Origin of the sequence: Halobacteriovorax sp. CON-3 (assembly GCF_043196995.1) — a bacterium.
Taxonomy (GTDB): domain Bacteria; phylum Bdellovibrionota; class Bacteriovoracia; order Bacteriovoracales; family Bacteriovoracaceae; genus Halobacteriovorax_A.
The window spans coordinates 288,780-346,450 of the sequence record NZ_JBEBNA010000002.1 but is presented as its reverse complement, the minus strand read 5'-3'; the positions used below and the strand labels follow the sequence as shown (position 1 = coordinate 346,450).

Here is a 57,671-nt window from a genome sequence, read left to right as displayed (position 1 = left end):
TCGCTGAAGTTTCAGGCATCTTAGTTTCTGTTCCCGTACAAGAGATCATTAGACCTGCAACTGCAGCACCCATTAATAGTGATTTTTTAGAATTCATAACATTCTCCTTTAGTATTTCTTTTAAGAAGCTTAAATTCTTCTTACTTTGTTATTCGAACTTATAATTAAAATAGTTACACTCTATTTAATCTTTTTAGTTAATTTAAAAATTAATAAACCTAAAGTTGTAATCACAATAATTGGAAGATAATGAGATACAACTAAGTGTTGAGTTGAGAAAGAGCATCCAAAGTACAGAATGACCAATGGAATCATACCACTTGTTAAAAAGCCTGTCGCAACAGTTGCACTACTAAAGGCAATAAAGCCCTTTTTAAGCATATAGTAATTATGAACAAAGCCAATGATCATCAGAGCACTTAACTCTTGATAGCAATTTGCACGATGCTCATGTGTAAGATCGAGTCCGACTGGGTAAATAATATTAAAAATAATGAGTCCTAGTAAAATTAGAAATGGAATAAAAGCAAGCTTGGCCTTCCTTTCACTAAGAAGTCCAGGAACAGTATTAGCAAAACCAAGATACGAGCCTATACCAAGAGCAACGATGGCAAATAACACTTGAATGATAAATTGTGCATTTAACATATACTTAAATTCAATTGGTGAACTTATTGAAATAGCAATGAAGCTAAGAAGAAATTGTGGCACGGCCCATAGCAACGCACGAATCCCCGGAGAGGCCAATCGTTTTACAGGCCTTAAGTCACTGACCAATGAATTTATTAATTTTTCATTTTCCATTATTAATCCTAACCGCTTTTTTTAGCTTTGCCATTGCGCGAGAAATTCTCGTTCGAGTTGCCGCTTCAGAAATTCCAAGCTCCCTTGAAATCTCCTTGGTCTTATGGCCCTCAAGCTTTGCCATCAAAAGTGGCCTACGTAATTCTTCTGTTAGATACTTCTCAATAAGCATCTCTAATTGCTGTTCTACAGCAAGTCGTTCTATACTGTTATTCGTTGCATTGGCCTCTTTTGTGACGGCCTCATCAAAAATTTCTTCTCTTTCTTCTAATTTCGTGTATTTACGAATGTAATCAATAATTCGACGCTCAATAATACAGTTAATCCAAGGCATTATTGGTCTTTCAGGAGAATATGTTGGGAGTGAATGATGAATACTTATTAATATTTCCTGACATATATCGTCGCGGTGGGATTCGTTAAATACTTTAAAAGAAACAATTCGTTTTATTGTTTGAGATACGGTTTCCAAAAAGGCGTGATATGCCTCTGTATCGCCGCCTTGGGCAAGAATAACTAGTTTCTTTAAATCATTCACAGAGCAATTTTAACATAGTATATTTATTACGAAACTAAATCATGAGGTGTATTTTTGAAAATTTATCATATCGTATGGTCGATGATTGCCGTTCTTTCTTTCCTCTTTATCCTTACTCCTTACTACCGTAAGAAGGAAGAGAAAAAGAACAAACTAGAAAGAGAATATTACTCTCTTCTTAAGAATGAAATGGACAAGGAAGAGCCTTCTAAAGAATTAATAGAAGCGGCCAAGAAAGTTCATACATCTAACTACATCGATACAGATGAGAAGTTAATTGCACAAATTAATAACGATAAACAAATGATGAAAGCAATTTAATAGGAAATTAATATGAACGATGAAAATAATAATGAGAACCTATTAGAAAGACTAGCTAACGACATCGATGATGCAAAGTGGGATCTCTTAAAACCACATCATGAAAGAGAAGCATTATTTATGGTCACTGATGAACTTGAACTTGCTGCTGTTGGCTTTACCATGGCCCGCGATGAGGTTGAGTATATTAAGAAGTGGCTTGCGGATGAGCAAATGTTTCGCCCAACTGACGAGCAAATTGGAACATGGGAAGAAGAGAATACAGAATTCCAATACCTCATTGTTCAACCATATGTTTTAGTTAAGATTAAGAGAGAAGGACTAAACTAATGAAGAGACTCGCTAGACTATCACTGATTACCGCAATTCTTATTACGACAGTATCTTGCTCAAAAGAATTCCTTATTCAAGAGTCTACGAGTCTGGACAACTTCACTTGCCCATCAATCGACAATTGTCTTTCTTCAAAGGAGAAGAAGGCCTCTTCTAGCTATATCATGCCTTTTAAAATGCTTGGGGCCACACCTGAAGAAAATATTGAAAAGATTGCAAGTGTCATCAGAAAGATTGGTGGCTACAGAATTGAAAGAAATAATGTCTACCTAAAGGCAACAAATGAGGAAGTTCAACTTGAGTTTATCTTCAACCAAAAAAGCAAGCAAATTGAAGTACGCTCTCAAGTTTTAAAGCAAAGCTTCTTCTCATATAACCAGGGAAGAAAAGATATTGAGGCCGTTCGCTTTAACTTCTTCCAAGGTAATTTCTAGTCATTTATACCTAGTTAAAGACATTCCTAAGATATGTTAAAATTTCTTCAGTGAAGAGATTTATCCTACCTATATTCTTACTAATATCATCAACTACTTTTGGCGCCGTTGATACTGGTGACGGTAGTGATCTTTCATGTAGCTGGACAGGAGCAATCCCTAGTGGAACCTATAATTGTACAGACCTCACAACAACAGGTGCAATTACAATTACGGGAGCTAATCCCCTCATCATAAAAGTTCAAGGTGACGTTACAATTGATCATTCGATATCAGTCGCAGAAGGTCTTGCTGGAGGCTACGGTGCAGGATTAAGTCCAGCAGCATTTCCAGGATCAGAAGGCTCTAGTGCAACGGATGCGGCCTGTGGTGGCTCAAGCTTTGCCGATATTGGTGGAAGCGGAGGGGCCGGAGGCTCACATGCTACCCTTGGTGGAAATGGTGGCTCAGGTGTTTCTTCAGGACCAGTTGATGGATCAGACACTCTTAGTGCCCCTGGTTCCACGTCTGTAATATATGACTCAGCTTTAAATCTTGAAACACAAATGCTTGGTGGTGCCGGTGGCGGAAACGGTGGCGGTGGCTGCGAGCAAGGTGGTGCAACAGAAGGTGGAGCAACACCTGGTGGAAGTGGTGGTGGAGTTATTCATATCGCCGCAGGTGGAGATATGTATATCAACGCTCCTATTCTGGCCAATGGTGGAGCTGGACAGCCGGGCACAACTTCAGCCTTTGGAGATTCTGGTGGCTCAGGTGGTGGTGCCGGTGGAATTATCTTCTTACAAGCAGTTGGTAATATCGAACTCAATTCAGCTCTCGATGCCTCAGGAGGAAACGGTGGTGCAGCTGGTGGAGTCCTTGGAAGAGCAGGAGGAGACGGAGGCGATGGAATTATTCGTCTTGATGAACTTGACGGAGTCATCACAGGAGTTGGTGGATCTTACTCGCCTAATCCAACCATCGTAACACTTGGGGCAAGTGGCTTTGAAACTCTTCAATCAGGAATTGAGCCAGGGTGTGCGGTTAGAGAAGATATGACACCGAATAATGAAAGTATTCTCGGTGCCATCGTTCTTATGATTTTATTATTTGGAATTAATTTCTTAAATATTAAAAAGAGCAAGGAAGCTTGTTAGAACTGGTGATTCATCATCACCGATAGACTCAGTATTTCCATTACCTAGTTGTCCCTTACTACCATTACCAATACATTTTACAAGGCCCTCATCCGTCGTTAAGAAACAGTGGTGATTTAGCCCACCAGAAACTTGTGAAACACTCTTACCTAGTTCAATTGCAGGAAGGTTTGCAAGATCACCTGTAATCTTAGCTGTCCCTACTTGACCTAACTTACCTGACGATCCATTCCCCCAACACTTGGCCTCTCCACCTTTAGAGATTGCACAAGTTGCTGTATTAGAAGCCACAACAGATGCTACTTCAAAGCCTAAATCAAGTGCTGTGTGATTCTCTAGTGTTTCATTATCACCCATGGCCTCACTAGTTCCATCCCCTAGCTGTCCTTGAGAGTTATGCCCAAAACAGTAAACTGTAGAGTCAGAAAGAAGGGCACAAGTATGAATACCACCGGTTGTAACAGCAATAACTCCCTTAGGGGTTGGAGTAGCTAAACTTGGTGAGTTAATACTATCTGTATTTCCTAAACCAAGTTGTCCGTGAGTTCCACGTCCCCAACACTTAAGAGTTCCACCTGATAAAATTGCACAGGCATGATAACTCATAGATGAAATATCCATTTGAATTGCTTTAGCACCAAGTGCCACAAGATTACCTTCGGCCGGTGTTTCATCATCACCAATAATTTCCGTATCACCTGTTCCAAGTTGGCCGTAATAATTTTGTCCCCAACAACGAACATCACCTGTCGTTAAGAGAGCACAATTATGATAAGTTCCACCATATAGCTTTCTTACAATTCCACCAATTTGAGTATAACCATATTCAGACAGCTGTTCGTCATCTCCAAGCGTATCAGTTGATGCCATCCCTAACTGTCCATAAGTATTATCACCAAAACATTTAACTTTATTAGATTCCGTTAGAATACATGTGTGAAGATTTCCTGCAATAACTTGTAGTGCAAGTTCTCCATCTAAATCAATGGCAGGAATCGAATTAATATCTTCATTATCACCACGATCAACAGTATCTCCCTGACCAAGCTGACCTTTTGAGTTGTCTCCCCAACACTTCACTTCACCATTGGCAATAAGGGCACAAGAGTGAGAACCACCTGCAACGATCTGAATGACTTGCTTTGATACAGAAGGTTTCTCACAGTACTGAACTGCTGCAATTGAGAAAGGCCCACGCTCTTCGTTTAAGGAAACAATATTAAGTTCAGTATCATATGAGTACTCAACTTCCTTTCCATCAACAAAAGTACGAATGGTATTCGTATCAATATTTGCGACCTCTAGATTAAATGAATTAACAGGATCAATACGTGACATGGCAAGTGTACCTAATTTAGATAAACCATCACCATACTCACCTGTTGCCATATCGACAGTGAACCCACCACCGAACTCGACAAACTCTTTATACCCATATCCAATTTCATTTTCTCCACCAAATGGGATAGTACTTAAATTATTATAGATAACTCCACCTGTTACAAGCGGGCGATCAGTATAGCGGGCCTTTAACTTATCAAAGACACTCTTTGGAGTAACAACCTGTGTATCTCCATCAAAACATTCTGTAATACGTGAGCGATCCTCACCACCTTGTGGATCAGGAACAGGTGTTACACCTTCCGGATAGATGGCACAAATATCCTGCTCATCAGCGACAAAGACAACAACGAGGGCCGCATCTTCTCTAAAGAAGCCCTGTTCTTGAATATTGCTATAGTAATCATCTTCAAGCGCACGATTAAGAGATGCAAGACCGGCCTCTCCACCATCTGTACGGTAGTCACCAGCAGGGTTCTCCATCTTAGTTCTTAAGTGTGCTTTAATTTCTTCAATTGTCAGTGAACGATTCGAAAGAATCGTTGGCTCAGTCGACTTTGTATATAACGTCCCAAAACGTGAAGACCCCGAGCCATGGCCAAGCATAACTGCGATATTCACATCAGCTGCTGCAGGAAGAACATCTAAGAAAGCATTAAAGCCTTCTGCAATCTGTGCCCTTTCCGCAATGATTGAAGCAGACGTATCTGGAATAACCAGGATATCGATATTTCTCGTAATATCTTCTTCTTTAGGTGCATACACATCTTGGTAACAAGCGACATCAAGATTTGGAAGCGTTGGTAAATCAGCTCCCGGAACATTAACTAAATCCTCAATCTCATCTTGTGGAACACAAGAAGAGGCAACCAACATAACCCCAACGAGAAAAGCAAGTAGCTTTACCGAATATAAATGTGAATGTGGCCTTCTTTCTCTCTTCAAAATGCCCTCACAAGTTCTAGTTTTAACCTGTCTTAATTATAAAGCGCCCATCGGCATGCCCCGAAAATGGCCTTACTTTTTGTGGTTTTCAATGACTTAGAAGGGAATATCAAGATTACTCGGCCAAAAATCTGGCCCATATACTGGTCAGTCCATAAAATATATTTTCTAGTAATTATATTGGATAAGAAGAGCGATATTAGTAGAGTCGGCTTCAATCTTGGAATTACTTCGCGTCTCTAAGTTAATCCCAACTTCGTAATTACGATTAATCTCATAACTAACTTGAGCGCTAAGGCCTGCATAATTTAAGAAGAAATAATCGAGTGAAAGGCTTAACTTTTCATATTGAAACTTACCAGTAAGTCCGAGGTTAAAATAGAACTGTGCACTTGAAGTAACTTCGCTACCATTATATTCAAGTTCACTACGGTACTCTAGAAGTGAAGTTAGCCCATAATCAAAATTCTGATATTCTTTTAGGACTCGTCCCTTAAAAATTGATTGATTAAAGCCAAGATCGTCAAAGACAACTCCACTTGAATGCTTAAGTTCAACAAGATAGTGATAGCTATCAAGCTTTCCTTTGTGGCCACCATAAAGAGAAATGAAATTCATATCATCAACAACAATTTTCTTTCCATTGTTAATAACTTCATAATTTGTTTTTTCTGGGGCGTAGCCAAAGTACCAGCTCTTTTCTCTCATCGTATTTTTAGAAATCATCACTTTCTCAACCTTTCTAGGTTGAACGACTTCTTTTCGAGCAACATCTACCCTTCTCTTCTTTGAATAGATAATATCTTTTTTCTCGATGGCCTTAACACGCCAGTAAAAGCTGGATTCCAATTTATTTCTAAACGTATATGTTGTCTTCTTTCCAAGAGGTATTTCTTTAACACTTGTAAAGTACTTATCCTTTGAAATTTCAATAAAGAACTTATCACCTCGAACTTGATTAAACTTCATCTCGACTACATCGCCTTCATTAATAGCAAGGCCGTGTCTTGGAGAGATAAGATCAATCCCCTTCGCTCCACCAAATTTCTTTGTAATGATTAAATCTTCTAAAGCAGAGAATGGACTTTCTTGATTCCAAAAATCAATTGCTGAAACTCTCCATTGAAAGTGACCTGTTAAGTAGTCATTCCACTCAAAACGATTAAGCTTCACTTTTTCATCAACAATGATTTTTTCACCATCAAGAATCTGAATACGATATTCTTTAACATCACTAACAGGCTCCCACTTTAGCTCAATATTATCTTGCGCAAATGCCTGATCAATTAATAGATTTAAAATGGCCAGAGGGAGAGATTTTTTTATAACCTGAACTCTCTTTTCCACTTTATCAATACGAGGTGCCTTTGGCGGTGGTGGAGGCACAATAATAATCTTCACAGGAGGAACGAATTTATTCTCTTCATTCTTCACACGCCAGTAATGAATCCCTAGTTCTTTAATAAGAAGCTTTGTATTACTTTCCGAGGTTTCAATTGTTTCTTTAATCGCCTTAAAGTTTCGATCGCGAGAGATCTCAACTACAAATTTGTCACTTCCCTGCTGTTGCCAAGTAAGATCAATTACATCTCCCGGCTTTTTAACGACAATCTTACGGCCCTGTTCAAGAGCACTATTGTCATTATCAAAAGTTACACGATACTTATTCTCTTTTGAGCGTGCGATCACTTCATTATTTAAGACATACTCAAGTGACCAAAGGTACTCTCCACTTTCACTCACAGAAGCTGTAAATGTGTTTCCAGCAACTAATTGTCTTTTACCATTTAAGACGAGATAAGTACTCACTTCACTAAAGAGGTCTTGTGTTTCCCAAGAGAACTTAACAACGCCATCATTATAAAAATAATATTCTTCCCCATTAAATGGTCTTTTTAAAACAATATCCCCAGGCTTTGCGACGGCCTTTATTAAGACAGGCTTAGAAAAAAGTGCATAAGGATGTCGTTTATCCTTATTACGATATGAAACTTCATAGTCTCCGACTTTTTCAAAAGTAAGCCTAAGCTCTCCTTCGTCATAGTCATAATCATCCCATAGCTTTCCGTTAACCATTAACTCAATTTCATCAAATGCCTGAGTATAAATAAGTTTTTCATTATCTACTAAGATCGTATTTTGTGTCTCATCTAGATTTTCAAATTCAGGTACGACTTCATAGACAACCTCAAAAGACTTCTCTGTTGAAACATTATTTTCATCATTTACCTGCCAATAGAAAATTCCCTCAGATAAGTTTTCAACGCTAACCTCAAGGCCATTAACTTCATGGGCCTCTCCATTTTCAAAGGCCGAGCGAGACTTCGATACAAATAACTTCCCTACTTTTTCATTGAAGTTAAATTTAATTGAATTCTTCTCATTCACGTAAAAGACATCACCATCGAGCGGTAAAAACTCACTTGGCCAGCTTTGCTTAATAGTATAACTTTCGTCTGTAAGAAGAACTCTTACACCCTTTTCAATTGTTTCTTCGCGGTCACCAAGCTTAACACTTGCCTTCCCATCCAGAACTGAAAGTTCCTTGTTACCATTTGAGTTTGAAATCTTAATCTTTGAATCATTCGAAGTGATCTCATATATCTGATCACCTACTTTTACGACAAAGGCTTCATTGGCATTATTAAGAGTTGCAAAGATAACACCTTGCTCGATATTAAGATTAATCCCATCCGTTTCTTGAGTGATTTTGAAGAGACTTTCTTCAGACACTTTGATGCGATTGCCAGAACTAAACTCTAACTGTGCTGTAGAGTTCTTATCAGTGAAAATTCGATCGTTATGAAAGAGGGCCTCGTTTGAACCTAGGTCATGCCAAGAGAAGTTATCAAAACTTCTTCTTCTCACATCATTTTGTAACTCGAAGACCTGACCTAAAGTAATTCGCTCCCCACCCATGATTGGTGGAATATATGATGTATTGAAAACTTGGTTGCCAGCAAAGGCCGCAACACAAAGGCACATCAAGATTAGAAATGTATCAACTAATGAATTTAGTCGCCCCAAAATTGTTCCTGGTACTCTTTTCTCATTCTTGCGCATGACGCAAATCGTTAATATCATTGTATCTAAATTATCAATAGACTTCTACATAGGTAAATAATGGGCAAGAGACCGACATTTCCGATCAAGCTTAAATTAATATCGCTAAACACAGCGCTACTAATTATCGTTATCGCTTTTCTAACGAAATATGCCACTCACCTCTTTGAAAAAGATAAGAAGGCTTACCTCTACGAGAACTCGCTATTTAATGTCACAAGTGTTGCTAAGGAGATGAACTACACTCTTAATAAAATAGAGAATGATCTTCAGAATTTAGCTCTTATAAAAAATAATAAACTAAGAGCAAAGGCGGTTGCAGAAAGTAAGTATATCCTCGCCTTTATTGAAAAGAACCAATTCATCATTAATAAAGATTTTGAAAAGAATGAAAATGACTTTAAATTAGCGATTCCAAAAGATACGAGGGATAATTCACTTAGCTCTTTCAAATACAAGGAAGACCTTTTTGTCATTCTCACTAAAAAGATAAACAAAGGCCTAACTTCAATCGTTATTAAGGCCAATATCTTAAATAACCTTCTCTCACAAAATCGAACGTATAATACGCTTGTCTTTAAGGACGGTAATCTCGTTCTTGGTAATGACCTCATTGGCCTTCATAATTATGATAAGAATGAGCTTAAAGGTAATAATATCGTAAAGAAGCTTACTTTTAATGATGATGACTATTTGGTTTCTCTGGCCCAAACAAAGGCCTTCGCTCTTTCTATTGTCTCGACGATCTCTGAATCAGACGCCCTATCGGTAACGAAGTTTCTAGTCCAAAGAGCAATCTTCTTTGCAATCTTTATTATTGCCCTATCGACAATCATCATTGTCTTACTATCAAAAACAATTTCCAAACCAATTGAGAAGCTCTACCAAAGGGCCATCAGCATTGGTCAAGGAGACTTTGAGTCGACAGTTGAAATCAAGACAAGAGATGAGCTTGGAACTCTTGGCGATTCTTTTAATCAAATGAGTCGTGAAATTCTTGAATATATTGAAGAGATGAAAGAAAAGGCACGCCTAGATGAAGAAGTAAAAGTTGCAAAGATGGTGCAAGAAGAATTCTTTCCATCAAATGATATTGATACTCCTAATGTTAGACTTAGCTCTTACGCGGCACCAGCTTCAGAGTGTGGTGGTGACTGGTGGGGACACTACGAATTTAATGAATACATCATTACTATTATCGCGGATGCTACAGGTCACGGCCTACCTGCGGCGCTCCTAACTTCGGCGATAAACTCGGCCTTTAATAGTATTAAAATAAGACTGTCAGAGGATGAGACACAAATCTCTCCTGCACGAATTACTTCACATTTAAATAAGGTTATTAACCTTTCAAATAACAAGATTCTTCTTACGGCCTTTGTTTCCGTCTACAACACAAAAACAAAGGAATACTCATATACCAATGCTAGTCACCTTGAAGTACTTAAGGTCCCAAAGAAATCTGAAATCTCAAAAGCAGATATACTTCCCCTACTTGAAGCAAAGGGGCCAAGATTAGGTGAAAGCTCGGACTCTAAATATGAGTACGAAACCATTATTCTCGAGCAAGGTGACCTGCTTGTGTATATGACAGATGGAATCACTGAAGCTGAAAACAGTGATGGTAAACAGTGGGGACTTAGAAAACTACTAAAGATCTTAATGACATATGGGGCCCACACGGGTACAGAGATTCGTGATACAATAGTTTCTATTGTACACAATCACAGAGGAAGTGATTCATTTGACGATGATCTCACTCTCATCTGCCAGGAAATAAAGTGATGTTCTTATGGGTATAGAATTTAAGATTGAGAATTCAAAATTTAAAGAGGTTGAAGCATTAAATTTTCAAGCTCCAAATTTAAATCTTAAAATTAGTGATGAGCTTTCAGGTTCATGCGATATCTTCTTAAGTCGCTACGACACGCTCGTAAATCTAAAGTACCTAAAGGATAATAGAACCAATCATCTGATTGGAACCTCCCCTTGCCTTCAGGATGAAATTAAAAATATCATTTCGTACCTAACAAAACAAAGGCCAAATAATCTCGAAAGTAGAATTAACTCAAAGAAAACAAATAAGATATCGATCAACCTCGAAAATGAATTTGATCAAAAATGTAATATTCTTTTAAACGGCATTGACCTAAAAGATTACCACGAAAGCTTTGAGAATAAATTAAAATTGATTACAAATGAATTTTACACAAATGATATTTTTCATCGAGTAAGCAACCAAAAACATGGAGAAATTGAAATTTCTCAGGATGAAAACAAAACGATAGTGCACTACAAGAGTTATACTAGTGTGGCCAAATCTTCAATCATTGGTTCTCTCTATCGTGCAGCCGTAGAGAAGACCCCAAGGCAAGAAGGAAGAGGTGCAGGACTGGGTCTATACTTAATATTCCAAAACTGTGATCGACTTCATATTGTCGCAAATGAAGATAGCACTAGTTTCTACCTCTATATCGAAAAGAATAAAAGGTATAAAGAAATTAGTAAGAGAATACCATCGATAAGTTTTTATAATTTAAAGGATTAAAATATGAGTAACTTAAAGGTCGAGATAAAGACTGAAAATGATGTAACAATTTTAAATTTAACAGGAAGAATTGATGAGGACGCGGATCTAACTCCTATCCTTGGAGTTAAGGATCAAGACCTTCATATTAATTTCAACGCTGTTGAAATGATTAATTCTTGTGGGATTAGAGAATGGATTAATATGCTTGGAGAATTAACTGGTGCAATCACCTACTCTCATTGTCCTCAGACTGTCATTGAACAAATTAATATGGTCCACGGCTTTATTAAACCAGGAATAAAAGTAGAAAGCTTCTACGCTCCCTACTATGAAGAATCTTCTGATGATGTAAAGATGATACTAATTAAAACTAGTGATGTCGTTGATAACAAAGCACCAGTCATGAAAAATGATGATGGTGAAGAACTAGAATTTGATGCTATTGAAGCGCAGTACTTTCAATTCATTAAACAAATGAAATAACCAAAGAAGTAACTGATGGCTAAATACGAATTATACGACTCTATTTTTGAACCAATCTGTGTCATTAATAATGATAATGAGATTATCTACTACAATCACTTCTTTGCTTCTTTCTTCAAGAAGTCACCAAGGGTGTTAAAGAAGTCACCTCAGCTTAGTTCCCTATTTACAGGTTTTGATATTGAACATTTTCTCGAAGATATTCATGATGTTAAGGTCGGGCCTGAAGTCGAGATATTTCTCGATGATCAGACATTTTACCATGTCGTCATCAAAGTTATTGAAAGTGAAAATAATGAAAAGGTAGTTTGTTTCAACGATATCAGTATCGAAAAGAATCTCTACACAAAGTATCGCTTTCAAATTGAAGAACTTAAACAAATCCATAATCAAATTATTCAAGCGGACAAGCTCAGCACTATTGGTGAAATCACGGCAACGATTTCACATGAAATTTCAAACCCCTTAACAATTGCTTCGGGAAATATTGAACTAATCAGTGTCCTCTTATCTGGAGAAGAATTAAAGGAACAAGGAATCATTAATGAAAGCATTAATGATACTCGTGACTCTATTGATCGTATTACAAAAATTGTAAAAGGCCTAAAGAGCTTCCTTCACAATAAAGATAGTGAAAAGAAATTTATGTCACTAGAGGAGATTATTGAAAAGTCTTTAACTCTTTTAAAGCTACCGATTGAGCAAAATCAAATAGAGCTAGACTTCTCCCCTTCGACCTCTTCGATTGTTAAAGTAAACCCAATTGAGATTGAGCAAGTTATCATTAACTTAATAACAAATGCGATTCATGCACTAACTGAAGCACAGACGAGTTCACCAAAAATTGAAGTCACAATCTCTAGCAACGATGTTTGCTATCTCTTAACGATTAAAGATAATGGGCCAGGTATTCCAAAAGAAAATCAAGGCAAGATCTTTGATTCTTTCTTTACGACAAAAGAGGTAGGAGAAGGTACAGGTCTTGGGCTTTCAATTTCTTCAAAGATCATTGATTCTTATTCTGGTTCACTCGAATTATTAGACTCAAAATCAGGATGTGAATTTCAAATCACTCTCCCAAAAATGGAGACGACAACATTCACAGATAGTGAGTTAAGTACAAATCATGAATTTAAGAAAGTTCTTGTGATCGATAATGAACCAAAGATTCTCAATCTCTTTACTAATTTCTTTGCTCAAGGGCCAATTACTCTAATCTTTGCATCAAATGCTGTTGAAGCGAAAAGAATCTTAGATGGGACTGATGTTGATGCTATTATTACAGATTATGATATGCCCAAAGTAAATGGTGTTGAGTTTGCAAAGGATATCATCGATCTTGATATTCAAGTCCCTACATATATTATGTCTGGGGTAGCCGATCGTGCAAAGATAGAGAGCAACAAAGAAGTTAAAGGCTTTATTGAAAAACCATTTAATAAAGAAGATATTTTAAATATGCTTGGTATAAAAAATGAGGAGCAGGACTAATGGCGATGTCCCCTTCTAAAAATTCACTCGCGCCTAGAAAGCCTTCTATACTCATCGTTGATGATGAAGAAAAGATTTGTTTTTTAATAAAAACCTTTCTTGAGCAGACAGGTGCTTTTCGAAATATTGTCACGGCCGACACTGTAAGTGTTGCACTTCTGAAGTTGAGAAATGAAGAGTTTGATCTTGTTATTATTGATTACAAACTGCCTGATAAAGATGGTACCTACTTCATCGATATCGCTAGTAAGTCAATGAAGTATCAAAAAATGAAATACCTTCTTATTTCAGGGTTCTTAGATAACCGATCAATGGTGAGTGTCATCAACTCAGGTGTAACGAATGTTCTTGTTAAGCCTTTCTCTAGAGATGATCTTGTGGACAAGGTCTTTAATCTTTTAAAGCTTAGCAAATAACTTCGACGTCGTTTAAATACTCATCTTTTGTAATTAAGTACGACTTATAGTGATTACTATACTGCTCCACTTCCTGTGGTGTTAACTTTCTTTTTACAACAGCAGGAGTCCCGATAATGAAGCTCTCAGGAGGATAGACCTTTCCTGGAGGGACTACACTTCCGGCCGCCACTATCGAGTTCTTACCAATGACTGCACCATCTAAGACAGTGGCACCCATTCCAATAAGACAACCTTCTTCCACAGTACAAGCATGCAGAGTCACGCTGTGACCAACACTAACATTCTCTTTAATGATTAGAGGAATATTGTCTTCTACATGAAGCATCGTCAAATCTTGTATATTGCAATTGTCTCCGATATGAATTTCATTCACATCCCCACGGGCCACAACTTGAAACCATAGAGAAACATTCTTTCCTAAGAAGACCTTACCAATAACATCGGCCGAGTCTGCGATAAAACACCCTTCAGCAATAGTTGGTTCAATATTTTTGTAACGATATAAAGTCATTTATCTCCACCCAATTACTTCGTAGCCTTTTTCAGCAAGACAACGATTTACAAAACGCTGCTTAATTTGATCTTCACTAAGCCCTGCGGAAGCAGCTCCACTTGCACCACCAATAGCGGCGCCCTGAGCAGCACCTTTTCCAGCATTGCCACCAAAGACAGCACTTGCAACAGCACCAACAATAGCACCCCATGCAGCACCTTTTCCACCTTCACGCACCATTTGTCTTCCACGATCACTCTCTAAAAATTCATCGGCCTTGGCCATACAAATCTCAATATCGCGATCGGCCTGTACCTTTCCATACTTTTGATAAGCTGAGTTTGGATAAAGTTTCGGCTTCGATGCACAAGCTGTAATCGTTAAAAGAAGTAAAAGTGAAAAGATCTTCATAGTTTCTCCCAAAAAAAAAGCCGCTTAGAAAGCGGCCTCTTATTGAAATTAAATTTTAGTTCTTAACTCCGCCCCATGGCACCTTTGATAAGTAAGCCGCTAGGTCCGCAATATCGTCAGCAGAAAGCTTTTTTACGATTGTTAACATTTGTTGGTTAACACGGGCCCCTGATTTCATATCAAGAAGTTGTTTCTCAATATACCATTCCATTTGCCCACCGATTCTTGGTGCTTTATTTGCTGCTTTACCAGAACCATCTTTAGCGTGACATGCAATACATTGCTTATAAAGTTTATCAGCTCTCACTAGCTGTGGAGTATCAAGAGGGATTAAAGTTTTTTCTTCAATAACTTCATCAGTTACTTTCGGAGGTGCTGTAACTTCAGCATGCTTCTTAGCAAGCTCAGCTACCTCAACAACGTGAGCAGCGTGTGCTTTCTTTGCATCTTCAAAATTATATTTATCATTGTTGACTTCAATACTCTGATAACCAGAAAGGTTCATAACAAGAACTAGCCCTACTAGAGTAAGGGAAAAAAGCACTAAACGATACATCGTTTCTCCATTCAAAAAATTAATCTACTTTTAATGGCTTAAGTATAAATCCACTGACTTATTTTGGCAATTCCTTTAGCAGGACATCTCCAAGATAACGCGACACACATAATAGACGATCTACATTATAGGGTTTATAATTCGCCCTGATATTTTACTAGTAAATTCAGGAGCTTTTAATGCAGTACAACTTTGGTGAAATTGAACCAAAATGGCAGAAGTTTTGGGACGACAACAAAACTTTTAGAACAGACTCAACAGACAAATCTAAACCTAAATACTATGTATTGGACATGTTCCCATACCCTTCAGGAGCTGGTCTTCACGTAGGTCACGTTGAAGGTTATACAGCAACAGATATTCTTGCTCGTTTCAAAAGAATGAACGGACACAACGTTCTTCACCCAATGGGTTGGGATTCATTTGGACTTCCAGCAGAAAACTATGCCATTAAGACAGGTACTCACCCAAATGTGATTACAAAAGAAAATATTGGAAACTTCACAAGACAACTAAAAGCTTGTGGTTTTTCATATGATTGGGATCGCGAGATCGCAACATCAAGTATTGACTACTATAAATGGACTCAATGGATCTTCACTCAACTTTATAATAAAGGTTTAGCCTTTGAAGATGAGATCTCAGTTAACTGGTGTCCTGAACTTAAGACAGTTCTAGCTAACGAAGAAGTAATTGACGGTAAATCTGAAGTTGGTGGTCACCCAGTCGTTAGAAAGCCAATGAAGCAGTGGATGCTAAAAATCACTGAATATGCAGATCGTCTTTTAGAAGACCTTGATGATCTTGACTGGCCTGAGTCTCTTAAAGAACTACAAAGAAATTGGATTGGACGCTCAGAAGGTGCTCAAGTCTCTTTTGCTGTAAAAGGTGTTGATTCAAAGATCGATGTTTTCACAACTCGTCCAGATACTCTATTTGGTGCAACATATATGGTTCTAGCTCCTGAACACGACCTTGTTGCACAAATCACAACAGACGATAAGAAAGCTGAAGTTGACGCCTATATCAAAGAAGCATCTCTTAAGTCTGATCTTGATCGAACAGATCTTAACAAGAATAAGTCAGGTGTTTTCACTGGTGCTTATGCAATCAACCCACTTAATGGAAAAGAGATTCCAGTATGGATTGCAGACTATGTTCTCATCTCGTACGGAACAGGTGCGATCATGGCCGTACCAGCTCACGATGAAAGAGACTGGGAATTTGCTAAGAAGTACGATCTAGAAATCATTCCAGTTCTTGAAGGTGGCGATGTAAATGAAGCAGCTTTCACTGGAGATGGAACACATATTAATTCAGGATTCCTTGATGGTCTAAACAAGGAAGATGGGATTGCAAAAGCAATCTCTCACCTAGAAGAAAATGAAATTGGAAAGAAAGAGATTAACTACAAACTTCGCGACTGGTTATTTTCTCGTCAAAGATACTGGGGAGAACCATTCCCAATTCTTAAATTCGAAGATGGAACAGTAAGATGTCTTGATGAAGATGAACTTCCAGTTGGTCTTCCAGAAGTTGAAAAGTACGAACCATCAGGAACTGGTGAATCTCCACTAGCTCGTATTGATGACTGGTTATACCTAACTGATCCAAAGACAGGAAAGAAAGCAAGACGTGAAACAAATACAATGCCTCAATGGGCAGGTTCTTGTTGGTACTACCTTCGCTTTATCGATCCTAAGAACTCTGAAGTTGCTTGGGATAAACAACTTGAAGAATACTGGATGCCAGTAGATCTATACGTTGGTGGTGTTGAGCACGCTGTTCTTCACCTACTTTATGCTCGCTTCTGGCACAAGGTGCTCTTTGATCTAGGACTTGTTTCAACAAAAGAGCCATTCCAGAAACTTTTCAACCAAGGTCTTATCCTAGATGAGCATGGTGAGAAGATGAGTAAGTCTAAAGGAAACACTGTAAATCCAGATGACATCATCAAAGAATACGGAGCAGATGCTCTTAGACTTTATGAAATGTTCATGGGGCCACTTGAGAAAGTTAAGCCATGGCAAACAAAAGGTGTAAAAGGTGTTTTCAACTTCCTTAGAAAGTCATTTTCTTTCTATGGTAATCCAGAAAATACTTATGAAGGTGCAGAAACAAATCAAGACGTTCTAAAACACCTACACAAGACAATTAAGAAAGTTACTGAAGATGTTGAGAACCTACGTTTTAACACGGCAATCTCAGCAATGATGGTAATGAATAACGAAGTTATTAAACTTGGTAAGGTTTCAGTTGAAACTGCTAAGGCGTTTACAAGACTTCTTTCTCCATTTGCTCCACACGCTGCAGAAGAGATGTGGGCAAACTTAGGTGAAACAACTTCTTGTTCTCTTGCCGCTTGGCCAGCATTTGATGCTGACCTTGCAAAAGATGACCTAATTACAATGGCCATCCAAGTTAATGGTAAGACGAGATCAACAATTGACGTTCCAGCGGATATTTCAAAAGAAGACTTCCTAGCTCAAGCAAAAGCTGATGAGAAGGTTGCGAAATTCCTAACGGGAACTATTGTTAAAGAGATCTACGTACCAGGTAGAATCTGTAATATTGTTGTTAAACCTTAAGTAGCACTCACCCTAAGAGCAAACTTGTTTAAAGGAAACTTGAAATGACTAAAAATACATTCTATGCAACGACTGCAATTGACTACCCAAATGGAAGACCTCATATCGGTCACGCCTATGAGAAGATCGTAACTGACTCATACGTTCGTTGGAATAAACTTCTTGGAAAAGAAACTCACTTCCTAACAGGAACAGATGAGAACGGACAAAAGCTAATTGAATCAGCAAAAGCAGCTGGACTTGATACACTTGAATTCGTAAATGCTAATGTTGAAGTTTTTAAAGAACTTTGTACAAAAGCAAATATTCAATACAATGACTTCATCAGAACAACAGAAGAGCGTCATGCTGATACATGTGTTGAACTATGGAAGAACCTAGAAGCAAAGGGACTGATCTACCACGGTCACTACTCTGGGAACTACTGTCTTTCATGTGAGTCTTTCTATACTGAAGCACAAGCTCCAGATGGAAATTGTCCAGAACACCACAAGCCACTTGAACTTAAAGAAGAAGAAGGTTTCTTCTTTAAGCTAAGCGAATATCAAAAATGGATTATTGATCACCTAAAAGCTAATCCAGACTTTATCGTGCCACAAGCAAGATACAAAGAGATCCTCTCTCGTCTTGAAAATGACGACCTAAGAGATCTTGCGATCTCTCGTCCAAGCCAAGGTTGGGGTGTACCTGTTCCAGGTAATGAAAACTTTGTTATGTACACTTGGTTTGATGCTCTCATTAACTACTACTCTGCTTTAAACACAGACCAGAGAGAAAAGTTTTGGCCAGCAGATATGCACGTTATTGGTAAGGACATTCTTTGGTTCCACTCAGTAATCTGGCCATGTATGCTAAAGGCCGCTGATCTTCCACTTCCAAAACAAGTTTATGTTCACGGAATGGTACTTGCTGAAGATGGAAAGAAAATGAGTAAGTCACTTGGTAATGTTGTTGATCCATTTGAAATGCTTGAAAAATATCCAACGGATACTTTCCGTTACTATATGCTAAAAAATATTTCTTCTTCAGGTGATGGAAAATTCTCTGAGCAAGAATTAGTTGATAAGCACAATAGTGAGCTTGCAAATGACTATGGTAACCTTCTTATGAGAGTTATCAAATTAGGTCTTAAGAGCTTCCCTGATAAAGTTTATACTGCACAAGGTGTTACTCAAGAGATCGATGCGCTTCCACACTTTGAGCGCGCTAAAGAGTTCATGGAAAGACGTGAGCACAATAAAGCAATTGATGCTATTTGGGATCTAATCGTTAGCCTTAACCAATACGTTAACGACAAAGAACCTTGGAAGCACAAAGCTGATGAAGCAGCATTTGCACCAATCGCTTATAACTGTTTCTACGGAATGGCCGCAGCATCTTATATGCTTCAAGCTTTCCTTCCTGAGTGTACAAAGACTGCTCTTGAATATATTGGTTCAAGTGTAAATGGGTCTGAGCTTATGGAATTTGGTAAGGCGACTTATACGCCTCAACCGCCGGAAGCGCTTTTCCCGAAAGTAGAATTAAAATAACTGCGGCATCTTAGCGAAGCTAAGATTTGACGCTGTTATAGCTCCCTTACACTTTAGCTAGAAAATAATTTCAACAAGCCTGCGTTTATGCAGGCTTTTATGTTAAGGATGAATTGTATGTCAGCGAGAGGCAGGAGCCGGAGCTGACTGTTGTCTCAGGAGCAATGGGAAAGTTGAAGAATAAAACGAAAAGAAAAATCTACAAACACTCATTAACAATATCATCATCAGAATAGAATTTTGCACGCCCTACGATTGTTCTAGTATCAATAATACTTCGAATGTCATTTGTGATTTCCATAAGAGGTGAAATTTTATCATTCTCTATAGTTGCTTTGATATTAGCAAAATTCTTTAAAACAATGGTATTTTCCACAACTTCATATGTACTTGATAAACTAGTTGTAAAAATCATTTGATCGACATTTGCAGGAAATGGATACTCAGAATAGGTCATGTCATACGTCTTTGCATTCCTATTAAGAATTATCTTAATCTGGGCCATGTAGCGCTCGCCTGCGATTTCTCTTGAAAGAATTCCAGTGAATGATAAGGCCCTATGCTGGCGAGTATTATTTGAACAATTACCTATGGCCTGAGAATAGAATGCTTCTTCAACAGAGAGGCTCTCCAAAGGATTAAATTTTCCACCTACGACAATGTCACTCTTTCCACATGACGATAAAATTGAAACAAGTAAGAATAAAGTAAGAAAATTCCTCAACATCAACCCCTAAGTAAATTAAAACTTAATTTATTGTAGGATACATAAAATGTTATTGAAAGGAATTATTATTGAGGGCAATTGATATTAATCATTATCGTTTTGAAACAACCGAAAGCTGCGCCTACGACGGCCAGCTTCGGTTAATATTTAAATCACATGATATTAATAACAAGGAACTTTGACGACGTAATCTCCATATTTATCGACAGAATATTTTTTGAGGTTCTGAGCTCCACTACCAGGAATTTGATATACATTTCCGCCACTGATGATGGACTTCCAATTACCACTTCTAGCATGTAGGTAGAAGATTCCATTAGGGCTAACTGCTAACTCACTTGTTTCTCCTGCTCCTACAGTATAGAAACCTTCCCTCACCCATTCACCTTCTACATTTTTGTAGTTAAGTGCGATTCTAGTAAAATCGTTTCGACACGTATTTTTAACAAGAATACGTACAAGATTATCTTGTTTAACTTTTTTCGTAATCCACTTCTCTTCAAATTCATTAGTCGTCGAAAAGCTTCCATCAAAAATTGTATTAATGATTTTCTGTCTTTCTTTAGATAGAAAACTACCGTAGTTCATTCTAGGACTCTCACTAGTGATAACTCCATGAATATAGAAATTATCGTATTCTGAGTTGTAGACAAAAATTGGAGAACCACTTTGTCCTTTAATAACATCACATTCTACATTTAATGAAAGATGGTTATAATTACTATTAGAGATATCACAGCCTGTTTCATAAAATTGTTTTGCATTCGGCTTATCACTAGGATAACCAATTGTTAGTGTTTCACCACTTGGGAATGATTCTTTTCCCCAGTAGCCATGAGTTCCAACGATTTGCCCTGCGTGCCTTCCATCACTGTCAGCACCAAGCTCAAGTATCGCAATATCTTCAGAAGAAGAAAAATTCTCATTATCATAAAGTTCAGGATGATAGACACGAACAACTGGATAACGTCCGCTATCAAAATTATCGACACCATCGATCCCTGGATAAAAGTATGTATTCTTAAGTAAGTTATTTGTATCTGAGAGGTATGCACAGTGAGCTGCTGTAATAACAAATTTATTTTTTATAAGTGTCGCGCTACATGTTGCAACCTTTTTAATTCCAGAGTTTCCAAGTTTTACATCAGACCTTAACTGGCCAACTTTTCGATAGAAAGTTTTATTTAAGTTATTGATCGTTGATCTTCGATCATCTTTTCCAAGAATTGAATTACTACTACCTGCCTCGACTGCTTTCTCAGTAATTGCACTGTCATTTTGACAAGAAGTAAGCCCCATAAGGACTGCCGTAATACAAATAAGCTCTTTTGCTCTGATCATAGTAAAACCTTTCATTAAGTTGATTAATGATTAGATTTTAGAACTTCTGCGGGTAAATATCTTCTATTGTGAACATATTTCATAGGCCGTTCAAGACAAGTACGGCCAGAAGCCATGTATTATTAAGCACTTAGGCAATAAAAAAGCCTCCATTCGGAGGCTTAATTATTCGTTGTTTTCCAAATTCTACTAAATTCCGTGTTGTGAAATTAGTCGTTGTCGTATTGATTTGAGCAATTCATATAGATTGGAAGGTGGTCACTCATTACCTCTTTTAGATAGCTGTAATAAGTCTTATCAAATAATTGAGAGTCGATCACACGATCGTAGAACTCTTGCTTGCTTTCTTCGATATCGAATCTCTTCACAAGCTGACCACTCTTTACCGTCATTTTATTTTCAATAGAACGTACATAATTGCTTACAAGTGACTCTACTTTTTCACGGCCACCAGCTTTTAAGCGGTACATATCTTTTTCTCTTGTCGTTGAATAATACATAGCATTTGAACGAACTAGGTATCTTCTATTAATGAGGCGAGAAAAATCTCCTTCAATGAAGTTGAAGATCTTAGCAGCACCATCACCTTGGCAGTTAGTCGTTTCACTAGGATCAAAAAGGAAATGATCGTAGTTACTCTTTGTCCCATGAGTAATTGTTCCGTCAGAAAGGCTCTTTCCAACGGCCATTGAAGTTGCACCTTCAATTCTAATCTCTAGGTTTGAGAAGTCATTAAAGAAAGTTTCCCAATAGTTATTTGAGCTCTCTAAATTAAAGTCACCCAGAATAATATAGTCTTGTTCGTAGTATGACTTTCTTAGGTAGTCGACAAACTCGGCCATTAGTCTAACTTCGGCAAAACGAGCATACTTAAGTTGAGTTACACCTGGCCCAATATCTTTATAGTCTTCGACACCATAAACATTTTTAAGAATTTTTTTCTGAAGAGCTTCGTCTGAAGGAGTGTTATGAATAACGTGCGTTGCAAGTAGAGTAAAATCAAACTCACCTGATTCAAATGTCGAAATAAATGGCCTTCTTGAAAATAGCCCATCTACATCACGCCCAAAAGTCTTCTCATCTAAAACAGGAAGACAACCAAACTTACCATTTCTTCCATAACGATCACGACAGTAGTTAGTCTTCTTTAGGCTAACAACGCTACTTCTATAGTAGAAGCCTGTTAGTTCTTTTACAGTCGCATTCTCACTTCCTTCTTGCTTGCCTGATAGAACAAGAGACCAAGAAGAATCTAGCTTTTGTAATTCTTTAAGAAGAAGAATATATCCTGGAAAATCGTATTGTTCACGAATAAGAGCTAGCTCATTTCGTGTTGTTAATGAGTTTAGGTCACTATTAGTTGTTTCAATTTCAGTTAGACGGTTTGTGTAGTACTCAACGATTGCGTCATTGTGTCTCTTACTCAGTCCGTTGTTTGAGGTAAGCTCAATTGCTGCAACAACATCCCAGTGATTAATCACCTCAGCAACTAATTGATGATCTTTGTATTCTGTTTGAGTCGCACCTGGCTTAAATAAGTTAAAGGCACCAATGCGAACATTCTTTGACTCTTTCTTAACTCTCTGGCGATCGTAATTACCAACAAACTTAGAGTAGATTTGATATTCAGTTTGGCACTCTACTTCACCTACTGCACCGGCCAGGAAAATTCTTAGGCGACGACAAGTTTCAATCTCAGATTCTGTCGCTCCATCGATACTTGCTAAGGCCAAGTTTGGCAGTAAAAAAGTAGATAAAACTAATACCTTAAATAAGTTTACCATAATACATTCCCCAAAGTGAGGCGTCATTGTACCCAAGTGAATATCTTAATTCAAGAATTGTTCATCTTTATAACATCCTGATTTCCTTGATATTTCGAGGATTCACAACCATAACACACAGCTCCTTACTAAATATTTGATCAAAATTAGCCGATATTTAACTTAAGAAATTATCAGAAGAGGGTTTGAATGAAATTATCATCAAAAATAGTATTCCTAATGCTTACGAGTCAATTATCATTTGGTTCGGTATTCAGTGTATTCAAGTCGGCAGGTCACGGCCTAGATGAGCTATTAGTCAAAAGTGGGATCGCAGATCAAGAAGTGAGATCTGTTGTTGCCAACAATATTGAATTAGCTATGAAAGATCTTTCTCATACTGGAAAGAAAGAAGACTTTAGCATGAATACTTTAAAGATGATGGTTTCTGGATCTCAAGATAAGGCCCGCTTTCAGAGAGTAGAAGAAGTCTTTTCAAAAGAATCGGCCACTCCTGAAGAAATTAAAAACGCAATCAATAACTTTGTCTATCTGTCACAACGTTATGGTTATAATAAGAGCGGTATCCTTTCATGTGCACCGTGTGTGAATAAGAATCTATCTGATGCTGGTTTTAACTTTGTCCTATCGGAGATGAAAGATGATTACTCACAAAGAATCTTTAAGGTGATGTCTCGTTATAGCTCACCTGTTAAGTTATCACGCCAGATCAACTCTGCAGTTAAGTCTCAGAAATGGTCAAGTCGTACACCAATGCTTAATGCAACGGATGAAGAAGCACTACTTTACTTTTTAACAGCAGAGAAAGTTGGTTCACCTGTACAAAAGGATTTAATCGCGGCCATTAGAGATGTTTCAGTTAGTGGTGGAAAGGTTGATCTATTCAGCAATACAAACGGACACAAGTTCTACTCTTTCCTATCGAGTGGATTTAGTGATGCAGAAATGACGGAACTAACTCGTCTTTTAAAAGCGACATCTGATGAGATGAAAGATACGAAGAAAGGTACGATGGATGCTTTCTTTGATGTTCTTCAAAGAGAAGCGGATGAAGCAAGAACACCAGCAACTCGTCAAAAGAAGCTGGCACTGCTTGAATATTTAAGAGATCCAGATACTAAGTGTTTTTCTAAATAGACTAAAAAATTTCGACGCTACCAAGTGTTCCATTGTCCTTAATTTGTAGAACTTTGAGAGCATTTAGGTAGCGTTGTAAGCTTCCAATATTTTCTTTTTCAATTGTATCTCTCATAACTTTATAAGCTAGTCCCGAAAACTCAGGTGCCTTAAATAGTCCTTCAACATCAGCACTTGCCCATAGGTAGCGAGATAAAGTGTTCTCAATAGTTCCATTTGGAGAATAAAGAATTCTATTCAGCTCTGAAAATGTTTGATCAGGAGTAAGGCCATCAAAGCTTACACCGTACTTATTCATAAACTTAACAGTAGCGCGATCACTTTCTAAATTTCTAATAATACCTGAAATTGCCTTCTCTTTTACTGTCGCAATCATCGTTTCAACTTCAGTAACTTCTTTTTTAGTCATCTTTGGAAGTGCCTCAAGAACAGATACTTCAAGTCCACGGTATAGATCACCTACAGTCTCGGCCATAAGAACTTTCTTCATTCCAAGAGTCTCACGAGCTGAGCGACGAGCAACTTCAGAGATCAGTCTTGCACGTGCAGTAAAGATCTTTCTCATTAATACACCTTCTCCAACAGCTGAGATCACAGGAAGTCTTTTTCCAAAGAACCCACCAGTGTGAGGAGCACCTTGAATTAGCATATAAGGGAAGTCTCTTTTTCTTAGAGGAATCTTCACAAAAATCTCAGTTAATACATCTGCATTCTTAGCAATATAATCAGCTAATTCTGCTTCAGGAAGTCTTTGTAGTTCATCATAGATCTTAAGGAACTGACGACGGTTCTTAGCAAGGTTTGCAGTATTCTCATTCCAAGCACGAACAATCCAGTTTGTCCCAGTCATATATTGACCCTGGTCTGCTTTTCTCACTCTTAGTTTTGAGCGTGCAGCTTTTGAAGAGTTGCTTAGTTTAGAAGCATTAAGCCTCTTCACATAGCTTCCCATATAGTGTCTTAGCTCTAGTGGGCTACCATTAAAAAGTTTTGAAACAGTATTTCCAAGGGCCTCATCTACTTGAGAGTAATTTAAGTTAACAGCAACATCACTTGTATAACGATAGATTCCACCATGTGAGCGAGTGATTGCTTCTTCAACACTTGCAACAATATTCTTAATTGCTTTGTTATAACTCGTCTGAGATAGCTTTCCAGCTGTATAATTAGCTTCAATACGATCCATTTTCTTAAGAGTTTTCTCAACGAACTCTTCATCTAAATCTAGGTTTCTTAAATTCTCAGCGATATCATCCATCGACTTAGAAGAAAGCATTTTCTTAAATACATCACTATATTTTTTAAGTCCTAGAACTAGTTTTGCAAATTCAACTTCTGATTCATTAACGATAACAGAAGCATCTTTTCCAGATTGTTTTAATGCTTCTTTAATTCCTAGTTGTGAACGATTCTTTACAATGGCCTTCAGTGATTCTTTGAAGATTTTTGAACCAACTGAAACACTTCTTGTCAGGATTGAAATCATTGAGATTGTTCCAATAACTTCAAATGCCACGGCCATCCACCCTCTTGCAACATTCTCAGTAGAGTTTGAATCAGTGAAGCCAAGATCGGCCATTTCACCTACATATTCTTCACTTCTATCAGCACGAAACTTTACTTTTGTTTCTAAGCGAATTGCATTTGCTTGCATACCAAATCCGACGGCACCAGCACCAGCGATAGCTAGTCCACATAGTCCACCAGTAACGATTGTACATGAACCAGCAGCTAGAACAGCTCCCATACCAAGTAGGAATCCAAATACACCATTAAACATGGCCCACTTTTCATCGCTATTCCAATCATCCATTCTGTCCATTAACTCTTTTGGAACAGCAGGAATTCCAAGAAGCTGATTAAGCTGGTCTTGAATTTTAACTGTTGCATAAAAGTTCTCTTTAAGACTATCAATATCGTCTTCATCAATTTGGCAAAATTTATTCATCTTCTTATAAGTATCTTGCTGACGCTTAAGAGCTGATCTCTTTAAAATCTCTTTATATACTGGAGTCTTAAGATCCATATTTAGCTTTAAAAAGTTATGCACTAATTCATAGTCATCAAAGATATCAATACTACCTGGACGAGAATCAAAGATTTCCGCTCTTTCTGTATGTGACTTAGCTGCTAAGATCTCTTTATAAAAAGCGATTTTTTCAACATCTTCTTCTTGTAGACGAGCACTAATATCTTCTGTTGTTTGATACAGTAGGCGCCCTTCAATTGTTTCATTTGCAGCATCTTCAATTTGATTACGCTCTAAAGTTACCTTATTCGATAAAGAATCGATTAGTTCAAACGCTTTCTTTCCTGAGTTAAGCTCTGCTGTCATAATTTGAGTCGTATCTTTGTTAAACTCATCAAAGATTGTATTCCATAGTCTCTTATACTCATCTTTCTTTAACTCACTAGTTAGAAAGTTAGGTCTGATACTACGGTTCACTTTAAGGATCTCTGCGGCTTCTTCAAGATTCTCAAGGTAAGCATTCATGTTGTTATTAAAACACTTATAGCTATAATCAACTCTCATTCCACGAGAAGTTTTCTTATATGTCTTAACTCGACCATCTCTAATATTTTGAAGCTCCTCACGAGCGACAAGATAACCTAGTCTCACTTTTGCTAGAGGGTTTAGCGCCTGCATTTGATCTAATAAATAATCGTACTCATTTGTTACTAGCTCAGGAAAAGCTTTTGGTCCTGTTCTTAGGTAATCAAATACCTTTGCAAGAGTTACATAACTCTCCTTAACCTTTGCTTGATCCAGACGAGCAACAGGAATAAATTTTCCATCAATCTTTAAAGAATCGATATAACTTACAACTCTGTTAAGAACATTTGATTTTCTTGATAGTCCCTTACAAAGCTGAGCTGGGTTTCTATAACAAAAACCGAATAGCATATTATTATGACGTGAACCTACTTTAAACTCTTCTTCATCTTGAAGCTCTAGCGCCTTCTGATAAAGAGTATTAAGTCCCCAGTTACGGTAAGCTTCTTGAGAGTATAAAGATGGAAATTCAATAACAACTCTATTCTTCTTAAGTTCATTTTTGATTGAGTCACTAATAATATCTTCTAAGTTCTCAGTTCTGGCCTGGGCCATTTTTGATGCAAGGTATGGAGAAGCATTAATTGCTGAAGGATAAATATTTTCAACATACTTCTGATCACCTTCATAAATATCAACTTCAATTGTTTTTGATTCTGGAACAACAGCAATGATATCATTAATAAGAGCGATATCCTTAGTCGTTACCTCTTTAGACTTTCTTGTTCTTGATCCTCTCTCATAAGAATAGATATTTTTCTTATACGCCTGAGCAACTTCACCCATCTTCATATCAACAAATTTATTATATGCATTAACTTCGTCAAAGCCAGCCTTTAGAAATTTTTGGTAAAAATTAGTTCCTTCCTTACCTTTTGCCGCTCTTAGGAAGTTTTCAACTGAAGTAGAAGCAACCATTGTCTCAGCTAGAGGGTTTAGCTCCTCAGCTTCCCTAACACTCATAAGCTCTAGATTACCTTCATCATATGAAAGCCCTGAGTTCTTAATAAGGTTATCTAAGTATGTTTTTGCAACAGACTCATCAACCTTAAGTTCTAAAAGGTGTGGCCATGAACCATTAACTTCACTACGACAACTTTTTGGAATAACGATCTTATCTTCTTTAGACTCGATCATTAGGTCATAATTTTTAATTTGAGTTGCCATCATTTGAATCGTAAGGATTCTAAGAGCACGTAAGTAGTTCTTTGCACTTGGTGATTCATTAATTGTAACAACATCTCTTTTAGAGTTTAGGAATGTATTAAGCTTTAACTCAACATCACTTCCATCAATATCTACAGTAAAGAAAATCTTATCCTTCATTTCACCGTGAATCAGAAAGTTGTATAGCTCTGTATCCTCTTCAATGAAGTCTGTCGTAAGCTTAGGTAGAATCTCATTCATATTAATGGCCGACATATTTCTAAATGGAGATAGAATTACCTTAATGTCATATAGGCCCTTAACGATAGAATCATTGTAAGTAAGAAGTAGCTCTTCTTTATCTGCATAAGCTTCATTTGTATTATTGATAATATCTTCAATCTTAGTCTTTAGTGACTTCGCTCTTGAAAAGAACTTTAGAGCTTGGGCCGAATAAGTATCGATTTTTCTATTTTGTTTACGATTTAGTTTTTCATCAACTTCAACTTCAGCAATAACTGCAGCAATACTTGAGAATAGATTATCTCCTCTTGTAACTTTCTTTGCTTCTACTTGTTTTTGCTCTTCTTGGTAATCTTTTACACCACATGAGTTCTTCTTAATTGAATCAAGAAATGTAATGAATTCAGTTTGAAACTCAGCTTCACCTTGTGACTCTTGAGCGCTTTGAGCTTGAAAGCCTTGTGCAATTTGCGCCATTTCTTCTTCAGATAGATCGCTTGAAACGCTACCACGAAGATTCTTCTTAATCTCTTTTAGCTCTGCCAGAGTTTCGGCCAGGTCATAAACACTTGCCACAGATCTTGTATTTTCGATCGTCTGAGCAAACGCCATTTGGAATGAACATAGAGAAATAATAATGAATGAGATTAGCTTTTTAAGTTTCATGCCCTATATACTGCAATCACAGTGCCAACTAACAGGTACAAAACAACAATAATTTCATGCACTTACAGTATTACATGGTGTCTAAAAAGTGAACATAGTGTCTACTTCATGTGATTTGATCAAATGGCCTCATTCAAGGCAAAGTACATCGTAAATTCTTTTTCTCGACCGTAGGCGATGTCTACACGGGAATTAAGGTTTTGCTTAGGAAGAACCTTGTAGCGAATTCCTGTTCCAATATGAGCTAATGGGTCTGCTTCAAAAAGATCTGATGGAATTTCATTTCCAACTCGTGATTCTCCCCCAAAGACAAATCCTACCCCCGCAAAACCAGCAACGCCAAATTTTCCATTCATAATGGATTCAAAATAATGCTTATACTCACCTTCAAAACGGATCATATTCGCACCCTCATAAACTTTGCCAGTGTATCCGCGAGGGCCACGTGAGCCGTAGTTATAATTATAGTTTGGGTTCGTATCACCAAGATTGAAACTTGAATCAAAGAGCCAAGAAAAGAGATGATTAGAATTTCCAGCAAGCGAAATATACTGCGATAGCGTCGCCTCAAGAGTTGTAATATTGTCATCTCCACCAAGATTCTCACGATAGAAATTTGTACGCGTATTTAAATAGAATCCACTTGTTGGTGAAAAGGTATTGTCGCGACTATCGTAAAAAAGATTAAATTTTAATCCAGTATTGCTCGCATAATTTGCAGGATTTATATCGGCCTTAAAAATAACCTCATTCCAAATAATCCCTCCACCAATAAATAAATCCTTCCACACTCTTCGATTAACGTTAACGACAACAGCTCGAATTTTATTTGAAGTATCAAGAAAGCGTTCAAGGTCAGCTTGAAACATCTGACTTAGAATATTTCCTTCAAGATACCCACCTGTTAGTCGCCACTTATCTTCACCTAAGTGAAGCTTAGTTCCAATAGCACCCATGGCCGTTCCATTTGTTGTAATCTTTCCAAATGCACCAATTATTGAAGGTGGTACTGGCCTTAAGTTGTCCTTGTACTTTCCGTCATTTGCATCAAAGAGATACATTCCAATTAGATCAAGCCCAAGCTTAGTACTTGGCATATATGATGGGCCCGGCACAATGACAAATTGCTTATCATCAAGTCCAGACGTTGCTTTCACGTCTCGTTGCACTTTTTGCGCAAAAGTCATAGAATGAAGTAGAATTAACGCTAGTAATAAAAATCTCATTGGGGATGCCTATGTTTAAGATAGTTTTTATTTTATTTTTATCATTCTCCTTTTCTTTTGCAAATAATATTAATTTCTACCAATCGGTCTTTCCTAGGGCCACAAAGCTTAAGAAAGTGAGTGTTGTCGATTCGATTAGTGACAATCCAATCAATACGACGATTCAAATTGCTTATGACAAAGATGGAAAGAAGCTTGGCTTTATCCGTGACGTGGATACAACAACAGGCTGTGATAGTGCATGCCTTCCAGTTGTCTTCACTCTTTTCTACAATACGAATTATGAATTTCTAAAGCTTAAGTCAAAAGTTGGGCTTACAAAGAAATTTCACAAACCAATGACTGACGATGATATCAATCGTCTTCATCTTCTTATTGGATTAAATCCAGCGGCTTTTAAGAAAGTTAAGCATCCGAAAGATATGACAGATGCTCTAACTGGTGCGACTAAGAAAGAGTATGTGGATGCAGTTGTGAAAGACGCTGCTTATTCGACGTTGAGAATTAATCTTTATAATCAAGATACAATTAAACAATTAAAAAATTTAAAGTTATAGAATAAAAAAAGGGAGCTTACTAGCTCCCTTTTTATTTTCATGAGGTTACTGGCCTCTTAGATCTTTTCTTAGAATCTTCCCAACATTTGACTTAGGAAGTTCTGTTCTAAATTCAATAATCTTCGGTCTCTTATAACCTGTTAGGTTCTCTTTACAGAAGGCCATCAATTCTTCTTCTGTTAGGGACTGATCATTTTTAACAACAAATAGTTTTACAATCTCACCCGACTTCTCATGTGGTACACCAACAGCAGCACATTCAAAAACTTTAGGGTGAGTTACAATAATCTCTTCGATTTCGTTTGGATAAACATTGAATCCTGAAACAAGGATCATATCTTTTTTACGGTCAACGATTTTAAAGAAGCCATCTTCATCCATAACACCGATATCACCAGACTTGAAGAATCCATCTTCAGTCATAACTTTTGCAGTTTCTTCAGGACGTCCCCAGTAACCTTTCATTACCTGTGGACCTTTAATACAGATCTCACCAACTTCACCTGCATTTAATGTATTTCCATCGTCGTCTTTAATACAAACATCTGTTGAAGAAACAGGAAGACCGATCATTCCATTGTAATCTTTAAGATCTAGTGGATTGATACAAGCGGCAGGAGATGTTTCAGTTAAACCATATGCTTCAATTAATGGTGTTTTTGTAACTTCTTTCCATCTTTCAGCAACGGCACGTTGAACGGCCATCCCACCACCAAGAGTTAGTTTTAGTGATGAGAAATCAACAGTTTTAAAATCTTCGTTATTTAAAAGTCCATTAAAGAGAGTGTTAACACCTGTAAGGGCAGTAAAGTCCCACTTCTTAAGTTCTTTAATGAATCCAGGAATATCTCTTGGGTTAGTAATTAGAACATTTAGCGCTCCAATTTTAGAGAACGTAAAGCAGTTCGCTGTTAGTGAGAAGATATGATACAGCGGAAGAGGAGTGATAATAATCTCTTCACCTTCTTTAACAACTGGAGAAACCCACTCACCTGCTTGTAGTAAGTTGGCCACGATATTTCTGTGAATAAGCTCTGCACCTTTAGAAACACCAGTCGTTCCACCTGTGTACTGAAGGAATGCTAGATCAGAACTATTAATTTCAGGTTTCTTAAATTTAGATTCATCGCCTTTATCAAGGGCCTCAAGGAAAGACTTTGCTCCAGGAAGATCCCAATTTGGTACCATCTTCTTAACGTGCTTAATAACAAAGTTTACAAGTAGTGACTTTGGAAACTTAAGCATATCACCAATCTGAGTTACTAGAACGTGCTCAATTGGTGTGTTCTTTACAACTTCAGCAAGAACAGAAGCCGAGTTTTCAAAAATAATAATTACTTTAGACTGTGAATCAGTTAACTGATGCTCAAGTTCTCTTGCTGTATAAAGTGGGTTTACGTTTACACAAACCATACCAGCACGAAGAATTCCAAAAAGAGCAACTGGATACTGAAGAATATTAGGCATCATGATTGCGACACGGTCACCTTTTTTAAGCCCTAGATCATTTTGTAAATAAGAAGCAAACTTCTTAGAAAGATGATCGATTTCTTTATAAGTTAGAGTCTTTCCCATACAGTGGAAAGATGGCTTATCAGCAAATTTTGCAAAGCTTTCATCTAATAATGCTGGAATTGAAGGATATAATTCAGGATTAATTTCTTCAGCAACACCATTTTGGTAGTGCTTAAGCCAAGGTTTAGTCACAGGACAGCTCCATTTGTTACCATTAATAAATTTAGTCTAGATTTTATTGTATTTTAATTTTTAGCTACTTACAATACGCAATCTGTATGCGTGTTGCATTATAGTGAATGTATTTGAAAATTTCCTTGATGTAATAAATTTTATTAGATATAAGAGTGACCGTTTTGCAAAACACCACACACACTTTAGGCCCCCTGAATTAGGGGCCTTACTTATTTAGAGCCTATGACTAACTCTCACGACGATTCAAAAAAAGATTTCTATATAAATGAAGATGGTAATACTGTCTTCACAAAAGAGTTTCATCTACGTCGTGGTTACTGCTGTGAGAGCGGCTGCCTTCATTGCCCATTTGAGTTCAATGAGAAAGCTGATGATGATTCAAGTAGTATTCCTCTCGAACTTAGAAAGCAGGATTTAAAAGAAGAAGTCTCAGATGAGGATCTAGCAGAGTACTACCTCAAGGATTTCGAATAAAAATTAGACAATTGCAAAATTATTTTACCTTCTAACCCTACCTAAACCCCTGATATCACATTTAAATAATTGGCATTATTCCTGCACCTAAGACAGTGTCTAAATCTTGGAGGGAATATGAAACTACTTAGCTTAATCGCACTTTCGCTAGCATTCACACTATCAGCTCAGGCTTCTGTTAACTTTAAATGCTCTACAATGCGCAAGAATATTGAATTCAATTTAAAGGGAAATCAGATTCAAGTAGAAGGTCGTACTCCTGCCCAGGCCCTAATTGGACGCACACACAAAGTTGGAAACTCAGTAACAAAGCACTACCAACTTGCTGGCCAAAAATATCAAATTCACTTTGATGATGTGACGAATTCAAATGAGATGAATACTTATATCTCTATTCGTACTAAGAATGGGCACGAAGTAACATACCCACTAAGCTGTAATATTATCTAAACTTGTTTAACGACTAAAACCTTAGAGTCCGTTGTTGCCTTCAAGATAGCGGACTCAATATCCTTTACCACTGCCGACTCATACTCTTTAATTTCAGTATCATCAATTTCACAAGTACCTTCTAAAACAACAATCGAACTAATTCCGTTTAGAGAAAGGACACTTTCGTCTCCTGCTCCAAGTACTTTTACTCTTGCATTGAAGTAGTTATTACTTGTTAGCAAACCGCTTTTTTCAAGGTTCTTATATTGAAAATGCTCTAACTCATTAGCACTTGGTTTGAAGTTAATTACATCCATGGCCTTTTTTACATGGAGCTCACGAGGCTTTCCGTCAAGGCCCATGCGATTCCAATCCCAAACACGATAAGTCACACCTGAGTTTTGCTGAACTTCTACAAGTGTAACTCCCTCACCAATAGCATGAATTGAACCGGCCGGAATATTAAAGAAGTCTCCCTTTTGAACATTAATGAAATTCAAAAGCTCATTAACATTCTCACCTCTTTCAATGGCCTCTTGTAATCGATCTTTAGTGACCCCTTCTTTTAGGCCAAGATAAATTCCAGCATCATCATCAGCATCTAGAATATACCAACACTCATCTTTTCCAAGAGCATCTTCGTGGATATGAGCGTATTCATTATCAGGGTGAACTTGTATCGATAAGTTCTTACTCGTGTCGATAAATTTAATTAAATAAGTAAGGACCTTGCCTTCGAGAACTTCTTCGAGGCTTTGGCCATTTTCACAAAGAGAAAGTCCATTTTCTAAAGTTGAAACTTCCCATGTTTCACCTAATGGGCCATCAAACGAACCCTCAGGGTCTTTATATTTCTTTAACTTTTCGCCACCCCATACTGTGGTAACTAAATGTGGAATTTGCTTTAAAATCATAGTGCTATGCTATCGTACTTTCCAGCATGAGCAAAGAAGATTTACCTATTTTAATAAGGTTTAATATGCTTCAAATGCCTATAAAAGCTATGATAAAACATGACTTTAAACTTCCCTGAACGTATCGAAATTCCAGTAATCACTCTTCCCAATATAGTTTTTTTCCCGGGAACATCCCTCCCTCTTTATGTTGTCGATGATATTTTTCAAGACATTTTTGAAGAGGCCACTTGTGCAGGAAATCCCGTTGGGATATCTCTGGCCATGGAAAAAGATTTTGAAACCTACTTCGCATACCCATGTGAAGTCTTTGGTATTGGACAACCTCTTATGATTGAAAGAGTGGATGGAAATACACTCAAGGTGTTGGTACGTTGTATAGGAAAGTGCAAAGTTAATTACCCAACGCAATCTAACCCCTACCCGATGTATAATGTAACGATTTTAAAAGATGATGAATGTGTCATGAGTAATATTGATGAATTCTATCGCCTTGAAAGTATTCTCTACAATTGGCTAGATATTAATATTCCAAATGATCAAGATCGCGACTACTTTATTGAAACCCTTAATAAGCCCGATCAAATTATCAATTATGTTGCCACTTTTATTATCAAGAGCCGTCAAATAAGACAGCTTCTCTTAGAACAAGATAATATCAATGATAAAATTAAAATTTTAAATTCTCTGATAACAGATGAACATATCTTTCATGAAGACCCTATCGTGGCACAGGCCTTTGAAGAATTTGTTAGTGAAAAACTTCAGCTAAAGCAGGCCAATTAAACAAGGGCCACAAGAATATTAATTAAGGCCATTGCACATGCACTAAAGAATGAAAGCGTGAAGTTATCATCTACTCGAGTAGACAATAATTCAATAAAGGCCGTTGCAATAGCTGTAAAGAAAGCAAAGATAATAATTTTCAAGCTTAGTGGAAAATACATAAGCCCATATATTGCCACAATTAAAAATGTCGTTAAAAAACATGCATACGATCCCTCAAAAGTTCGATCTTGCATTACTTTTCTTCTTCCATAACGAATCCCCACAAATGAAGATGCAGGGTCTGCTAGTGAAAGAATGATTGTTGCTAAGAGTGCAATTTGTTCATCAAAGAAAAAGAAAGAAAGTCCAATACCTAGAAGAAAGAAAGGCGTACCTGTAAAGCTATTAATCTCAGTATCTCTTAGAACCCCACGACAAGAGTTAATGAATACCTGATTAATTCCATCAAACTTCAAGCGAAGAATTTCAACTAGTGTAAATAAAGCACTTGCTCCAAGAACAACTATTGAAAACTTATGAGAATCAAGATTAGACAGAAGATAAATTGAGGCAATTCCCAATCCTGCAAAAACATGAACTAACTTTCTTAATAAGTGTGGTTCAAACTTACTTGGGAATCTATAAATACTTTCCATTACAACAATATATAATTTTAGAAAAATAAAATAAAGACCTTTTCGAGGCTTTTTAATTTTGGCTATAATGATGGAAAGTTAAGCAAGTAATACAAGGACGTATTTTGAATAATAGTACAAATTCACATTTAGCAGATGCTGGCCAATATCTAGGTGCATCAAACAATGGCAAGAAAATTTGGGCCATTGGTGGCGGAAAAGGTGGCGTAGGAAAAAGTCTTGTTACGTCAAACTTATCGATTTGCCTTGCCCTAATGGGAATGAAGGTAATTGCCATTGATATGGACCTTGGAGGTGCAAACCTTCACACATGCCTTGGGGTAAGTGTTCCATCGAAAACTTTAAGTGACTACTTCACTAAACCAAATACAAAACTTTCAGATCTAATCACTCCTACTCCTCTTAAGAATTTAAGCTTAATTAGTGGGGCACAGGATAATTTAGGAATGGCCAATCTTAAGGCCGCTCATAAATCAAAAGTTTTAAATGATCTTCGTGAATTAGATGCCGATTATATTCTTCTCGACCTCGGAGCGGGAACAACTAATAATACTTTAGATTTCTTCTTAGGAGCTGATCAAGGTATCTTAGTAACTCTTCCTGAGCCAACCTCAATTGAGAATACTTATCGCTTTATCAAGTCAATCTACCACCGCAAACTTCAGTCGGTTGATGACTTCTTAGAGCTAGGGCCACTTATTGAGAAAGTTCTAAATGGAAAAGTTGGTGAAAACCGCACTCCATCTGAAATTATTGAAAAGGCCATGCAAATCAATGAAGCACAAGGCCTAAAATTAAAGAGAGAAATCGAGGCCATTACTCCAAAACTAGTTATCAATCAGGCAAGAACGCAGGCCGATATTGATATTGGTTTTGCTATGAGAATCATTTCTAAGAAGTACTTCGGTATCAACTTAGATTACGTTGGATTTCTTGAATACGATGCAACGGTTTGGCAAAGTGTAAAGAAAAAGAGACCTCTCATTCTAGAGTTCCCAAATTCAGCACTTGTAAAGAATTTTGAGCACGTTATTAATCGTATTTTAAATCTAACGAAGAAAATTGTTTAATTAATTTAATGAGGAATAAATGAGTAAAGAGAAGAACTATTATGAGGTTTTAGAAGTTGCACCTAATGCTTCGGCCGATGAGATTCAAAAAGCGTATACAGCAGCAAGAACTGCATATAGTGGTGACAGTCTTGCCATTTATTCTCTCCTATCAGAAGAAGAGGCACATAAAGTACTTGAGCTTATCGAGGAAGCTTATAATATTCTAAGCAACCCAACGAAGAGAAAAAAGTACAATCAAGCACGTGGAATTGTTATTGAAGATGATACAAATTACGTTGCAACAACAAAGCCTGAAGATGAAAATACGATTAAAGTGACAAATCAGATGAATCGTCTCGTGGCCAAGAAACGCTACGGCCTAGAGTATGAACAGAACGCGGAGTTTGAAAAAGAAATTGAACAATGTAGTGAGTACACTGGTGAATTCCTTAAGAAAGTTCGCGAATACAAAAAAGTTGATGTTAGTCGCATGTCTGATATGACAAAGATTTCAAAAACATTTTTACAATATATTGAAAATGAAGAAGTTGATAAGATGCCTGCTATCGTTTACGTTAGAGGATTCGTCTACCAATATGCAAAAGTCTTAAAGCTAAATCCTGATCTAGTAGCTAACTCATACCTTCAAAGAGTTAAAGCTTTAAAGGAAGGCAATTAAATTGTCATGAGTGATCAAAATTCTAAGTTTGTTATTAAGATCACCCAAGAAGACCATGATGAGTTTACTCGACTCGATCAAGTCCTTGCTAGTAAGCTTGAGCAATCACGAAGTTTCTTAAAGGAGCTTTTTAAAAAAGGCTCCATTACTTCTAATGTAAAAATTGAACTAAAGAAAATGCCTGCCGTAGGTACAGAAGTTCTTGTTGATATACCTCCCCCAAGAGAGTCCACTGCAAAAGCAGAGAATATTCCACTTAAGATTTTATTTGAAGACGAGCATCTAGCTATTGTCGTAAAGCCTGTTGGAATGGTGACTCACCCTGCGCCAGGAAATTACACAGGAACTCTTGTCAACGCAATCCTTCATCACTGTAAAGACATTCAAGGTGTTGGCGATGAGAAGCGTCCAGGGATTGTTCACCGTCTTGATAAGGGAACGAGTGGTGTTATGGTTGTGGCAAAAAATCAAAAGTGTCACGAAGAGCTTGTAAAACTCTTTCAGGCCCATGATATTGATCGCTACTATGAATGTATCAGTGTAAGCACAAAGCTTGCTCCAGAAGGAAGATTAGAGTCTACTATCGGACGTCATCCAAATAATCGTTTAAAAATGGCGGTGAATGTGCGCACAGGCAAGAACTCTATCACTAATTATAAAGTACTAAAGTATTACCAAAATCTAAGCCATGTTGAGCTTAAGCTTGAAACAGGACGTACACATCAAATTCGTGTTCACCTGAGTCAGCTTCTCAATGCTCCTATTCTTATGGACCCTCTTTATGGTGTGCCCAAGAATGATCTCTTACGAGTTGATAACCGACTTAGGGCTATTATCAAAGATTATGAGCATCCTTTTTTACATGCAAAAATTCTTGGCTTCACTCACCCTATTACGAAAGAAAAATTATATTTCGAAGAACCACCTCCACCAATCTTTCAAGAAGTCCTCGACTTTCTTGAGTCGGAATCGGAGTAGATTTGGCAAAGCTACTTTATCAAAAGAAAATTTCAGATTATCTCTTTGAAGTTTATGATGATCGACCTGATTTTGAATTTGATGAAGTGAAGCAAATCCATTCCTCTATTGTGGTCAATGCTCCTGCTTCCAATGATAATGAAGCTGATGCAATAACGTCTGAGCTCCAGCTCGATCGCCCACTAGCGATAAAGACCGCTGATTGCTTACCCATAGTAATTATTGGTAAATCAGGAGTCGCAAATATCCATGCTGGTTGGCGTGGCCTAGCTGATCAAATTATCCTAAACGACGAAATTAAAAAGATTGAACCTGAAATTATCCTGATTGGTCCACACATAAGTGCTGTAAATTATGAGGTTAGCGAAGAATTTAAACAAAATTTTCCTAACTCCCAAGCTTTTGCCGTGATAGAAGGCAAGTTAACGTTCAGCTTAGAGATGGAAATTAGGGTACAAATTTCAAATAATTTCCCAAAAGCACATGTCATATCTACCAATATATGCACATTTGCAAATCTCAACTATAATAGCTTTAGAAGAAATCAAACAACTAAGAGAAATTATAATATTTTAAAAAGGAATTAAAATATGACTGATAGTTTTTTAAATCGCCTAAGTTTTAACAAGAGAGTTTTATTCTTCGTTGCAGGTCTTGCAATGTTTATCCTCTCTATTTATCTAACAAACCACTACTACCAAGTTAAATTCCCTGTAGGTTTTGGTTCGGCCTCTGCATGTAATATTAATTCATTCTTAACATGTGATGCTGCGACTCTTTCACCTCTATCAAATATTGCTGGTGTTCCTATTTCAATTTTTGGAATTGTTATGGGTGCCATGATAATGCTTTTTTATATGGTTGATAGTAAAAGAGCTGAAGGAAGTTTATTTCTTCTACTTCTCCTAAACGGTATTGGATGTCTTATCCTATTTATCTATTCTTTAGTAATGCTGGGAACTCTATGTCCATTCTGTACACTTTACTATGTCGCTTCTTGGCTTGGTCTGGCCATGATGTTTCAGTACAAAGCAGATCGTGATTTTGATGCGAAATTCTTTGTAACTGCTGCTATCTCTATGGTTATTAGTGGTTCTGTAGCCTATGGTTTTACAAATTCAAAAGTTGAAAACTCGACTGCAAGAAATGCACAAATCGTTGCTATGTTTAAGAATCTAAATAACTTAGGAACTCCAGAAAAAGCTTCACCTTACCGTCTCGCTTCTTCTTCGGAGGATTTTAAAGATGCACCAATTCAAATGTCAGTCTTCTCAGACTTTCAGTGTCCAGCGTGTAATGCACTTAACCTAGTTCTTCCAACAATTGAAAAGAAGTACGAAGGTAAAATCAATATTCAATACTACTTCTATCCACTTGATCACAACTGTAATGCTGGAATGAGCGGACCTCTTCACCAGCTAGCTTGTGAAGCTGCTTACCTTGCAAGCTGTGTAGGACCTCAGAAATTTAAATCAGTGCATGATGCAATTTTTGAGAACCAATCAAGCCTAACTGCTGAATGGATTAGCAACAAAGGAAAAGAGTTTGGAGTAACTGAGTGTATGGCAAAGCCTGAAACAAAGCAGGCCGTTGTGGATATGATCGCTCAGGCCAATTCTTTTAATGTACAATCAACACCAACTCAGCTAATTAATGGTGTAAAGATTGAAGGTGTAAGGCCATTAAGTGACTATACTGCAATTATGGATCACCTTCTAAAAGAACATAAAGCTAAGAACTAATGAGTAAAAAAAAAGAAAGAATTATTCCTAAATATGCAGTGGGTCCGATCGAGACCCACTGTCATCTCGACTACCTCAAAGGCCAAGAATTAATTGATACTCTAGAAAAATGCCAAGAATATGGTGTTAATAAAGTTGTGACAATTGCGGTCTCTCCTGACAATCTTAAAAAAGTCAGAGAGCTCACGGCCAATGAAATCGTCTATGGTACTCAAGGGATACACCCTCATGAGGCCAAGCATATTACACAAGAAACTTATCAAGAAATTGAAGAAAGTTTAACTAACCCTAAGATTGTTGCTGTTGGAGAGATTGGACTTGATTACTACTATGAGTTTTCAGATCCTACGATTCAAAAAGAGGCCTTTGAAAAACAATTACAAATTGCATGTGATAATGATCTACCAGTTGTTATTCATACTCGTGAAGCGGATGAAGACACAAAGGCCATCTTGAAGAACTTCTCAACAACGCTTAAAAGAAAGGGCGTCATCCACTCTTTCACTTCGGGAATCGAGCTTGCAGAGTTTTGTTTAAGCGAAGGGTTTCACATCGGATTTAACGGAATTGTGACTTTTAAGAATGCTGGAAATGTTCGCGATGTCCTAGATATCGTTCCTATTGAGCAGATGCTTCTTGAAACAGACTCTCCGTATCTGACTCCAGTACCTTTTAGAGGACGTGAGAACGCCCCATTCTATCTTCCTTGTGTTGCAGACTTCATTGCAACTCATAAAGAAATAGATGCTCAAAAATTAATCGACGTTGCCAATAGCAACGCCGAAAATCTATTCTTTAAATTAAAATAATCCTTCAGTTGATAGATAGCGCTCACCTGTGTCGTAGCAAAAAGTTAGCACAGTTGAGCCCTCTGGCATCTCACTGATTTTCTTATCAACCGCCGCTAAAGACGCTCCACTTGAAATCCCCAAAAGAATTCCTTCTAAGCGTGCTGCACTTCTAGCAAATTCAAAAGCTTCATCTTTTGTTATTGTGACCACTTCATCCAATAGCTCACGATTAAGAACACTAGGAACAAAACCTGCACCTATTCCTTGAATTGGGTGAGGTCCTGGATCACCACCCGATAGAACTGGTGAATCACTTGGTTCCACCGCAATAACTTTTAAAGCACTAAACTTCTCTTTTAAAACCTCTGAAACACCAGTGATATGTCCACCTGTTCCAACTCCAGTTATAAGATAATCAATCTTTCCATCGATATCCTCTAAGATTTCCTTTGCTGTTGTATCTCGGTGTACATCAACATTTGAAGGGTTATCAAATTGCATTGGCATCCACGAGTTAGACTCTTGCTCACAAATCTCCTGGGCCTTCTCTATTGCTCCCTTCATTCCCTTCTCTTTGGGAGTAAGAACAAGCTCAGCTCCAAATAGGGCCATCAAACGCCTTCTCTCTAAGCTCATACTCTCTGGCATTGTGATGATAAGTCGATAACCAAGAACTGCACAGGCCATGGCCAGCCCTACTCCAGTATTCCCAGATGTTGGTTCAACGATAACTGTTCCTTCTTTGACTAAGCCTTTCTTTTGGGCATCTTCAATCATTCGTTTTGCAATACGATCCTTAATTGAGCCGCCAGGGTTAGCACGTTCAAGCTTTGCATAGATTGTAATATTTTTCTTATTGGCCTCGGGAAAGAGACGATTGATTTTTACGAGAGGTGTATTTCCAACGGTATCCAAAATATTATTAAATTTCATAGGTAAGCTCCTCGGTACTAAATTGTCGATCCTTCACATCTAAGTGAACTTCGCTTTTATGATAAACAATTGATTTTTTCTTCACACTTTGTGTTAGCCAAACATTCCCACCAATCGTTGAGCCTTCACCTATTACCGTCTTTCCTCCAAGAATTGTTGCATGTGCATAGATCACGCAATCATCTTCAATTGTAGGATGGCGTTTCGTATTCTCTAATTCCTTACTGACGGATAAAGCTCCGAGGGTTACCCCTTGATAAATCTTTACACGATTTCCGATGATTGCGGTTTCCCCAATAACAACGCCTGTTCCGTGATCAATAAAGAATGACTCCCCAATTTTAGCTCCAGGATGAATATCGATTCCTGTTTTATTATGGGCGTATTCTGCAATCATGCGAGGAAAGATTGTTAAAGATTTTCCATAAAAGAAGTGGGCCAATCGATAAGAGGTAATGGCAAAGAGTCCGGGATAGCATAGAACAACTTCACAGATATTTTTTGCTGCTGGATCTCCTTCTAAGAGCGCTGTCGCATCAACTTCAATCTTCTTTGCAAGTGTTAATAATTCTAGACTGTAGCTTTCAATAAGCTTTGCCCTAGCATCTGTATCGAGCTTTAAGTGATTTAAAATTTGATCTGCACTAATAAGATGACGATTGAAATACAACTCAAAGTCTTCATAATTAAGAAATTGCATTCTGACAGAACCTGGTAAAATTATATTGAGGGCCTCTTCAACAAAATCCTCAATCATCTCAGGCTTTATTTCTGTGTCATGACAAACTTTCTTCTTATGCTCGTAAAGCTTCTTTATCGTTTCCATCGCGCAATTATAACACGCAGTTAAGGAGACTTAATTCACATATTTCTTTATAAATGGTTAATAAAATAAGACTAGATTGTAAGTCATTGATTTGTATGACTATCGGTAGCTTCGAAGAATTTCATCTGAGTATTTATCAGCACAACTTAAGAGGTCTTTTTCGTTTTTAATGCCAAAGCACTCTTGAGCAATTTTAATATTTCGCCCACAGTGGAAGTCAGTAAACTCATCAGAGATTCCTGTAACCTTCTTAAGCCAACAGGCAGAGTGATAGGCCAAAGAATATAAAGTCGCGTATTTTCCTTCAGCACAAAAACCAAAGGAAGCAGAAACAACGGCCGCAATCTTTTTTTCTCCATTAACATCAACAAAAACCGGTCCACCACTATCGATATAGCAAGTATCAGTTTGCTTATTTCTCATATCGATTTCATTAAAGAATGCTTCGAAGATCGGGATATCGGCCACCCTCTTTTGCCCATAAATAATATTGGCATGAGCTGAGTCCATTGGCATAAAGCCGATTTCGCCTGTGTAGCCAAATCCAACAGCTGTTGTCACTGCACCAGGAATAATCTTGGCCAGCACTTCTCTTGGGTCAGTAAGAAGAGAATAAAACTTTTTAACTTTCAAAGGCATATCAACAGTCACAACAGCAAGATCAACTGTTTTCAAACTTGCCAGATCGGCCAGCGGCCCATTTGGGTATTTAAATTTTAAGCTCGGGTGTAATTCTATTCCTGTGACGCTATATTGGGCATCAAGATTCTCTCTCGTTGAGGCAGTCATAGACTTACCTTCACCTAGGTAGACGCGAATTGATTTGAAGTTCTTATTCTCAAGACAATGAGCTGCCGTAAGGATATGCATTGGAGTAAGGGCAACCCCTGTACAAAATGGGCGCCCAAGCCTAACGAGGGCCACGACGCTCTGATATTCACCTTTGCTCACAGCTTCACCCCCAACAATTGCAAAGCAAGAGCTAGAGAAAACAACGCAAAGGATCATTACATATTTTAGCATGACACTTCATAGCATAATCAGTTGATAAAGACTAGAAAGGATTACGAGTTATTTTGCTGATTCATCTCATAGAAGGCGCGATAGAGGCCCGCAAGTTGTTGCTTTCTCTTGGCCAAGTAATTCTGATCCAAAACTTGGGTAATTTCTTGAAAAATTTCGCGATGCACATCTGCTGCTTCATCTATTTTGGTATGGCCTTCTGGCCTTAAAATATTGATCACATCTGTCGTCTTAAAATCACGAGCAACATTAGGCCCATCATTGAAAATAAAAGAGCGATCCAGCATAAAATTGAGGTTCTTTTTTACGTTCTTTGGAATGATGTCATTATCAAAGCCTACCGAGTCGAGAGTCACTAGAAGATTCACCTCTCGAAAACCGGCCTCTGCACTATTGAGTCGATTGGCCAAGTTCACAACTGCATCGCCCCCAAGAGAGTGGCCAACTAAGATAATTGGTTGATCCTTAGGTCGCCTAAGAACTTCCTCAAAAACCTTATCTTCCTCATTCCAGCTGACAAACTCTCCATCGCTAAAAGACTTAGCGATATCTTCAAGTCCACCTTTTGAGCTAAGAGTGGAAAGATGAAGTCCTTCTAAAAAGAATATTGCAGGCTTATTAATTGGTAGTAATTCCTTTACCGGCTCAACCTTTTTAACCTCACTACTCTCTTCTGGTACATTAACAGCTGACTTAGCAATTGTTGTCACAGCATCCACGGCCAACTTCTTTCCGGCCTGAGCAATAGCAAGAGCATCAGTTGATATTGATGCCTTGGCAGCAGCTTCGGCAACCTTAGCAGTTTTCTCCACAACTTTCGTTGCATTCTTAGCAAGCTTTTCAGGCACAGAGGCCTCACTCTTGATTCCACTTTCATAATCCGCTTTGGATTTGTAGTGAATGATATTTGATGGCATTTTTGAACTTGTCTGCATTAGTAAAATTATAGCTTGTTCAGCTATTTTTTGGGCAGTGAGCAAAATCGTCGCATCCTCTTAGAAATATGTGCTTTAGGTAGGCAATCTCTCTCTATTGTGGCATATTACAGGGGAATTTTTTTTTAATAATTAAGCACAGGAGTCAGGTATGTCTGGAAAGATCCGCGTTGGTATTAATGGTATGGGCCGTATTGGTCGTACAGTTCTTAGAGAAATCTTTAACCGCAATATTGAAAACTTAGAAGTTGTTGCAGTTAACTCACCAGGAGATATCAATGACTATGTTCACCTAATCAAGTACGATTCAGTATTTGGACGTTTCAACGGTGAGGTAAGTGTAGATGAATCACACAAAATGCATGTTAACGGAAAAGAAATTTCTTTTCACAAGTATAGAGACCCAAGTGAAATTCCTTGGACACAAGATAAAGTTGATATCGTAATTGATGCAACAGGTGTTTTTAAAGATCAAAAATCTCTAATGAAGCACGTAACTGGAACAGTTAAAAAAGTTATCCTTTGTTGTCCAGGTAAAGACGTTGATAACACAATCGTTATGGGGATCAATGAGAATACTTACGATGCTGAAAAACACACAGTTATTTCAAATGCATCTTGTACAACAAACTGTCTTTCACCAGTTGCTAAAGTTCTTCACGATAAATTTGGAATTACAAATGGTCACATGACAACTGTTCACTCTTATACAGGTGATCAAAATATCCTAGATGCTTCACACTCTGACCTTCGTCGTGCTCGTGCAGCAGCTGTTTCAATGATCCCAACAACAACTGGTGCAGCAAAAGCTGTTGGTCTAGTTATTCCTGAACTAAAAGGAAAGCTTGATGGTTTCGCAATTCGCGTTCCTACACCAAACGTTTCACTAGTTGACCTTACTGTTAACCTAGAAACAGAAGTAACAGAAGAAGAAGTAAATGCAGCTCTAAAAGAAGCAAGTGAAACTTCAATGAAAGGTATTCTTGGTTTTGAAGATGAGCCACTAGTTTCTGTTGATTACATGGGTATGAGAGAGTCTTCATGTGTAGACGCTCCACTGACAAAAGTAATTGATAAGAAGAGTGTAAAAGTTGTTACTTGGTATGATAACGAAGCAGGTTTCTCTAATAGAGTAATTGATCTTGCAGGCTTCATCGGTAGCCAACTTTAATACTTAAAAAGTAAATTAGGAAAAACTATGGCATTACAATTTATTGACAGCATTGATGAATCACAAATCAAAGACAAGAAAGTTCTTGTTCGTTTTGACTTCAATGTACCTCTAGATAAAGAAACTAAAGAGATTACTGATACAACAAGAATTGATAATGCTCTTGAAACAATCAAGCTAATCCTAGACAAAGGCGCATCTAAGCTAATTATGATGTCTCACCTTGGTCGCCCAAAGGGACAAGTTAATCCAGACTTCTCACTTGAGCCGGTTGCAACTTATCTTGCAGACAAGCTAGGAGAAGAAGTTACGCTAACTGAATCATGTCTTGATCGTGGTATTAAAACTCTACTTACACTTAACTCAAATAAGATCATCCTTCTTGAAAACCTTCGTTTTCACAAAGAAGAAACAGAAAATGATCGCGAGTTTGCTCGTAAACTTTCTGAATATGCAGATATCTATGTAAACGATGCATTCGGTGCTGCTCACAGAAAACACGCTTCAACTTATGAAATCAATGCATTCTTTAAGAACCATGCTTATGCTGGCCTTCTTATGAAAAAAGAAATTGCGGCCCTTTCAAAAATCACAGAAAGACCAGAGACTCCATTTGTTGCGGTAGTTGGTGGTGCAAAAGTAAGTGACAAGATCAAGATCATTGAAAGATTACTTTCAAGTGTATCAAGTCTTTTAATCGGTGGTGCTATGGCCTACCCTTTCCTAAAAGCAAAAGGAAATGAAGTTGGAACTTCTCTTTGCTCTGATGAAGACGTAAGTCTAGCAAAGAAAATTTTCTCTCAAAGTACTGCACATAAAATTGTTCTTCCAATTGACCACATCGTTTCAAGTGAGTTTGGTGGTAAGCCAGAAGCAGTTGATAAAGTAGGTATCCCAGATGGAAAAATGGGACTAGATATTGGTGAACAAACAATTGCAAAGTACAGCTCTCTTCTTCGTGAAGCAAAGACAATTCTTTGGAATGGGCCAATGGGAATCTTTGAAAATGAAGATTATGCCAAAGGTACTTTTGCAATCGCTGAAGCTTTAAGTGAGTCAGATGCCTACACTCTTGTTGGTGGCGGAGACTCAGTAAGTGCTGTAAACAAATCAGGACTTGCAAGCAAGATGAGTCACGTTTCAACTGGTGGTGGTGCATCTCTTGAGTTTATCGAGAAAGGTAGTCTTCCAGGAATTAGTGCTCTAAAATTTGGTGTTGAATAAAACTTAAATAATTAAAAGGGATGTAAATATGACTGAGAGAACGAAGTATATCGTAGGAAACTGGAAGATGAATCAGAACACAGAAGACGTTATCGCCTTCTTTGATACTATCGACAGCTCTAAACTTCGTCACGAAGCATGGATTGCTCCACAAGCGATCCACATCCCTATTTGTCTTCAAAATACTGACGACTTTAAAATCGGTGCCCAAAACTGTGCAACTGAAAATAGCGGAGCCTTTACTGGAGAAACCTCTCCTGCTTCACTAAAAGACATCGGTGCCCACTTCGTGATCATCGGTCACTCTGAGCGTCGTTCAATCTACAATGAAGACGATGCAACCCTAAATACAAAAACAAAGATTGCCCTTTCAAATGATTTAACAGTTATCTTCTGCATCGGTGAAACTCTTGAACAAAGAGAAGCTGGAAAGGTCGAAGAAGTTCTTTCAGAGCAACTTCGTCTTGGTCTTGCTGGTATTAACAGTGATAAAGTCATCATTGCCTATGAGCCAGTATGGGCCATTGGAACTGGTGTGACAGCAACTCCTGAGCAAGCGCAAGAAACTCATGCCTTCATTAGAAAATTCATCAATGAAAGCTTAGAAATCGATGGTGAGAAAACTTCGATTCTCTATGGTGGATCTGTTAAGCCTTCAAATGTAGAAGACCTCCTATCATGCCAAGACATTGACGGAGGCCTTGTTGGTGGTGCTGCCCTACAAGCGGACAGCTACATGGGTCTTCACGCTTAATTAATAAACGTGAACTTTCATTTCTTCAGTATCGTTACAACTTAATTCCTTGTAAGTCTGAACATCATCAATTGATGGCAAACTTCCCCTTGGTAAGTATAGATTCTTAGTAACTCCTAAGACCGTTCCGTCGGGCTTAGCAAAGACACGCCAGTCTGTTCCCCAATCTGTTTCAAAATCGAACTCACCTAAATATTTTCTTTCTTCACCAAAATATATAAGACTATCAACATTGATCTTCATATCACGACGAGCAAACTCCGGATGATATGGTAAGTAGAATTGAAACTCTTGGCGATCCCCTGCTTTAGCAGCTGGAAGAATCTTCAGAATTCCTTGTGAGTTAGTAATTGCAACTTCCATCGAGTCTTGAGTAAGTGTACGTACACCTTTTACAAGGTAGCCATTTTCTTTTGCGCAATGAAAGTAGTTATTAACTTTTAAAAGATCTTCTCTTCCATAAAAGTCATGACGGAAGATAAGTGATTTTTTCTTCAAGAAGAATAATCTCTTCTTTGTATAACCAAGTTGTCCAACTGATGCTTTCAGAGATTTCTTAAGTCCTTTACGTGCATCAATTTTCTTTGTGAATGAATGAGTTATTAAGTTTGGATTATAACGATAGTGTCCTTCGCGTGAAATCTCATTAAGGATTCCTTCAGCATCACATCCAACAAGCCCAAGGTAGCGAATATTTGGATGCACAGACTTAAAAAGATCCTTAACATCCTTTCCGTTAATACTTAGAACTGCACCCATATTATTTGAGCCAGTTGTATTCTGACTTGTTCCGGCCGCATGGGATGCCCAGAACACAGCAATATTATTTGGGTTGTGAAGCTGGCGACGTAGCTCATGAAAGTCCACACTATGTTTTACAACAATATTGTATCCAGACTTATCAAAGTGCTTCTTGAAGATTTTTTCAAGTTTTGGATCAATCTTCCAGCCCTTAGGCTTGTACCAGATACGTGGTGTTTCAAGAGATGTTAGTAATACGACATTTGGTTTTACATCTTGTGCATAAGTAAAATGCGCAGAAACAAACGTCAGGACTGAGAGTGACAAAATAATTAAAGCTTTCATGCCTGAGAAATTAGCATAAAAAAATGAACACTAAGGCCTAATTAAAGTTAAATTCAAATGTTAAAATTTACCAACAATTAAGCTTACTATTTGATATCAACTCTTAATGAAACTGGACAGTGGTCAGAAATAAAGCGTTGATACCAAGAGAGGTTTTCCAATCTCTTTGTATTACGGCTACTTCCACTACAAGCACGCCAAATTTCAACATACTTCGTTTCAGTATTATCAGAGACGTAGAAGTGGTCAAAAACATTTCCAGAGCCACCATTACGATAAGTATAATCGTAGTCACTAGTTCTTCTTGTCACTTCAATCGATTTAAAGGCATCACCTAGAACAACTAGGTCTGACTCTTTGTCTTCATAACGAGAATTTCGATAAGTATTTAAATCCCCAGCAATAACAACAGGAAGATTACTTTGGCGATACTCGAGAACTCTTTTATTTAAATTATTAACCTGCTCAAGGCGCGCATCAATAGAGCTAGGGCCGGCCTTAAGGTGAAGGCCTACTAAGTGAATTAATGGCTTCTTTGAATAACGATCAATGACTTGTCCATAAAGGGCCGGCCTTAAGTAAGGACGGTTTTCCATAAGTGGATAAGCATAGTCGTCATCACCTTTTTCAGGAACGATTTCAAGAGACTTCTTTAAACATATCATTAGGTGTTGGTGATTGAATTGCTCATGACGGTAGGAAACACAATGATGACCAAGGCCGTCCATTAGTTGCCCCAATCGATCCGTGTCGATAACTTCTTGGAAGAGAAAAATATCAGTATTGATATACTTCGTACTTAGAAACTCTGTAATAAAAGGATCACGATACTCGTCAGTTCTTTGTCCCGAGATTTCTCCTCCCAGTCCATACCAACGTAAGTTAAATGTTGTAATTTTTAAACTACTCGCAAAGCTATTTCCAGAAATTGAAAATACCGTTGCAGCACAGGCCAGCCATGGCCAAAGTCTCTTAAGTCTTCCCATATGAAAATGGTAAAGAAGCGATTGCCGAAGGTCAAAAGAATAATCCATTTAAGTTGCTGATATCACTTTCTGACCACTTTTTTTATTGAAATAATTTCTTACAACCTTCTCATTTTGCATTGCGTGGGATACACAATGCTCAAATCTGAAGGGAGACTGAATGAAAAAACTGCTATTTACGACACTAATTGCAAGTAATATCTTCGCTGGAGCAAGCTTTTGGGCGCTCTTCTCACCTCACCAAGGCGAGGAAGCATTTAATCAGATATACTCTGCAATCGATGGTTCAAAAGAAAAAGTTTGGCTAACTGTTTACAGCTGGTCGGATTCAAAAGTTGCAAAAAGTCTAGAGGTCGCATGTCTATCAGGAGTTGACGTAAAAGTAGTCCTCCACCCTAACCTAAGAAATAATTCTCGAGTTAATGATTACGCAACAGCAATTGAAGATGCTGGTTGTGGTGTAAAGTTTGCTTATAAAAAAATGCATGAGAAGTTTTCTATTGTCGATGATAAGTGGGCATTCAATTCAAGTGCTAACCTCTCAGGTGGTGCAAAGTCTCGCTACTCTGAGAACTTTATTTTCAACAATGACTCTTCACAAGAAGGTCGCCTAACAATTAATACCCTCAACCGTGAGTTCAAGTTTCTATGGAACTCGGGGAAAGATATCTACACTTCAGAAGTACAAGAAGAAAACCTAGCATCTCTTGATCTTGAAAGTTTAAAGAATGATCCAAACGAAGAAGAAAATCCTTCCTTTGTTTCAAGTTCAATGAACTTTAAATACACAAACCTAAAACCATCATCTAAGAGCTACCTTTCGGGACGTTATATAAAAATGACTGCTCGTAAAGTAAGTGGACAAAAGACATGGCTCGTTCGCGATGCCATGATTAAGCTAATCAATGAATCGCAAAAGAACATTCTCGTTAATGTTAATCACCTTGTTATCAAAGAAGTTGCTGATGCACTTTTAGATGCAGTTAAAAGAGGTGTTGATGTTAAGATTGTAGCTGATAATCAAGAGTATAAAACTAGTACAAAATCAAAAGAGATGACTCCTTACTTTGTTTATAATTGGAAGAAGCTTCCTGGAAATAAAAACAAGGTCGCACCAGTAAGAATTAAGTACTATTCTCACGCACCATCTCCACGCCACTGGGCCTTGAATCACCACAAGTACATGATCTTTGATTATGATGAGAATGACTTCTCAAAGACGAAATTAATGAGTGGTTCATATAATATTTCAGAAACAGCAGAGCTGACTCAGTTTGATAATATGTTCACTTACAAAGGTGAAACTTTCGCTCAACTCTTTAAAGACTTTAAAGGTGAATTTGATAACCTTTGGTTCTTAAATAGAGACGAGGATGATAGGCCAACTCAGGAAGCTTGGGATCGTGTTGCAAAACCTTATAATGGAAATATCTATCTTCACACAAAGATGCCTGTTTCTCTTACTTGGCCAGAAATCTACAAAGTAAGAAAGGCCGTCGCAAAAGCTGCGCCTCAATTCTTTAGAAATGCTTACAAGAAGCGCGACTGTTACCTTTTCAATCTTGAAAAGCAGATCTTCACAGGTTGTCCAAACTAAATAAACGATCAATTTCAATATATATAACTCATCAGGTCATAGACAGTACTTGTCATGGCCTCGATGTGTTGATATAAATTGTTGTTAATTTATCTATTTATATTGAAAGGAAATAAATTATGGTTACTGGTTTAATGATTTTTCACGGTGTTGTTTCAGTACTTCTAATCATCGTAGTTCTTCTACAATTTGGTAAAGGTGCGGAAGCAGGTCTTCTAGGTGGTGCTTCAGAAGCCGTATTCACAGGTAGCCAACAAGGTAATATCCTAAGTAAAATCACTGTAGTACTTACAGTTCTTTTCCTAGGTAACTGTATTCTTCTAGCGAAGATTCAAACAGGTAAAGAGTCTAAGTCTCTTCTTGATAGTGCAGCACCAATTGCAGCTCCACTTAACTCTGATACAACAGCTCCAGCACAAGCTCCAGCTGAAGAAACAAAATCAGAAGCAGCTCCAGCAGCAAAGTAATCAAACACAAAATTACATAATAAAAAAGCTCCCATCGGGAGCTTTTTTTATTTCTTCTTTATTAATTTTATAATTGATTGTATCCCCATTTCTTGTGCGTACTGAGCTACGCTCTTGCCACTAGCATCTGGAATATTTGGATCGGCCTTCATTCCTAATAAGGCACGAACATTATCAAAACGCTTATTCTTGATCGCAATATGAAGAGGTGTATCCCCTCTCTTATTCTTCTCATTTACGTCAGCGCCTTTTTTGGCAATATAGTAACGAATTGATTCTGGTGTTGATTTCTTTGCCATAGCAAAGAGCGAAGCAGGTCTTCTCTTCTTGTGAACGAGGCTTACCTCTGGAACAGAAGCAATTCCACGTGACTTTCTCTTTTTGGCAGCTTCAGCGGCCTTGGCCTCCGCAACTAGTTGAGCTTCATTTTTAAACTTATCTTCAACAAAACTTACTTCATAGTCACTAATGACAAATGAGCTATTTTCAATTTCATTGAGGTTTACATCCTCAAGTTGCCAATCTTTTTCAGTTTGAACAACTCTCTTTGGAGCATCACCTTTAAGATCGAGCTTCTCTTCCGAGATCCCATAAAGGTCTGCAAGGTAACGATACTCTGCTTCTTCACTTTCAGTTAAAAGCATTTCATTACTTTCAACTTTATTTAAAGGAAGAAGTCCCCCATGTTTTTCAAAAGAACCACATGAAGCTAGAACAACTAAAAATGTTAAAAATCTTAACTGACTCATCAACTCACTTATCGCCAAGAAGTTAAGATTTCTTTAGTCATTCTATGTTTACTTTAAAATTCAGGTATTTAGAAATAAATAGGGCCCGCAAAAGCAGGCCCTAATCATATATAGAAATTTAAATTAATCTCTAGAATGGGATATCATCAGCTGTGAATGAAGCGTTTGATGAAATATCATAACCTTGGTTCATATCATCTTGCTGAGGTGGCTCTTGGTTGAATGAGTTGTTATTTGACTGACCCATTGAAGCACCTTGACCTGCAGATGGAGCTGCTCCACCTAAGAATTGTACAGTTCTTGCATTGATTTCTGTTGTGTATCTCTTGTTACCATCTTTGTCTTCCCAAGATCTTGTTTGAAGTTGACCTTCTAAGTAAGCTTGACGACCTTTTGCTAGGTATTGACCACATAATTCAGCAAGTTTTCCCCAAACAACAACTCTGTGCCATTCAGTTCTTTCTTGTTTTTGTCCGTTTTTATCTGTCCAAGACTCACCTGTTGCAAGTGAGAAGTTACATACTGCCATCCCAGATGGTGTGTACTTAAGTTCTGGATCTTGTCCTAAACGTCCTACTAAAATAACCTTGTTTACACTCATTTGTTCCTCCAATCTTCTTCGCGTATAACTGAAACAATACTTTAGAATTCAACTATAACCGCAAGGTTGAGTATTACCTTAATACTTTACTACAATAATACGACTTTCTCCTATCGAGAAGTCATAAATAGCCTTGCAAAGACAAAAAAAAGAACAACTCGCGTCAAGAGCTTGAAATGATAAAAGTGGGAATTTGGAGATTCTAATTTTTTTTAATTCATGTCTGCAAAAGCTTGCTCAACATTCTCTGGAGCAATTTGAGCATGGCCACCTCTGGTCTGCCAAAACTCTTTTACTTTCGACTTAGCGATACGAACATCTTTTTTATACCAAGCTGCATCAAAGCCACAATGAGGACATGGAATTTCTTTTTTAAAATTCAGTCTTAGTGCTGCTTCAAAACCGGCCCAGTATAGAAAGAATGAGAAGATTCCTGCAAAGCTCACAAATGGATAAAGCATACCCGTTGTGGCAACAGTTAGCATAAACACTTGAAGGTAGTTCTTAGCATTCATATGTGGGTTTGTGATAACTGCCCTTTGAGTGCGACAAAGAGGACAGAAGAATTCAATATGCGCTTTCTTAAATTTGTAAGTACGCGTCTCTAATGGATTAAATGAATTCAATGTCTTCAATTATCGCCCTCCTAAGCATCGACAAAGTTAACAAACTTCGACTCCTTAATTTTACCAACTTAACTCCCCTGTTATAAGCAGGTAAAAAAGGTACCAGGCCCTGTTCTTATTCATCCTTGAGTCGAACAAGACCATAAGCCTGGTAGAGATAAGCACTCGTAAAAACAAGTACTTAAAGATGACCGATGCGGCCATGGTTAAGGTGGTTAGCCTTGCCTGCACAAACGTTCTACTCCAGGGATCAGGCACCATATCCTTGGTACCCATTACTATTACAAGTTCAATGCCAAAAATAACTCAGTGCAACTAACTAAAAATAGAAAGTGTTCATATGAATTGACGCATAAATGCCACTTTCGGTAGCATTAAGTTACCGGAAAAATAAGGCATTATGACACAAGCACATCATTCACATTCAAAAGAACTAGTTAAAAATAAAAAAGGCCAAATCAGTATCTTCTTTGGAGTTACACTTGTGGCCATCTTCTCATTTATCGCATTTGTGGTGAATGTAGGACTCTTTGTAAAGGCCAAGATTAATTTGCAGAATGCAGTTGATTCGGCCGCTTGGTCAGGAGCAGCTTCTCAGGCCAGACAGCTAACAAATATCGCTCACCTAAATTGGGAAATGCGAAATACTTATAAAGAGTGGATGTTTAAGTACTACGTTCTTGGTCAACTTGCCAATGAGAACACTCACGCTAACACAACTGATACAATGAATTTCGCCTTAAAGAGATTTGATGAAACAGGATCTGACTTTAGTAGTGGTGTTAAGGGCGACCATTATAACGTTCCTTCTGTATGCCTTCACTTTGGTACAGGTAATAATGAAAACCTTTGTACAATCTATCAAATCCCTGGTCTTCCACGTTTTCACGTTGCGGGTATTCCAGATGTAAGTGAAGAGTTTGAAAGAACAATGGATGCATTTGTTAACTTGAAGGCTAAGAACTGCATGGTTCGTTCGACTTACAACTTCTCTGCCGCAAAGAACTACGCCTTTGCTGCAGGTGTTTCACAAAACGATGTACCAATTGCAGCTGCAGACCGCACTGGTGCTTGGATTGAATCGATGGAGCTTGCTCTTCGAATTAGAAATCTTGAGATGATTGTTAATCGCCCACCTGTTACTCAAGGTATCTGTGGTGGTGGCGCGGCCTCAGGTTGTATAAATCCACAACAACTAAGTATGGAAAATCAGTCGACAGGTATTCCAATTAACGACCGACCACTTAAGGCCTATTTCGCAGCATCTAAGTCTGTTGGTGGTGGAATTTTTAATGAAAGCTTTGGTTCTTCACTACAGAACTCATTAGTTCTTTATGAGCTAGCACCAAAAACTTTTACACCTTCACCACAATCTCTTTCAAGCTTTCTTATCCCACAGGATGCCAGTTATAACGGTGGGGAGCTTGTTGCTTCTTCAAAGCGCTACCTTGATCTTGTACCAATGATCATGAACTTCACAACGTTCTTTACAACTTTTGCACCAACGACTGAAGGTATTTCAACAATTGCCGTTCCGGACTCAAGTGGAACAGCTGCTGAAGCCTCATGTGCCTCGACAAAAACGGCCCTTCCTGTACCTGGTTATATTCTAGGTTTCTATAAGAACCCAAAGGTTGTGACTTACTATGCAGTAAAGGCAAAAGTTAAATACACAGGACTTTTAAATCCATTTGGACAAGTTATTGATATGGCCGCATACGCAGCGGCAAAGCCATTTGGGGGGCGTATTGGACCTGCTATTGTTTCTCCAACAGTAGGAAAAGACTACGCTGAATCAAGCTCAAACTCTGCTCGAATCGCTAATGCTTCTGGTTCAAGAAGTGCGAACTTTATTATGGGATTTACGACAACTGGTGATCCGAGAACAACTAATGACCCTACTGATGGTGTAAAGGTTCAAGGACTTCCTCTTCCAGCAACGTCAGATTTCTTCCTTGATGCAACAGATACGACAGCAGCAATTGGTGGAATTCCTTCAAACGTCGATGTTAAGTTTACAATTCCGAATATGATCTACAATTTAAACTCACAAACGACTTCTGAATCAGATCTCCCAACGCTTGCTTACAACCCAAATCCAAGTAATATCACAGGTGAAAATGCCGGATTATTTACAACGAAGCAATTTGTTGACCTGAGGGCCAATATTCCAAACTATACAGTTAATCAGGCCGGTGTAACGGCCCAAAATCTCCTGGAGGCGTTTCAGAATGTTCGTGCTCCAACCAATTACGATGCCATTAACTACATGGTTCCTACAGTTGATAGTTTAGAGACAGATACAACATCTGATCACTTTCCTTCTGTTCGCTATATTGATCCATCGGCCAAAACAATTGGTTACTTTGCTCCACTCTTTCACGGAACCCTTCTTTACAAAGACCGTGAAGCACTAACTGGAGTTCTAACTGACTACATCGATACTTTAAGTGACGCTGTTATTGTCTTTCGCAAGGCCCTTAGCTTTTATGCAACAAAGGTAAGAAATACTAGTGCACAGGATCCAACGGCCTATATTGACGCATCAAAGGCTATTTTTGATCCAGATGTTGACGGAGATCCAACCACAACAACAGTTGCCCTACCAATTCCGCAGTGCCAAAAGCAAAGTATCGCTTCTCGCTTTACATACTTCATTCTTGGAAAAGATGAGGAAGCAAAACCAGACAATTGTGAAACGATCCCACTACTAGGGGCCGTAAAGACCTTTATCAATAACAAGGCCCAACAAACTCAATCTAACCTCTACTATATTACGACGTATCGTCAAAATAATGAGGCCAACCCACCTTCGCCTTCTCTAAATAATAACTCACTTAGGACAGCATATGCTCCAGGTAAGGATTATGGCGGTGAAAATAATGGCCGTTCGGTGAACCCATTTACAAACAAGGGTAAGAACCATCGTCGAAATGCCTATTCAACAAAGCTTATTAGCCTTGTCTCAATAACAGATACTGCATCTGGTTATGCAAAGAATGAATCAAATTACATGGAGTTTCAGGCAGGTTTTTCACCTGAGGGTGAAACCCCACGAAGCCCAGAAGATGTTAAGGCCACAGGAGATGTTATTTCAAACCCTCTTCCAAAAACAGAGCTGTCTGAATTTGGCCCTGATTTATACTTCTAATCAATTTACCTAAATTTACCGATTCCCCTTTAGAATGGCCTGTAATGGGCCATTATAAACAAAAAAGAGCTTGCGAAATTTTAACGATCTTTTATATACTAGGGACGTATTTATAACTTTTTCGCGAGGTATATATGGCAAAGAAAAAAGTAGCCAAGAAGACTGCCAAAAAAACTGCAAAGAAAGCAACTAAGAAAGTTGCTAAGAAAGCGGCAAAGAAAGTAACAAAGAAAAAAACTGCAAAGAAAGTAGCTAAAAAAGTGGCAAAGAAAACTGCAAAGAAAGCAACAAAGAAAGTTGCAAAAAAAGCAGCCAAGAAAGCAACAAAGAAAGTTGCAAAAAAAGCAGCAAAGAAAGCGACTAAGAAAGTAGCTAAAAAAGCAGCAAAGAAAGCGGCAAAGAAAGCGACTAAGAAAGTAGCGAAAAAAGCAGCAAAGAAAGCGACTAAGAAAGTAGCTAAAAAAGCGGCAAAGAAAGCGACTAAGAAAGTAGCTAAAAAAGCAGCAAAGAAAGCGACTAAGAAAGTAGCTAAAAAAGCGGCAAAGAA

General features: G+C 37.9%; 54 protein-coding genes (1 of these 54 only partly in view). 29 read left to right on the top strand and 25 right to left on the bottom strand.

Features of this window, described 5'->3' with window-relative positions:
• From ABMA72_RS12325 to ABMA72_RS12315, 3 genes are all read right to left on the bottom strand, one after another.
• Positions 1-97: the start of a hypothetical protein gene (locus ABMA72_RS12325; protein WP_392858657.1), read on the bottom strand. It extends 197 nt beyond the left edge of the window; the window shows 97 of its 294 coding nt (coding positions 1-97); the start codon lies at positions 95-97; its stop codon lies off the left edge, out of view.
• 83 nt (positions 98-180) lie between these two features.
• The gene (locus ABMA72_RS12320) at positions 181-804 is read right to left on the bottom strand and encodes an NrsF family protein (protein ID WP_392858656.1); all 624 of its coding nucleotides are present in this window, start codon (positions 802-804) and stop codon (positions 181-183) included.
• Complete coding sequence (locus ABMA72_RS12315) at positions 794-1,342, bottom strand: RNA polymerase sigma factor (RefSeq protein WP_393057294.1); 549 nt, start codon at positions 1,340-1,342, stop codon at positions 794-796. Before ABMA72_RS12315 ends, ABMA72_RS12320 begins: the two co-directional genes overlap by 11 nt.
• Before the next feature lie 54 nt (positions 1,343-1,396).
• Here ABMA72_RS12315 and ABMA72_RS12310 point away from each other — a divergent pair, with 54 nt between their 5' ends.
• From ABMA72_RS12310 to ABMA72_RS12295, 4 genes are read left to right on the top strand one after another with little or no spacing between them, the layout of a single operon-like run.
• Positions 1,397-1,663, top strand: a complete 267-nt coding sequence (locus ABMA72_RS12310; protein WP_393057292.1) for a hypothetical protein — start codon at positions 1,397-1,399, stop codon at positions 1,661-1,663.
• Between the two features lie 12 nt (positions 1,664-1,675).
• Positions 1,676-1,993, top strand: a complete 318-nt coding sequence (locus tag ABMA72_RS12305) for a DUF2288 family protein (protein WP_393057290.1) — start codon at positions 1,676-1,678, stop codon at positions 1,991-1,993.
• A complete protein-coding gene (locus ABMA72_RS12300) occupies positions 1,993-2,430 on the top strand; it encodes a DUF1499 domain-containing protein (RefSeq protein ID WP_393057289.1) in 438 nt (145 codons plus the stop codon). The genes ABMA72_RS12305 and ABMA72_RS12300 overlap by 1 nt, the downstream gene beginning before the upstream one ends.
• Positions 2,431-2,480: 50 nt before the next feature.
• Positions 2,481-3,566 carry a hypothetical protein gene (locus ABMA72_RS12295; protein WP_393057287.1) on the top strand — a complete coding sequence of 362 codons (1,086 nt, stop codon included), beginning with the start codon at positions 2,481-2,483 and terminating at the stop codon, positions 3,564-3,566.
• Here ABMA72_RS12295 and ABMA72_RS12290 read toward each other — a convergent pair.
• Together ABMA72_RS12290 and ABMA72_RS12285 are read right to left on the bottom strand one after the other, a co-directional pair.
• The gene (locus tag ABMA72_RS12290) at positions 3,534-5,852 is read right to left on the bottom strand and encodes an RCC1 domain-containing protein (RefSeq protein WP_393057285.1); all 2,319 of its coding nucleotides are present in this window, start codon (positions 5,850-5,852) and stop codon (positions 3,534-3,536) included. The two genes, ABMA72_RS12295 and ABMA72_RS12290, sit on opposite strands and share 33 nt — an antisense overlap.
• A 168-nt stretch (positions 5,853-6,020) precedes the next feature.
• The gene (locus ABMA72_RS12285) at positions 6,021-8,915 is read right to left on the bottom strand and encodes a FecR domain-containing protein (protein WP_393057283.1); all 2,895 of its coding nucleotides are present in this window, start codon (positions 8,913-8,915) and stop codon (positions 6,021-6,023) included.
• Between the two features lie 60 nt (positions 8,916-8,975).
• Between ABMA72_RS12285 and ABMA72_RS12280 the strand changes: the two genes are divergently transcribed.
• Genes ABMA72_RS12280 through ABMA72_RS12260 form a run of 5 tightly spaced genes read left to right on the top strand, consistent with a single transcriptional unit; the run spans position 8,976 to position 13,835 of the window.
• Entirely contained in the window at positions 8,976-10,700 is a 1,725-nt protein-coding gene (locus ABMA72_RS12280) for a SpoIIE family protein phosphatase (RefSeq protein ID WP_392858638.1), read from the top strand.
• Positions 10,701-10,707: 7 nt separating this feature from the next.
• Complete coding sequence (locus ABMA72_RS12275; protein WP_393057281.1) at positions 10,708-11,463, top strand: hypothetical protein; 756 nt, start codon at positions 10,708-10,710, stop codon at positions 11,461-11,463.
• 3 nt (positions 11,464-11,466) lie between these two features.
• Positions 11,467-11,928 (top strand): hypothetical protein, encoded by a 462-nt coding sequence (locus ABMA72_RS12270; RefSeq protein ID WP_392858634.1) that lies wholly within the window; start codon positions 11,467-11,469, stop codon positions 11,926-11,928.
• A 15-nt stretch (positions 11,929-11,943) separates the two neighbouring features.
• Positions 11,944-13,419, top strand: coding sequence for an ATP-binding protein (locus ABMA72_RS12265; RefSeq protein WP_393057280.1), 1,476 nt, complete (start codon positions 11,944-11,946; stop codon positions 13,417-13,419).
• Positions 13,419-13,835, top strand: a complete 417-nt coding sequence (locus ABMA72_RS12260; RefSeq protein WP_392858630.1) for a response regulator — start codon at positions 13,419-13,421, stop codon at positions 13,833-13,835. The genes ABMA72_RS12265 and ABMA72_RS12260 overlap by 1 nt, the downstream gene beginning before the upstream one ends.
• On the opposite strand, the gene ABMA72_RS12255 is transcribed toward ABMA72_RS12260, so the two are convergent.
• The 3 genes from ABMA72_RS12255 to ABMA72_RS12245 are packed head-to-tail and all read right to left on the bottom strand — an operon-like array spanning position 13,825 to position 15,298.
• Positions 13,825-14,349 carry a gamma carbonic anhydrase family protein gene (locus tag ABMA72_RS12255; RefSeq protein ID WP_392858627.1) on the bottom strand — a complete coding sequence of 175 codons (525 nt, stop codon included), beginning with the start codon at positions 14,347-14,349 and terminating at the stop codon, positions 13,825-13,827. The genes ABMA72_RS12260 and ABMA72_RS12255 overlap by 11 nt on opposite strands.
• A complete protein-coding gene (locus tag ABMA72_RS12250) occupies positions 14,350-14,742 on the bottom strand; it encodes a cell envelope biogenesis protein OmpA (protein WP_392858625.1) in 393 nt (130 codons plus the stop codon).
• A 55-nt stretch (positions 14,743-14,797) separates the two neighbouring features.
• The gene (locus ABMA72_RS12245) at positions 14,798-15,298 is read right to left on the bottom strand and encodes a c-type cytochrome (protein ID WP_392858624.1); all 501 of its coding nucleotides are present in this window, start codon (positions 15,296-15,298) and stop codon (positions 14,798-14,800) included.
• A 179-nt stretch (positions 15,299-15,477) separates the two neighbouring features.
• Here ABMA72_RS12245 and leuS point away from each other — a divergent pair, with 179 nt between their 5' ends.
• Positions 15,478-17,886 carry a leucine--tRNA ligase gene (gene leuS / locus ABMA72_RS12240; protein ID WP_393057278.1) on the top strand — a complete coding sequence of 803 codons (2,409 nt, stop codon included), beginning with the start codon at positions 15,478-15,480 and terminating at the stop codon, positions 17,884-17,886.
• 44 nt (positions 17,887-17,930) lie between these two features.
• On the top strand, positions 17,931-19,418 hold the full coding sequence (gene metG / locus ABMA72_RS12235; protein WP_392858618.1) for a methionine--tRNA ligase: 1,488 nt from the start codon (positions 17,931-17,933) through the stop codon (positions 19,416-19,418).
• 199 nt (positions 19,419-19,617) lie between these two features.
• Here metG and ABMA72_RS12230 read toward each other — a convergent pair whose 3' ends face one another.
• The 3 genes from ABMA72_RS12230 to ABMA72_RS12220 form a co-directional block, all read right to left on the bottom strand.
• A complete protein-coding gene (locus ABMA72_RS12230) occupies positions 19,618-20,142 on the bottom strand; it encodes a hypothetical protein (RefSeq protein WP_392858615.1) in 525 nt (174 codons plus the stop codon).
• A 165-nt stretch (positions 20,143-20,307) separates the two neighbouring features.
• A complete protein-coding gene (locus tag ABMA72_RS12225) occupies positions 20,308-21,486 on the bottom strand; it encodes a trypsin-like serine peptidase (RefSeq protein WP_392858613.1) in 1,179 nt (392 codons plus the stop codon).
• 209 nt (positions 21,487-21,695) lie between these two features.
• A complete protein-coding gene (locus ABMA72_RS12220; protein ID WP_392858610.1) occupies positions 21,696-23,270 on the bottom strand; it encodes a hypothetical protein in 1,575 nt (524 codons plus the stop codon).
• 189 nt (positions 23,271-23,459) lie between these two features.
• Here ABMA72_RS12220 and ABMA72_RS12215 point away from each other — a divergent pair, with 189 nt between their 5' ends.
• Complete coding sequence (locus ABMA72_RS12215; protein WP_392858608.1) at positions 23,460-24,407, top strand: hypothetical protein; 948 nt, start codon at positions 23,460-23,462, stop codon at positions 24,405-24,407.
• A gap of 1 nt (position 24,408) precedes the next feature.
• Here the strand turns inward: ABMA72_RS12215 and ABMA72_RS12210 are convergent, their stop codons facing one another.
• Together ABMA72_RS12210 and ABMA72_RS12205 are read right to left on the bottom strand one after the other, a co-directional pair.
• On the bottom strand, positions 24,409-29,016 hold the full coding sequence (locus tag ABMA72_RS12210) for a hypothetical protein (RefSeq protein ID WP_392858606.1): 4,608 nt from the start codon (positions 29,014-29,016) through the stop codon (positions 24,409-24,411).
• A 119-nt stretch (positions 29,017-29,135) separates the two neighbouring features.
• Positions 29,136-30,242 carry a BamA/TamA family outer membrane protein gene (locus ABMA72_RS12205; RefSeq protein ID WP_393057276.1) on the bottom strand — a complete coding sequence of 369 codons (1,107 nt, stop codon included), beginning with the start codon at positions 30,240-30,242 and terminating at the stop codon, positions 29,136-29,138.
• Positions 30,243-30,253: 11 nt separating this feature from the next.
• Here ABMA72_RS12205 and ABMA72_RS12200 point away from each other — a divergent pair, with 11 nt between their 5' ends.
• Positions 30,254-30,799 carry a hypothetical protein gene (locus ABMA72_RS12200; protein WP_393057275.1) on the top strand — a complete coding sequence of 182 codons (546 nt, stop codon included), beginning with the start codon at positions 30,254-30,256 and terminating at the stop codon, positions 30,797-30,799.
• Between the two features lie 45 nt (positions 30,800-30,844).
• Here ABMA72_RS12200 and ABMA72_RS12195 read toward each other — a convergent pair whose 3' ends face one another.
• Positions 30,845-32,506 carry a long-chain-fatty-acid--CoA ligase gene (locus ABMA72_RS12195; protein ID WP_392858600.1) on the bottom strand — a complete coding sequence of 554 codons (1,662 nt, stop codon included), beginning with the start codon at positions 32,504-32,506 and terminating at the stop codon, positions 30,845-30,847.
• Positions 32,507-32,731: 225 nt separating this feature from the next.
• On the opposite strand from ABMA72_RS12195, the gene ABMA72_RS12190 reads away from it, so the two are divergent.
• Both ABMA72_RS12190 and ABMA72_RS12185 read left to right on the top strand, forming a co-directional pair.
• Positions 32,732-32,983: a DUF5522 domain-containing protein gene (locus ABMA72_RS12190; RefSeq protein WP_393057273.1), complete on the top strand. Its 252-nt coding sequence runs from the start codon at positions 32,732-32,734 to the stop codon at positions 32,981-32,983.
• Between the two features lie 117 nt (positions 32,984-33,100).
• Entirely contained in the window at positions 33,101-33,433 is a 333-nt protein-coding gene (locus ABMA72_RS12185) for a hypothetical protein (RefSeq protein ID WP_392858596.1), read from the top strand.
• Here ABMA72_RS12185 and ABMA72_RS12180 read toward each other — a convergent pair.
• Positions 33,430-34,329 (bottom strand): type I phosphomannose isomerase catalytic subunit, encoded by a 900-nt coding sequence (locus ABMA72_RS12180; protein ID WP_393057271.1) that lies wholly within the window; start codon positions 34,327-34,329, stop codon positions 33,430-33,432. The genes ABMA72_RS12185 and ABMA72_RS12180 overlap by 4 nt on opposite strands.
• A 99-nt stretch (positions 34,330-34,428) precedes the next feature.
• Between ABMA72_RS12180 and ABMA72_RS12175 the strand changes: the two genes are divergently transcribed.
• The gene (locus ABMA72_RS12175) at positions 34,429-35,115 is read left to right on the top strand and encodes an LON peptidase substrate-binding domain-containing protein (RefSeq protein ID WP_392858592.1); all 687 of its coding nucleotides are present in this window, start codon (positions 34,429-34,431) and stop codon (positions 35,113-35,115) included.
• Here ABMA72_RS12175 and ABMA72_RS12170 read toward each other — a convergent pair.
• Positions 35,112-35,753 carry a diacylglycerol/polyprenol kinase family protein gene (locus tag ABMA72_RS12170; protein WP_392858591.1) on the bottom strand — a complete coding sequence of 214 codons (642 nt, stop codon included), beginning with the start codon at positions 35,751-35,753 and terminating at the stop codon, positions 35,112-35,114. The two genes, ABMA72_RS12175 and ABMA72_RS12170, sit on opposite strands and share 4 nt — an antisense overlap.
• 104 nt (positions 35,754-35,857) lie before the next feature.
• On the opposite strand from ABMA72_RS12170, the gene ABMA72_RS12165 reads away from it, so the two are divergent.
• Genes ABMA72_RS12165 through ABMA72_RS12140 form a run of 6 tightly spaced genes read left to right on the top strand, consistent with a single transcriptional unit; the run spans position 35,858 to position 41,013 of the window.
• Positions 35,858-36,823 carry a P-loop NTPase gene (locus tag ABMA72_RS12165; protein ID WP_392858590.1) on the top strand — a complete coding sequence of 322 codons (966 nt, stop codon included), beginning with the start codon at positions 35,858-35,860 and terminating at the stop codon, positions 36,821-36,823.
• Between the two features lie 19 nt (positions 36,824-36,842).
• On the top strand, positions 36,843-37,484 hold the full coding sequence (locus tag ABMA72_RS12160; RefSeq protein WP_392858589.1) for a helix-turn-helix domain-containing protein: 642 nt from the start codon (positions 36,843-36,845) through the stop codon (positions 37,482-37,484).
• A 6-nt stretch (positions 37,485-37,490) separates the two neighbouring features.
• Positions 37,491-38,462, top strand: coding sequence for an RluA family pseudouridine synthase (locus tag ABMA72_RS12155; protein WP_392858587.1), 972 nt, complete (start codon positions 37,491-37,493; stop codon positions 38,460-38,462).
• A 2-nt stretch (positions 38,463-38,464) separates the two neighbouring features.
• On the top strand, positions 38,465-39,049 hold the full coding sequence (locus tag ABMA72_RS12150) for a polyphenol oxidase family protein (protein WP_392858586.1): 585 nt from the start codon (positions 38,465-38,467) through the stop codon (positions 39,047-39,049).
• Between the two features lie 3 nt (positions 39,050-39,052).
• Positions 39,053-40,204 carry a thioredoxin domain-containing protein gene (locus ABMA72_RS12145; protein WP_393057269.1) on the top strand — a complete coding sequence of 384 codons (1,152 nt, stop codon included), beginning with the start codon at positions 39,053-39,055 and terminating at the stop codon, positions 40,202-40,204.
• Entirely contained in the window at positions 40,204-41,013 is an 810-nt protein-coding gene (locus ABMA72_RS12140; protein WP_392858582.1) for a TatD family hydrolase, read from the top strand. Before ABMA72_RS12145 ends, ABMA72_RS12140 begins: the two co-directional genes overlap by 1 nt.
• Here the strand turns inward: ABMA72_RS12140 and cysK are convergent.
• From cysK to ABMA72_RS12120, 4 genes are all read right to left on the bottom strand, one after another.
• Complete coding sequence (gene cysK, locus ABMA72_RS12135) at positions 41,005-41,928, bottom strand: cysteine synthase A (RefSeq protein ID WP_392858580.1); 924 nt, start codon at positions 41,926-41,928, stop codon at positions 41,005-41,007. The genes ABMA72_RS12140 and cysK overlap by 9 nt on opposite strands.
• Positions 41,918-42,754, bottom strand: coding sequence for a serine O-acetyltransferase EpsC (gene epsC, locus ABMA72_RS12130; RefSeq protein WP_393057267.1), 837 nt, complete (start codon positions 42,752-42,754; stop codon positions 41,918-41,920). The genes cysK and epsC overlap by 11 nt, the downstream gene beginning before the upstream one ends.
• A 99-nt stretch (positions 42,755-42,853) precedes the next feature.
• A complete protein-coding gene (locus ABMA72_RS12125) occupies positions 42,854-43,777 on the bottom strand; it encodes a S1 family peptidase (protein ID WP_393057265.1) in 924 nt (307 codons plus the stop codon).
• A 41-nt stretch (positions 43,778-43,818) separates the two neighbouring features.
• The gene (locus ABMA72_RS12120) at positions 43,819-44,712 is read right to left on the bottom strand and encodes a hypothetical protein (protein ID WP_392858576.1); all 894 of its coding nucleotides are present in this window, start codon (positions 44,710-44,712) and stop codon (positions 43,819-43,821) included.
• A 151-nt stretch (positions 44,713-44,863) separates the two neighbouring features.
• Here ABMA72_RS12120 and gap point away from each other — a divergent pair, with 151 nt between their 5' ends.
• The 3 genes from gap to tpiA are packed head-to-tail and all read left to right on the top strand — an operon-like array spanning position 44,864 to position 47,861.
• Positions 44,864-45,883, top strand: a complete 1,020-nt coding sequence (gene gap, locus ABMA72_RS12115) for a type I glyceraldehyde-3-phosphate dehydrogenase (protein WP_393057263.1) — start codon at positions 44,864-44,866, stop codon at positions 45,881-45,883.
• 27 nt (positions 45,884-45,910) lie between these two features.
• Positions 45,911-47,107, top strand: coding sequence for a phosphoglycerate kinase (locus ABMA72_RS12110; RefSeq protein WP_392858574.1), 1,197 nt, complete (start codon positions 45,911-45,913; stop codon positions 47,105-47,107).
• Positions 47,108-47,135: 28 nt separating this feature from the next.
• Positions 47,136-47,861, top strand: coding sequence for a triose-phosphate isomerase (gene tpiA / locus ABMA72_RS12105; protein WP_392858572.1), 726 nt, complete (start codon positions 47,136-47,138; stop codon positions 47,859-47,861).
• Here tpiA and ABMA72_RS12100 read toward each other — a convergent pair whose 3' ends face one another.
• Positions 47,862-48,947 (bottom strand): hypothetical protein, encoded by a 1,086-nt coding sequence (locus ABMA72_RS12100; protein WP_392858570.1) that lies wholly within the window; start codon positions 48,945-48,947, stop codon positions 47,862-47,864. It lies immediately after the preceding gene.
• An 86-nt stretch (positions 48,948-49,033) separates the two neighbouring features.
• Positions 49,034-49,933 carry an endonuclease/exonuclease/phosphatase family protein gene (locus tag ABMA72_RS12095; protein WP_392858569.1) on the bottom strand — a complete coding sequence of 300 codons (900 nt, stop codon included), beginning with the start codon at positions 49,931-49,933 and terminating at the stop codon, positions 49,034-49,036.
• 160 nt (positions 49,934-50,093) lie between these two features.
• Here ABMA72_RS12095 and ABMA72_RS12090 point away from each other — a divergent pair, with 160 nt between their 5' ends.
• Together ABMA72_RS12090 and secG are read left to right on the top strand one after the other, a co-directional pair.
• On the top strand, positions 50,094-51,530 hold the full coding sequence (locus ABMA72_RS12090) for a phosphatidylserine/phosphatidylglycerophosphate/cardiolipin synthase family protein (RefSeq protein ID WP_392858568.1): 1,437 nt from the start codon (positions 50,094-50,096) through the stop codon (positions 51,528-51,530).
• A gap of 119 nt (positions 51,531-51,649) precedes the next feature.
• Positions 51,650-51,997, top strand: a complete 348-nt coding sequence (gene secG, locus ABMA72_RS12085) for a preprotein translocase subunit SecG (protein ID WP_392858565.1) — start codon at positions 51,650-51,652, stop codon at positions 51,995-51,997.
• 47 nt (positions 51,998-52,044) lie between these two features.
• Here secG and ABMA72_RS12080 read toward each other — a convergent pair whose 3' ends face one another.
• From ABMA72_RS12080 to ABMA72_RS12070, 3 genes are all read right to left on the bottom strand, one after another.
• Positions 52,045-52,746: an ankyrin repeat domain-containing protein gene (locus ABMA72_RS12080; protein ID WP_393057261.1), complete on the bottom strand. Its 702-nt coding sequence runs from the start codon at positions 52,744-52,746 to the stop codon at positions 52,045-52,047.
• A 130-nt stretch (positions 52,747-52,876) separates the two neighbouring features.
• The gene (locus tag ABMA72_RS12075) at positions 52,877-53,347 is read right to left on the bottom strand and encodes a single-stranded DNA-binding protein (protein WP_021268448.1); all 471 of its coding nucleotides are present in this window, start codon (positions 53,345-53,347) and stop codon (positions 52,877-52,879) included.
• Between the two features lie 212 nt (positions 53,348-53,559).
• Entirely contained in the window at positions 53,560-53,982 is a 423-nt protein-coding gene (locus tag ABMA72_RS12070) for a hypothetical protein (RefSeq protein ID WP_392858560.1), read from the bottom strand.
• Positions 53,983-54,373: 391 nt separating this feature from the next.
• Here ABMA72_RS12070 and ABMA72_RS12065 point away from each other — a divergent pair, with 391 nt between their 5' ends.
• Both ABMA72_RS12065 and ABMA72_RS12060 read left to right on the top strand, forming a co-directional pair.
• Positions 54,374-57,124: a Tad domain-containing protein gene (locus ABMA72_RS12065; RefSeq protein ID WP_392858558.1), complete on the top strand. Its 2,751-nt coding sequence runs from the start codon at positions 54,374-54,376 to the stop codon at positions 57,122-57,124.
• A gap of 134 nt (positions 57,125-57,258) precedes the next feature.
• Positions 57,259-57,671: hypothetical protein (locus ABMA72_RS12060; RefSeq protein WP_393057259.1), on the top strand; the 413-nt coding region annotated here is incomplete at its 3' end.

Bases quoted from the DNA above. Each gene is read 5' to 3' on its own strand.
- ABMA72_RS12155 (WP_392858587.1), top strand. From the start codon at position 37,491: ATGAGTGATCAAAATTCTAAGTTTGTTATTAAGATCACCCAAGAAGAC.
- ABMA72_RS12225 (WP_392858613.1), bottom strand. From the start codon at position 21,486: ATGATCAGAGCAAAAGAGCTTATTTGTATTACGGCAGTCCTTATGGGG.
- ABMA72_RS12100 (WP_392858570.1), bottom strand. From the start codon at position 48,947: ATGAAAGCTTTAATTATTTTGTCACTCTCAGTCCTGACGTTTGTTTCT.
- ABMA72_RS12180 (WP_393057271.1), bottom strand. From the start codon at position 34,329: ATGATTTTAAAGCAAATTCCACATTTAGTTACCACAGTATGGGGTGGC.
- ABMA72_RS12275 (WP_393057281.1), top strand. From the start codon at position 10,708: ATGGGTATAGAATTTAAGATTGAGAATTCAAAATTTAAAGAGGTTGAA.
- ABMA72_RS12090 (WP_392858568.1), top strand. From the start codon at position 50,094: ATGAAAAAACTGCTATTTACGACACTAATTGCAAGTAATATCTTCGCT.
- ABMA72_RS12120 (WP_392858576.1), bottom strand. From the start codon at position 44,712: ATGCAGACAAGTTCAAAAATGCCATCAAATATCATTCACTACAAATCC.
- leuS (WP_393057278.1), top strand. From the start codon at position 15,478: ATGCAGTACAACTTTGGTGAAATTGAACCAAAATGGCAGAAGTTTTGG.
- ABMA72_RS12280 (WP_392858638.1), top strand. From the start codon at position 8,976: ATGGGCAAGAGACCGACATTTCCGATCAAGCTTAAATTAATATCGCTA.
- ABMA72_RS12080 (WP_393057261.1), bottom strand. From the start codon at position 52,746: ATGAGTCAGTTAAGATTTTTAACATTTTTAGTTGTTCTAGCTTCATGT.
- ABMA72_RS12160 (WP_392858589.1), top strand. From the start codon at position 36,843: ATGAGTAAAGAGAAGAACTATTATGAGGTTTTAGAAGTTGCACCTAAT.
- ABMA72_RS12245 (WP_392858624.1), bottom strand. From the start codon at position 15,298: ATGTATCGTTTAGTGCTTTTTTCCCTTACTCTAGTAGGGCTAGTTCTT.
- ABMA72_RS12175 (WP_392858592.1), top strand. From the start codon at position 34,429: ATGACTTTAAACTTCCCTGAACGTATCGAAATTCCAGTAATCACTCTT.
- epsC (WP_393057267.1), bottom strand. From the start codon at position 42,754: ATGGAAACGATAAAGAAGCTTTACGAGCATAAGAAGAAAGTTTGTCAT.
- secG (WP_392858565.1), top strand. From the start codon at position 51,650: ATGGTTACTGGTTTAATGATTTTTCACGGTGTTGTTTCAGTACTTCTA.
- ABMA72_RS12185 (WP_392858596.1), top strand. From the start codon at position 33,101: ATGAAACTACTTAGCTTAATCGCACTTTCGCTAGCATTCACACTATCA.
- ABMA72_RS12210 (WP_392858606.1), bottom strand. From the start codon at position 29,016: ATGAAACTTAAAAAGCTAATCTCATTCATTATTATTTCTCTATGTTCA.
- ABMA72_RS12125 (WP_393057265.1), bottom strand. From the start codon at position 43,777: ATGCTAAAATATGTAATGATCCTTTGCGTTGTTTTCTCTAGCTCTTGC.
- ABMA72_RS12145 (WP_393057269.1), top strand. From the start codon at position 39,053: ATGACTGATAGTTTTTTAAATCGCCTAAGTTTTAACAAGAGAGTTTTA.
- ABMA72_RS12200 (WP_393057275.1), top strand. From the start codon at position 30,254: ATGTTTAAGATAGTTTTTATTTTATTTTTATCATTCTCCTTTTCTTTT.
- ABMA72_RS12300 (WP_393057289.1), top strand. From the start codon at position 1,993: ATGAAGAGACTCGCTAGACTATCACTGATTACCGCAATTCTTATTACG.
- ABMA72_RS12250 (WP_392858625.1), bottom strand. From the start codon at position 14,742: ATGAAGATCTTTTCACTTTTACTTCTTTTAACGATTACAGCTTGTGCA.
- ABMA72_RS12320 (WP_392858656.1), bottom strand. From the start codon at position 804: ATGGAAAATGAAAAATTAATAAATTCATTGGTCAGTGACTTAAGGCCT.
- ABMA72_RS12215 (WP_392858608.1), top strand. From the start codon at position 23,460: ATGAAATTATCATCAAAAATAGTATTCCTAATGCTTACGAGTCAATTA.
- ABMA72_RS12065 (WP_392858558.1), top strand. From the start codon at position 54,374: ATGACACAAGCACATCATTCACATTCAAAAGAACTAGTTAAAAATAAA.
- ABMA72_RS12170 (WP_392858591.1), bottom strand. From the start codon at position 35,753: ATGGAAAGTATTTATAGATTCCCAAGTAAGTTTGAACCACACTTATTA.
- cysK (WP_392858580.1), bottom strand. From the start codon at position 41,928: ATGAAATTTAATAATATTTTGGATACCGTTGGAAATACACCTCTCGTA.
- ABMA72_RS12220 (WP_392858610.1), bottom strand. From the start codon at position 23,270: ATGGTAAACTTATTTAAGGTATTAGTTTTATCTACTTTTTTACTGCCA.
- ABMA72_RS12205 (WP_393057276.1), bottom strand. From the start codon at position 30,242: ATGAGATTTTTATTACTAGCGTTAATTCTACTTCATTCTATGACTTTT.
- ABMA72_RS12255 (WP_392858627.1), bottom strand. From the start codon at position 14,349: ATGACTTTATATCGTTACAAAAATATTGAACCAACTATTGCTGAAGGG.
- ABMA72_RS12305 (WP_393057290.1), top strand. From the start codon at position 1,676: ATGAACGATGAAAATAATAATGAGAACCTATTAGAAAGACTAGCTAAC.
- ABMA72_RS12190 (WP_393057273.1), top strand. From the start codon at position 32,732: ATGACTAACTCTCACGACGATTCAAAAAAAGATTTCTATATAAATGAA.
- tpiA (WP_392858572.1), top strand. From the start codon at position 47,136: ATGACTGAGAGAACGAAGTATATCGTAGGAAACTGGAAGATGAATCAG.
- metG (WP_392858618.1), top strand. From the start codon at position 17,931: ATGACTAAAAATACATTCTATGCAACGACTGCAATTGACTACCCAAAT.
- ABMA72_RS12110 (WP_392858574.1), top strand. From the start codon at position 45,911: ATGGCATTACAATTTATTGACAGCATTGATGAATCACAAATCAAAGAC.
- ABMA72_RS12285 (WP_393057283.1), bottom strand. From the start codon at position 8,915: ATGCGCAAGAATGAGAAAAGAGTACCAGGAACAATTTTGGGGCGACTA.
- ABMA72_RS12270 (WP_392858634.1), top strand. From the start codon at position 11,467: ATGAGTAACTTAAAGGTCGAGATAAAGACTGAAAATGATGTAACAATT.
- ABMA72_RS12095 (WP_392858569.1), bottom strand. From the start codon at position 49,933: ATGGGAAGACTTAAGAGACTTTGGCCATGGCTGGCCTGTGCTGCAACG.
- ABMA72_RS12075 (WP_021268448.1), bottom strand. From the start codon at position 53,347: ATGAGTGTAAACAAGGTTATTTTAGTAGGACGTTTAGGACAAGATCCA.
- ABMA72_RS12260 (WP_392858630.1), top strand. From the start codon at position 13,419: ATGGCGATGTCCCCTTCTAAAAATTCACTCGCGCCTAGAAAGCCTTCT.
- ABMA72_RS12140 (WP_392858582.1), top strand. From the start codon at position 40,204: ATGAGTAAAAAAAAAGAAAGAATTATTCCTAAATATGCAGTGGGTCCG.
- gap (WP_393057263.1), top strand. From the start codon at position 44,864: ATGTCTGGAAAGATCCGCGTTGGTATTAATGGTATGGGCCGTATTGGT.
- ABMA72_RS12265 (WP_393057280.1), top strand. From the start codon at position 11,944: ATGGCTAAATACGAATTATACGACTCTATTTTTGAACCAATCTGTGTC.